The organism is Marinobacter sp. S0848L (assembly GCF_023016065.1).
GTDB lineage: Bacteria > Pseudomonadota > Gammaproteobacteria > Pseudomonadales > Oleiphilaceae > Marinobacter.
Map to the genome: position 1 here is coordinate 342028 of NZ_JALKAQ010000001.1, position 56321 is coordinate 398348.

Genomic DNA, 56321 nt, shown 5'->3' on the forward strand with positions numbered 1-56321 from the left:
ATTATCCGTTCAGTTGGATTTTCTATCTCACTTTTATATTCCTCACCGCGTTCGTATTTCTGAACATGATGATCGGGGCGATTCTGGAAGTCATGGGCGAGGAGCAAAATGCTGAGGCGGCGCAGAAAGCCCACGACGAGCGGGACCAGATCGTGCAACAACTCCAGTCTGTCCAGCGAAAACTGGATGAACTGAGTGAGAAGCTGGAACGGTGATTTAGTCGCAATCGTTGGCTTCAACCGGCTTTGTCTTCTACTCTCTAAATTAGTTTTCCTACTTATCCGAGGAGTAAAGCGATGGCCGATAAGCCCAAGTTAACGTCGGTGTCGGGCTGCCCGATAGCAAACAATCAAGACAGCTTGACCGCCGGTCCGCGCGGTCCGATCTTGCTTCAGGACGCGTGGTTTCTGGAGAAGATGGCGCATTTTGACCGTGAGGTTATCCCCGAGCGGCGCATGCACGCTAAAGGTTCGGGCGCGTTCGGTCGTTTCACCGTTACCCATGACATCACGCAATACACCAAGGCGGCCTTGTTCAGCGAAGTCGGCAAACAAACCGACATGTTTGTACGCTTTTCAACGGTCGCCGGCGAACGTGGTGCAGCCGATGCCGAGCGGGACATTCGCGGTTTTGCGCTGCGTTTTTATACCGAACAGGGCAACTGGGACTTGGTCGGTAACAACACTCCGGTTTTCTTCTTCCGCGATCCGCTGAAATTCCCTGACCTCAACCATGCCGTTAAACGTGACCCGCGCACGAACATGCGCAGCCCAACCAACAACTGGGACTTTTGGAGCAGCCTGCCGGAAGCCCTGCACCAGGTCACCATCGTAATGAGTGATCGGGGGATTCCTGCCTCTTACCGGCATATGCACGGCTTCGGCTCTCATACCTTCAGCTTCATCAGCCCAGACAATGAGCGCTATTGGGTGAAATTCCACTTCAAGACCCAGCAAGGCATCAAAAACCTGACGGATCAGGAAGCCGCTGATGTCGTTGGTCAGGACCGCGAAAGCTCTCAACGTGATCTGTACGACGCCATCGAAGGCGGCGATTTCCCGCGCTGGACCATGTATGTGCAAATCATGCCAGAAGCAGATGCGGCGAAAGTGCCCTACCACCCCTTCGACCTGACCAAAGTTTGGCCTAAAGGCGATTACCCGCTTATCGAGGTCGGCTACTTCGAGTTAAACAAAAACCCTGAAAACTACTTTGCTGATGTTGAGCAGGCTGCATTCAACCCGGCGCATGTCGTTCCGGGCATTGGTTTCTCGCCCGACCGAATGCTACAGGGTCGCCTGTTTTCCTACGGCGATGCGCAACGCTACCGTTTGGGGGTTAATCACTCACAAATCCCGGTCAACACACCACGCTGCCCGTTCCACAGCTATCACCGGGACGGCCTGATGCGGGTAGATGGCAACCAGGGTAGCCGCTTGCACTACGAGCCAAACAGCTACGGTGAATGGCAGGAACAGCCAGACTTCTCCGAGCCGCCACTCGCGCTGGAGGGTGATGCGGATCGCTTTGACTTCTGGGAAACAGAACCCGATTACTTCACACAACCGGGCGACCTGTTCCGCCTGATGAGCCCCGAGCAGCAGCAAGTGCTGTTTGAAAACACCGCCCGCAACATGGACGGCGTACCCGAAGAGATCAAACTGAGGCATATCAGACATTGCGCGAAAGCAGATCCCGCTTATGGCGAAGGCGTCGCGAAAGCAATGGGCCTGAAAGTACCCAAATAAACGGAAAACACGGCCATAAAAAACGCCCATGCCTCGAACAGAAGCGTGGGCGTTTTCTTTATACGGGGCTTTTAGCCTTAGCCCAGCAACGGCTTAGCCATGGCCAAATGGAAAATGGCGCTCACCTGCACCAAGGCAAGAATGGCAGCAATCACACGAACCGGTGTGGAAAACTTGGGCTTAATAGCGAATACACCCGCCACAATATAACCCACCAACAAGACGATCTTGGCAATCAGCCAGCCCGGCATACTTGATGCGTAACCCGCCACGAACAGCAGTGCGATGGCCGCGACCAACAGAACCGTGTCGTTAGCATGAGGAATCCAGCGCAGCGGTGTTTCCCGCCAGCCCGGCCGGCCAACAACATCCAGCAGCAGTCTCAGTGCGAATAAGGTAATGGTCAGATACGCGGCCGTCATGTGCAGGTGTTTTAAAATCATATAGGCGGTCATTCAAACTTCCCTTTTCCATCAAAATGTTGCCGCCATTGTACGCAAAATACCCCCAAGCAGGTATGGTGATTAAATAACCGCAGGATTAACATATACATCAAATACATGTATATGAGAGGTATCTATGCAGGCGCACCCAACCTCTGCAGAACAAAGCGGCGCGAACCTTAAGCAGCTGTTCGCCTATCCGTTCCGGATCTTCTTCCTGTCAATGACGGTGCTAACGCTTGTCGGCATCCCACTCTGGGTGCTGGAAGTGTCCGGGGTCATTCAACTGCCCTTGGCCATGCCCGCATTGTTCTGGCATCAACACGAGATGCTGTTCGGCTTTTTATCCGCCGCCATTGCCGGATTTTTGTTGACCGCGGTGTGTGTCTGGACCCAGACGGAACGCATGCACGGGGTTCCGCTTATGCTGCTGTGGGCCGTCTGGCTGGCCGGGCGTTTGCTGCTGGCGTTGGGTGGCAGTTTGCCGGATATGTTGGTGCACGCAGTCAATCTGGCCTTCCTGCCTCTGGTGATGATCGATGCGGGCTGGCGCATCTGGCGTGCACGACAAAAACGGCAACTCATGATTCTGGCGGTACTAGGCCTGCTCTGGCTCATGCAGATTGGCTTTGTTACCCGACTCGACATGTCATTCAGCTACGGCGCACTGATTATGGCGATGGCTTTAATCAGCATTGTCGGCGGCCGGATTACGCCCGCGTTTACCGCAGGCTGGCTACGCCAGCGTGGTTACGATGCCTCTCGCGTGAAAATGATTGCGCCGCTCGATCTGGTCAATTTACTCGCCATGGTTGTGTTGATGGCCTCATTGGTCACCGGCTGGCAGACCCTCACAGCGATTCTCGCTCTAGTCGCCGCCGGGCTGATGCTTAAACGCCTGTATAACTGGAAGGGTTGGCTCGCGCGCTCCGAACCCTTGTTATGGATTCTGCATCTGTCCTTACTCTGGGTGCCGGTGGCCCTGATTCTGCTGGCAGGCTCGCTGATGGCCGGATGGCCCTCCAGCGCCTGGAGTCATGCGGCCGGGACTGGCGCAGTGGGCTGCCTGATACTGGGCGTGATCGCTCGCGTATCGCTTGGCCATACCGGCCGCCCGCTCCAATTGCCAAAAGGCATGGTGGCGGCTTTTGTTGCTATCCAACTAGCTGCACTTATCAGGGTGCTGACCGCCCTCGAGGTCATTCCCTGGCCCCCGGGCATTGGCTCAAGCACTGTGCTTTGGGTGTTTGCTTACGGCGTATTTCTCATTCGCTACACCGGTGTGCTGGCTAGCCCGAGAGCGGATGGCAAAGAGGGCTAAATAAGCACTCGGCAACCGTGACGGACGTCAAATAGGCGTGTCATTCTTGCAATCATCCACTAAAGGTCAATAGCTGTTTTCGTATCAGGCGCTAAAGTAGGTGTATCAAATATTGAAACAGAGACACCTGCAATATGTACCCTGATCACTTTGACAAAGAAGACCTGATCCGTTGCGGTCATGGCGAATTGTTCCCCGGCGATATGCGTTTGCCCATCGACGAAATGCTGATGGTCGATCGCATCACCCACGTTGGTGCTGATGACGGTTTGCACGGCAAAGGCAGCCTGATAGCTGAGCTGGATATCAATCCGGATCTCTGGTTTTTCAAAGTTCACTTCCAAGGTGATCCGGTTATGCCCGGCTGCCTCGGGCTAGATGCCATGTGGCAGTTGGTTGGTTTCTACTTGGCCTGGGGCGGTGGCGAAGGTAAAGGCCGCGCACTGGGTGCCGGCGAAGTGAAATTCTTTGGTCAGGTGCTGCCGAGTAATAAAAAAGTCACCTATTATCTGGATATTAAACGCCTGATTCGCCGTAAGCTGACCATGGCGATTGCGGATGCCCGAATGGAAGTGGATGGTCGTGAAATCTACACCGCCAAAGATCTGCGGGTTGGCCTGTTCACCTCCACTGACGACTTTTAGGAGTTAGCAAGATGCGTCGTGTTGTAATCACTGGCATGGGGATTGTCTCCAGCCTTGGAACCAATCAAAAAGAAGTCGCCGAATCTCTGCGTGAGTCCCGCTCTGGCATTGCGCTCAGCGAAGAGGCCCGCGACAACGGTTTGCGCAGCCACATTTCCGGCAAGATTGATCTGAACCTGTCAGAGCTGATTGATCGCAAGATCTTGCGTTTCATGTGCCCGGCTGCAGGCTACAGTTACCTGGCCACCAAAGAGGCCATTGAACAGGCCGGCCTGACAGACGAGCAAATTCGCGCCAATACCACAGGCGCTGTATTCGGTACCGGCGGTGCATCAACCGTTGAATTGCTGGATTCCATCGACACCCATCGCGACAAAGGCATTCGCCGGGTTGGTCCGTACCGCGTTCCACGCACCATGGGCAGTGCCATCAACGCCTCTATCACAACCGCGTTCGGCATAACCGGCATCAACTACGGCATTACTTCTGCCTGTGCGACCAGCGCACACTGCATCGGCCACGCCGCTGACCAGATTGCTCTGGGCCGCCAGGACGTTATGCTCGCCGGCGGAGGTGAAGACATCCACTGGACGCTCAGCCTGATGTTTGACGCCATGGGCGCACTCTCTACCAAGTACAACGACACCCCTGAGCAAGCCTCACGCACCTACGATGCAGACCGCGACGGTTTCGTTATTTCAGGTGGTGGTGGTGCCTTGGTTCTGGAAGCGCTGGAACATGCAGAAGCACGGGGCGCAACGATTTTGGCGGAGCTGGTAGGCTTTGGCGCGACATCCGACGGTGCCGACATGGTTGCACCAAGTGGTGAAGGCGCGATTCGATGCATGCAGCAGGCGATGGCCAACGTTGATGGTGAAATCAATTACATCAACACTCACGGCACCAGTACGCCTGCGGGTGATATCACCGAGCTTCAGGCTCTCAAGAAAACCTTTGGCGATAACATTCCACCCCTGAGCTCAACCAAGCCACTGTGCGGCCACGCATTGGGTGCGGCGGGTGTACACGAAGCCATTTACTCATTGATCATGCAACGCGAAGGCTTTATCGCACCGTCGGCCAACATCCAGAATCTGGACGAGGGTGCGGAAGGCTTCCCGATTGTCCGCGAACGCATGGACAACCAGAATCTGGACTTGGTCATGAGTAACAGTTTCGGTTTTGGCGGCACGAACGCCACCCTGATCTTCAAGAAAGTCTGATCAGGACATCCGAAGCGAGCGGTATTCAGCCGGCGGCGTTCCCATCCAGCGCTTGAACGCCCGGCTGAATGCACTCAGTTCCGAGAATCCAAGTTGTTCGGCAATTTCCACCAACGGCTTGGATTTATCTTTCATGTAAGTAATCGCTTGCTCCCGTCGCACCTGCTCTAACAACGCCGCAAACGTCACCCCTTCTTGTCGCAATTTCTTGTGCAACGTATAACGGCTCATATTCAATTGACCCGCAACGGTTTCAACACCAACTTTGCCTCGTGCCAAATGAACCTTGATTAACGAACTGACCCGGCCACCCAAGGGTTTCTTGGCTGCGTCCGACGATGCCTTCTCCGTTCCCATATTATTCCCTCCCACTACCCGTTTAGCTTTGCGCATAGTACATACGCGTCAGCGTACACATGTTAGCTGAAAAGGATCAATAAGACCTTTGAGCAAGATCAATAGAAAAGGCACCACATTCCGGCAAAATGCGACCCGGTTAAAATCACCACAGCCCCACCCGACCTCACACTCTCGGAGAAACCATGAAAACCCCGGAACTGCTCGCCCCTGCCGGCACTCCCGAACACCTGGAAACCGCCTTCGCCTACGGGGCGGATGCGGTATACGCTGGCCAACCCCGGTACTCCCTGCGGGTAAGAAACAACAGTTTCAAAAACGTTGAAGCATTGGGTGCCGGCATCGCCAGAGCCCATGAGCTGGGGAAGCAGTTCTATCTGGTATCGAACATTGCGCCTCATAATGACAAGGTGCGCAGCTACCTTAGGGACCTCGCCCCCATTCTTGAGCAAAAGCCGGACGCTCTCATCATGTCGGACCCCGGCTTAATCATGCTGGTCAAAGAAGCCTGGCCCGACCAAGCCATCCACCTTTCGGTGCAAGCCAATGCGGTCAACTGGGCGACTGTGGAATTTTGGCGCCGACAAGGCATCAGCCGCGTAATCTTGTCCCGGGAACTCGCACTTCATGAAATCCGCGAGATTCGGGAAAAAGTACCGGAGATGGAACTGGAGGTGTTCGTTCATGGCGCTTTATGCATGGCTTACTCGGGCCGCTGCCTGCTCTCCGGCTACATGAATCACCGCGACGCCAATCAAGGCGCCTGCACTAACGCTTGCCGCTGGAATTACCAGCCCGTGGCCCACACCACCGATCAAACCGGTGACCTGATTGCCACCACCGCCAACTCGTCAGAACAAAATGTGCAGACCTTCGAGCCGAAAGAAATCCTGCTGGAAGAGCCGAACCGCCCGGGCGGTTATATTCCGGCTTACGAGGACGAGCACGGCACTTACATTATGAACTCGAAAGATTTAAGGGCCGTTCAACACGTAGCTGAACTGGTCAACATGGGCGTGCATTCACTGAAAATCGAAGGCCGCACCAAAAGCACCTACTACGTTGCCCGCACTACTCAGACCTACCGCCGTGCCATCGACGACGCGGTTGCCGGCAAACCCTTCGACATGCAAATGATGGATGAGCTGGAAGCACTCTCGAACCGTGGTTACACCGAAGGCTTCTTACGTCGCCATGTGCCGCAGGAGTACCAGAGTTATGAACAAGGGTCATCATTTCTTGGTACCCAGCAAGTGGTCGGGACCATTACCGATACCGACGACCAGTGGCTGACCATTGATGTGAAAAACAAATTTTCACCGGGCGACCAACTGGAACTGATCAACCCTGCCGGAAACCTGCGGTTTACCGCCAGCACCATGCAGAGCCGTAGCGGAGAAACCATGGCCTGCGCTCCGGGTAGCGGACACATCGTACGCATCCCAAAACCCCAAGGGCTGCCAAACGCTCTCCGCTTTAGTTATTTGACACGTATTCTGCCCACCCCTTAACCCCAGCCGAATGCTCCCGGCGTGCAGCTCATAGGTAGGGCTGCACGTATGATTAAGGTATAATCCCTACACGGCCGATTTAATACCTGACTAAATTACTCTGGTATTGTATAATCATTCGCCAGAAGCAATGGGAGGAGCTCTTTTCATTCAGCTCCCCCGGCGAAACACAGGGCACCATGCCCCAGATGAGAGAATTACGGAGCGACGATCATGGCGACCACCGACAATGAGGTGAAAGAGCTGATCAAACGGGAATACGAACACGGTTTCGTAACCGAAATTGAGTCAGACACCTTCGAACCCGGCCTCAATGAAGATGTAATCCGCCGCCTGTCTGAAATCAAGCAAGAACCGGAGTTCATGCTTGAGTGGCGCCTTAAAGCATATCGTCGTTGGCTGGACATGGAAGAACCCGAATGGGCCCACGTTGATTTCCCGAAGGTGGATTACAACGACATTTCCTACTATTCAGCGCCCAAGAAAAAAGAAGACATGCCCCAGAGCCTGGACGAAGTCGATCCAGAGCTGCTGCGCACCTATGAAAAATTGGGCATTCCGCTGCACGAACGCGCCAAACTGGCCGGCGTTGCGGTTGATGCGGTATTTGACTCCGTGTCTGTAGCCACCACGTTTAAAGAGCCACTGGAAAAAGCCGGTGTTATTTTCTGCCCGATTTCCGAAGCGGTGCACAAACACCCTGAGCTGATTAAAAAATACCTGGGCAGCGTGGTTCCTGCGGGCGACAACTACTTCGCTGCGCTGAACTCGGCAGTCTTCTCGGACGGCTCGTTCGTATACATTCCGAAAGGCGTTCGCTGCCCGATGGAACTGTCTACCTATTTCCGGATTAACGCGGCCAACACCGGCCAGTTCGAGCGCACTCTGATCGTTGCCGAAGAAGGCAGCTACGTGAGCTATCTGGAAGGTTGCACCGCGCCCATGCGGGACGAAAACCAGCTGCACGCTGCCGTTGTTGAAATCGTTGTCCTCGACGATGCCCAGGTTAAGTACTCTACGGTACAGAACTGGTATCCGGGCGATGAGCACGGCAAAGGCGGCATCTACAATTTTGTAACCAAACGCGCCGCCTGTATCGGCAAGAACTCCAAAGTGTCCTGGACGCAGGTCGAAACCGGCTCCGCCATCACCTGGAAATACCCGAGCTGTGTCCTGCGTGGTGAAAACAGTGTCGGCGAGTTTTACTCCGTCGCATTGACCCACAACCATCAGCAGGCAGACACCGGTACCAAGATGATCCATCTGGGCAAAAACACCCGGAGCACCATCATTTCCAAAGGTATTTCGGCAGGTCGCAGCTCAAACGCATACCGCGGACTGGTGAAATTCGGTCCTGCTGCCGATGGCGCACGTAACTTTACCCAGTGTGATTCGCTGCTGATCGGCGACCGCTGTGGCGCCCACACCTTCCCGTACATCGAAAGCAAGAACAAGTCGGCCATCGTGGAACACGAAGCCACCACCTCCAAGGTCAGCGACGAGCAGATGTTCCTCTGCCGCCAGCGCGGTATCGACCCGGAGCAGGCCGTTTCCATGATCGTGAACGGCTTCTGTAAAGAGGTGTTCAAAGAGCTGCCGATGGAGTTTGCGGTAGAAGCCGGCAAGCTACTGGAAGTGAGCCTCGAAGGCTCTGTTGGTTAAGTTAGTTCCACGGCAAACACAAAGAATTCAGACGGTTAAAAGAGAGAAGCAACAAATGCTGAGCATCAAAAACCTGCACGCATCCGTTGAGGACAAAGCAATCCTCAAAGGCATCAACCTGGATATCAAGCCCGGGGAAGTTCACGCCATCATGGGCCCCAACGGTTCCGGTAAGAGCACCCTGTCACAGGTTCTGGCAGGCAACGAGGCATTTGAAGTCACCAGCGGTGAAGTCACCCTGAACGGTGAAAACCTGCTGGACCTCGCCATCGAAGAACGCGCTCGCGAAGGCGTTTTTCTGGCGTTCCAATACCCGGTCGAAATCCCCGGCGTGAGCAACCTTCAGTTCCTGCGCACGGCGGTCAATGCGATGCGCAAGCACCGCGGCGAAGAAGAAATGAACGCGGCCGAATTCATGAAGCAGGCCAAAGAAGTTTCCAAGCAAGTGGATTTGGACCCTTCGTTCCTGAAGCGTGGCGTTAACGAAGACTTCTCCGGTGGTGAGAAAAAGCGTAACGAAATCATGCAGGCATTGCTGCTTCAGCCGAAACTGGCGATTCTGGACGAAACCGACTCCGGCCTCGACATCGACGCACTGCAAGTGGTTTCCAACGGCGTTAACGCCCTGCGTGCCGAAGACCGCGCTATTCTGATGGTCACCCACTACCAGCGCCTGCTTAACCACATCGTGCCGGATTACGTGCATGTACTGGCGGGCGGCCGGATCGTTAAATCCGGTGGCCGTGAACTGGCACTTGAATTGGAAGAACGCGGTTACGGCTGGTTGGGAATCAACGACGAAGACACCAGCAACTGATCAGGAGGCCGCGGAATGAAACAAGCACCTATGCTTTCCAGCGCCTTCCTGCATCCGGCCGGGCAAACACTGCCTGAGCCGCTGCTGGCGCTGCGTAAACAGCGGGCGAGCCTTTTGGTCGATATGCCATTGCCCACCCGCAAAACCGAAAACTGGAAATACTCCAGCAAGTATTTGAAGCTGACTGACGAGATGGCCATCTCCCTGCCTGCAGAAGGCAAGGCCGGTAACAGTCTCGCGGTGTCTGGCTACAAAGTCGTCTTCCGTAACGGGATTTTGATCCCGGAAGCCAGCGACTACCCAGACATGGATGGCATCACCATCCAGAGCTTCAGCGATCTGAGCAACGAAGAGGCAGACGTTCTCGCCCTTCAACTCGGCAGCACACTGGACCACGATCAGGCGCAATTCGCTCGTCTGAACGGTGCCCGTTTTGATGACGGTTTACTGGTGCGCCTTGACGCTGATGCCGTTTTGGATCAGCCGCTGTTCATCATTCATGAAACCGCTGCAGACACCAGTGGCTCGGCATTCCCGCGCATCTTTGTTGAAGCCGGAGCAAACAGCCGGATCACGCTGGTGGAAGAGTACACGTCGAGCGGAGATGCCCCTGCGTTTGTTAACACGGTGACCGAATTTACCTTGGCCGACGGCGCAAACGTGACCAGCATTCGCCTGAACATGGAAGGTGAATCGGTTCAGCACATTGGTGCTACTGGCGTGGTCCAGAACCACAGTTCGCGCTTCGAAAGCCACTGTGTTGGTTTTGGCGGCCCTCTGCGCCGGCACGACCTGCAGGTGCGTTTGGTCGGCGAAGAAGCCGAAACCAAGCTCAACGGTGTTGTGGTTACTCAAGGCAAACAGCACTACGACAACCACACCTCCATTGATCACGTGGCGGCCAACTGCAACAGCGAAGAAACTTATCGCAATATCGCAGCCGACCAATCCCACGCGATTTTCAACGGGCGCATTCATATCCATCAGGACGCGCAAAAGTCCTTTGCGGATATGAACAACAAAAACCTGTTGCTGAACAACGGTGCCGAAATCGACACCAAGCCCGAACTGGAAATCTACGCCGACGATGTGAAGTGTGCCCACGGTGCCACCATCGGCCAGCTGGATGAAGAATCCATTTTCTACCTGTTGTCACGGGGCATTGGTCGCCGCGATGCAAACGTACTGCTCACCATGGCGTTCATCAACGAACTGGTTAGCCAGATACCGCTGGAAGTTGTGCGGGATACGGCCCAGATACGTCTGAATGAATTCTTCGAGCAAACCTTCCAGGAGATCTGAAGGCATGAGCGATCTGTCCATGGCAAACAACACCAGCACCAAAGCGTTTGATGTAGAACGCATCCGGCGCGACTTCCCCATTCTGGCCCAAGAGGTTAACGGGAAGCCGTTGGTGTATCTGGACAACGGCGCTTCGGCCCAAAAGCCAACCGCCGTGCTGGATGCCATGGACCGTTACTACCGGGAAATGCACTCCAACGTGCACCGGGGCGCTCACACGCTGGGCGATCGCGCCACAGCAGCCTTTGAAGGCGCTCGGGAGGCCGTTCGCAGCTTTGTAAACGCACCCAGCACGCGCGAAATTATCTGGACCCGTGGCACCACAGAAGCCATCAACTTGGTCGCTAACGGTTTGGCCCCTCGCCTGAAAGAAGGTGACGAGATTCTGGTCAGCCACATGGAGCACCACGCCAACATCGTGCCATGGCAGATGGTCGCCGAACGAACAGGTGCCAAGGTTGTGCCTGTACAAGTGACTCCGGAAGGTGAACTGGATCTGGACTCGTTCAACAGCCTGCTGAACGAGCGCACCCGCATTCTGGCCATCACCCACGTATCCAACGTACTGGGTACCGTGAACCCGATTGCCGCGCTGATTAAGCAAGCTAAAAATCAGGGCGTACTGACCTTGATTGACGGTGCCCAGGCGGTACCCCACTTTAAGCCTGACGTTCAGGCCTTGGATTGTGATTTCTACGTGTTTTCGTCTCACAAACTGTTCGGCCCCACCGGCATCGGTGTACTGTACGGTCGCGCGGAATTACTGGAACAGATGCCTCCCTACCAGGGCGGCGGCGAGATGATTGAACGGGTTTCATTCGAGCGTACCACCTGGAACGTTCTGCCCTACAAATTCGAGGCAGGCACACCGGCTATCGCCGAAGCGGTTGGGCTGGCAGCGGCCATCCGTTATCTCGACAGCCTTGACCGGAAGGCCATGGAAGCGGCAGAGAACGCTCTGTTGGCCCGCGCCAACGAGTTGGTGGAGGCAGTTCCGGGTATGGAAATCATTGGCACCGCGGCAAACAAAGTGCCGGTGATGTCGTTCAAGATCGCCGGGCTACACCCCAGCGACATCGGCACCCTGCTGGACCAGCAAGGCATTGCCATTCGCACCGGCCACCACTGCGCCATGCCACTGATGAATTTCTACGGAGTACCCGGTACAGCCCGGGCTTCATTTGCGTTCTACAATACGTTGGAAGAGGTCGAGCAATTGTTCGCCGGCCTGCAAAAAATTCAGCGCCTGTTTACCTGAGGAGGTGGAAACATGTCGGCCGAAGTCTTCACCCCGAACGATGTCAACGTCACCATGACACCCACAGCGGTCAAACACGTTCGCAAACAACTGGATAAAAAACCGGACGCAAAAGGCATTCGCCTCGCCATCAAAAAAAGCGGCTGCTCCGGCTTTAAATACGAAACGGAATGGGTTGAACAACCCGGCAACGACGATCGAATTTTCTCCATCGACGGTGTCGACGTATTTGTTAAACAAGAACACCTGTCTTTGGTTAACGGTATTGAAATCGACTTTGTCACCGAGGGAGTCAACTCCCTGTTTCGCTTCCGCAACCCTAATGCAACAGCGGAGTGCGGCTGCGGCGAAAGCTTTACGGTGTCATAAACAGAGGCTTTATTGAGCATGCAAGAACGGGAAGTTGTCCTGACAAAGCGCGAAGTGGAAGCACGATTGGTACCGGTGGGCACGGAAATCATGATTCCGGCCGATACCTTCGTAACCATCACCCAATCTTTGGGCGGCACATTCACCGTTGCGGTCAACGGTAATCTAGCTCGCATCGAAGGCCACGACGCAGACGCGCTGGGCAAGAAACCGCTGGAAAGCAGCTTTGAAACACCCGCCGATGGCACGGTGAACGAAAATCAGGTCTGGGAAGCTATGCGCAGCGCCTACGACCCGGAAATCCCGGTCAACGTGGTCGATTTGGGGCTGATTTACGAGTGCAAGATCGAAAACGGCACTGACGACGGCAACCACGTTTACATCAAAATGACGCTGACGGCAGCAGGCTGCGGCATGGGGCCGGTGATCACCGACGATGTGAAGCGTAAAGTAGAGCACGTGCCCAACGTCGACAAGGTGACCGTAGAACTCACCTTTGATCCGCCCTGGAACAACGACATGCTGACCGACGAAGCCAAACTTGAACTGGGTATGCTATGACCGCTAGCAAACAATTATTTCTGGACAATCCTCTCGGCCAGAAAACCACACTCGAAGACGTTCTGGATGCCTTCGAGTTTTTGGACGACTGGGAAGACCGCTACGCTTTCATCATCGACCTAGGCAAACAGTTGCCAGAGTTTCCGGATGAAGCACGCATTGAAGAGAACTACGTACACGGCTGCCAAAGTCAGGTGTGGGTCATTCATCAGCACGACGAAGACAGCGGTAAGCTGTTCCTGCTGATCGATTCAGATGCCATGATCGTACGTGGCCTGGCGGCCATCATCCTGGTAGCTCTGAACGCCAAATCACCTCGGGAACTGCTAGCCACCGACATTGACGAACTGTTCGAACAGTTAGACTTGATGCGCCACATCTCCCCTACTCGTGGTAACGGCCTGCGCGCCATGGTCGGCAAGATTCGGGATATTGCAGCGGCCGAAGCCGCTGCCTGAGATCACCAGATAATCGCCAGATCGTCCCGCTGGATGTTGACCTGCTGTCCGATGGTGCCGATGCGACCGGTACTGAAATCGGGGTGAACGCTGTCCAGCGTAATCATCACCCCGGCATCCGCTAACTCCGGCGTACCCTCCAGTGAATCAAAGTAGCGCTGGCTGCGATAGACATTCATCTGATCACCGGGGCGCAAGCCTGCCGTAGCGCCAGATGCCAGGGTAACCTTATCGCCAGTCACACGAGTGATACGCGTCATAAAGGGCTGACAATTCAGAGCACTGCCAACAGCGGCCGACATCTCATCAATCACGCCTGATACAGCGCGTCCCCATTCGCTGTTCTCGAACCCGGCTGACGCAAAACCGGCGGTACCGCTGCCCCTCGGGGTCCAATTGGCGGAGGTTTCAAACCGCTTACGGAACACCGGCGAACCACTGAAGCCATCAAACACCATAACTTCCGCTTCGAAACGTCGGGTTTTATCGCCAAAGCCCAGCCCTCTCTGCATTTTCTCGAAGACCGACGTGCCCCAGGCATCAGGGTCCGTCAGCCCGATATCCCGAATCACACCGGTGACAACAAACTGCGCACCCAGCTCACGTGCCAGCTGTACCACGTTGGTGAGCCGGTTACTGGCCATGTTCGACTGGCTTGTCGGCGCATCCGGTAAATGACTGAACAAGCGTAGCGACGTTGCCCCCAACACCTGAAGCTTGCCCTGTGTCTGCAGGCGCGTGATCAAGGCCTGCGGCAGCTTCTCACCCGCGTCATCTAGCCCCGGATCACCGCCTTGAGACGGATCCACAATCGGGAATCCGGTTACGGCCACTCGTTTGCGCAGCCCGGAGGCTTCTCCGGCCTGGCATGTGCCACCGTGCCCCTGAGAGTTCTCGCCAACCTCGGCCCGAACAACCACACGCAGCAAGTTTCCCCGCTGAGATTCATCGACGATGGTCGCGTTACGAAGTTCGACATTTGACGACAAGGTGGTACTGGAGTCCGTAAGCTGCCCGTTTTCAACGGTGTCCTGCGTACTGATTTGGGCCCGATACTGCAGCGCCAGATCTCGCATAGCCGCTTGCCGAGCCTCGGCACGGGCCTCGTCCAGGTTGTTCTCTCGAATATTGGCATGCCCCACACCTTCAAGAACCGCCGCGCTGGCCCAAGCCGAGCCAATCATCAACATAAAAAACAGTACGATGCGAGTCATAATCATCCCAGAACCAGCCAATAATCGGCGGATTTAATCCAAATAATAAAGTGAATCAACTTTCTCGCCCTTTGATTCGGTCTTTGCCACGCCTTCTACTGGCTCGTAGTGGTCAGGCATAGGGATTGGGCAAAGGTCCCGCACTTGGTCATCGGCCACCTCAGAGACACACTGCTGGAACCGCGGCTCCAGCTTTAACTCCATAACAGTTTCAACCACGCCCCCGGGGTGCTCCTCCACCGACAAAATGCGCGCTCCCCGAACGTAGCTGTCTACATACCCCCGAAAGCTGTCGTTCTCGAGCGCGAAATCACTCACAGTCGAATGGCCGTAAATCACCGTTCCGTATACGCGCTCCGCCAGATTGCGATAGGCATCCAGCTTCGACGCTCTTAGCGCCATCAAGCGCTGTTTGGGGTTTGAGCGCCCCTGTTGAGCTTGCCCGTAGACACCAAAACCACTGACCTGAACCACAATCGGCTCAAACTCATCCGAGGTATCTTGCTTACCTCCGGTCGCACAGCCAACCAACAGCATGGCCAGCAACACGGGCAGAAAGCGCCATCTCAGTGTCATTATCTCGTCTCCGGAAAACAGGTTTCCAAAATCCATGAAAAAATCACGCCATCATGGATAACCCAATGAATTATGTCGTGTTTTTTAAAAAACCAAGCCTTTCTGATCAGCAAACCGGCAGTTTCTTGCCTCTGTTTACGAATCTAGAACAAACCGTTACGCCTTGAGTGCTGTTTATCTTACGGCTCTGACCTAACCTTTTAACAATCTGTTTTCTGTAGCTCACAACAACATACACAGCAGGCATCGAATGAACATCAATCGTTTTAACAAACTCTCCCTGGCCATTGGCCTGTCCATCGCCACCACCTCCGCTTTGGCCAGCCCTCAGGCTTTCATGTCGTCACGCTCTTTTGCCATGGCCGGAACCGGTGTCGCGGTAGCTGCACCCTCCGCCGCACCGAGCGCCAACCCAGCCATGATGGCTTCGCAGCAACACGACTGGGCCGATGATTTTGGCTTGATGCTGCCATCCGTTAACGTGCGTGCGGCGGATGAAGAAGAAACCATTGATCAGGTTGATGACATTCAAGATGTTATTGACGAATTTCAAGACTTAAATCGTGCTTCAAACCCCCAAGAAGCTCGCGACCTCGCAAAAGATTTACGTGAACGATTGAACAAATTTGATAAGGACACCGTCCGAGTTGATGCCGGACTGGGCTTGGCCTTTGCAATTCCTACAGACTCTATCTCCGTTGGCTTTATGACAAACGCGAATCTCCGCGCAACCGTCCGAGGCGAGTTCGATAAGGATGACAATGCCTATCTGGAAGAGTTAGAGAACGCCACAGCGGCGGAACTCGTGCTTGCAGACCTGGACCGGGATCTGAAGTCTCGCGGCCGAATTCTAGCCTCTGCCGTTGTAGAAGCCGGCATTAGCGTGGCTAAAACCATCGAGCTGAATAACGGCAAAAGTTTCCAACTGGGCGTGACTCCGAAATACGTCGAACTGCGTACCTTCCAATACACTGAAACCGTTTCCGGCTTTGAAGACGACGAATTCGACGGCGACGAATACCAAACCGAAAAAAGCGGCTTCAACCTGGACATCGGTGCCGCTTACGCGTTCGGTGAGCAGCAACAATGGAACGCCGGCGTTGTGGTGAAAAACCTGATTCCCATGGAACTTGATTCAGCGCAAAGCCGCCCCGCGCTCGAAGATAAATACACCCTCGAACTCAACCCCATGGTCACGGCAGCTATCGCCCACAAAGGTGCCTATCACGTGGTAACCGCGGAAGTGGATTTGACAAAAAAAGAAGCCTTCGGCTACGAAGACGACACTCAATGGCTGGCCGTGGGTGCTGAGTTTGATGCCTGGCGTTATGCCCAACTGCGTGCCGGGGTTCGCCACAATCTGGCCAGCAACAGCGACAACAACGGCATTGAAGAAAGTACCCAGTTCACCGCCGGTTTAGGCCTGAACCTGCTCGGCGCACGTCTGGACATCGGTGCTTTGTACAGCAGTGCGGATGTGGGCGCGGCAATCGAGTTTGGCGCCGCCTTCTAACTAAACCGCCTCAATCCCTCGGGGGCAGGCTATCTGCCCCTGAATCTACTCCTCCCCCCTCTCCGATTTGCGTCACTTCCATAACGCACCGATAATTCCGCCTATAAATTCAGCCGAATTCGGCACTCAATACTGATCAGGGCAAGCATCATGGAAATCTACCTTGTGGGCGGCGCAGTGCGCGACGGGCGACTGGGCATACCGGTTAAAGACCGCGACTGGGTTGTCGTCGGCGCCACGCCAGAAGCCATGAAGCAAAAAGGTTTCCGACAGGTAGGCGCCAATTTCCCGGTGTTTCTACACCCGAAAACCGGTGAAGAATACGCCCTCGCCCGCACTGAACGAAAACAGGGCCGCGGCTATCACGGCTTTACCGTGTACAGCGCTCCGGACGTTACCCTTGAAGAAGACCTGAAGCGCCGCGACCTCACCATCAATGCCATGGCCGAGCACGAAGACGGCACCTTGGTGGACCCGTTCAACGGCTTAGCCGATCTGGAACAGAAAACCCTGCGGCACGTTTCAGAGGCCTTCGCAGAAGACCCTCTACGGATTTTGCGAACTGCTCGTTTCGCCGCACGCTTCCACCCCCTCGGGTTCACCATCTGCGCTGACACTATGGCGCTTATGCGGGAAATGATATCTAGCGGTGAGTTAGAGCATCTGGTGCCAGAACGCGTATGGCAAGAAGTTCAGCGCGCGCTGCACGAAAAGTCGCCCACCGTGTTTTTTAAGGTACTGCACGACTTGGGCGCGCTGGACATTCTGATGCCCGAGCTGGCCAACACCGAACGCTTCGAGGCAGGCCTTCAAGCGTTGCAATGCATAAGCACACAAGACAGCACAACCGCCCAGCGGTTTGCGGCGTTGTTAAGTGCCCTGCCGGAGCCAGAAGCCAGCGCCAGAGCAACGGCCATGAAAAGCCCGAACGACTGCCGGGATCTCGCCCGGCTGCTATGCCTGCTCACGGGGTGGCTCTCACAATACAACGGCGCTGATCTGCCCCCTGAAAACGTGCTGGATATGTTTGACCAGGCCGATCTATGGAGAAGGCCCGAGCGCTTCGAGCTGCTATTAGCTACACTCACTTGCACGCCCCAGCAGCAACATGTGCAACCATTGAAACTCGCGGCTGAATCCGCACAGGGTGTAAGCCCGCAAGCTTTGCTGAAACAAGGTTTCAAGGGCAAAGAACTGGGTAACGCCATCCGCAACGAACGGCTCGCACGTATCACGCAGGCTTTGGCGCCATAACTCGACTTTGGTGGTTTTGGCGCACTCGGGCTTTCCCGCTACAATAGCTGCCAATAAATTACATACCGGGGCAGCCGACCGGCTGAACCTGCATTTATTCAACGGAGAGTTTCCATGCGTGATGTTGTCATTGTTTCCGCAAAACGTACCGCCATTGGCAGTTTCGGCGGTGGCCTGTCGAGTGTTCGTGCTGACCAACTGGGCGCGGCAGTTATCAAGGCTTTGATGGAAGACACCGGTGTTGCCGGCGAGCAGATCAACGAGGTCATCCTCGGCCAGGTACTGACAGCCGGCAGCGGCCAGAACCCGGCTCGCCAGGCCAGCATTCACGCAGGGCTCCCGGCCTCTGTGCCGGCCATGACCATCAACAAGGTTTGCGGCTCCGGCCTGAAAGCCGTTCATATGGCGGTTCAGTCCATCCGTTGTGGCGATGCCGAGATGATCATAGCCGGTGGACAGGAGAACATGAGCCAGGCGCCCCACGTGCTGCCAAACAGCCGCAACGGCCAGCGCATGGGCAACTGGAACATGGTAGACACCATGATCACCGACGGCCTGTGGGATGCCTTTAACGATTACCACATGGGCATCACTGCCGAGAACATTGTTGAAAAGTACGGTATCAGCCGCGAAGAGCAAGACGAATTCGCCGCCGCATCCCAGCAAAAGGCCGTTGCGGCCCAGAACGACGGTCGCTTTAACGGCCAGATTGTGCCGGTCAGCATCCCGCAGCGTAAAGGCGACCCGATCGTGGTTGATAAAGATGAAGGCCCCCGAGACGGCGTATCCGCTGACGGCCTGGCCAAGCTTCGCCCGGCGTTCAAGAAAGACGGCTCGGTTACGGCCGGCAACGCATCTTCGCTGAACGACGGTGCCGCTGCGGTGATGGTTTGCAGTGCCGAGAAAGCCAAAGAGCTGGGCCTAACCCCGTTAGCCACAATCAAAGCACACGCCAACGCCGGTGTTGATCCCACCATTATGGGTACCGGCCCAATTCCTGCCAGCCAGCGTTGCCTGGAGCGTGCCGGTTGGACCGCGGCTGAGCTGGATCTGGTTGAAGCCAACGAAGCCTTCGCGGCACAAGCCATTTCCGTGAACCGGGATATGGGCTGGGACACCAGCAAGGTGAACGTTAACGGCGGCGCCATCGCCCTTGGCCACCCCATTGGTGCGTCCGGCTGCCGGATTCTGGTTACCCTGTTGCACGAAATGCAGCGCCGTGATGCCAAGAAAGGTCTTGCGACCTTGTGCATCGGTGGCGGCATGGGCGTCGCCTTGGCTGTAGAGCGCTAAGGCGGGTGCTACACGTTGTCTTGTACGAGCCGGAAATACCGCCGAACACCGGCAATATTATCCGGCTTTGCGCCAACACCGGTTGCCAGCTGCACCTGATTGAGCCTTTGGGATTTTCTCTCGAAGACAAGCAGATGCGCCGGGCCGGGTTGGACTACAGCGAATACGCCACCGTTAAGATCCACAAGGATTACGCCAGCTTTATAGAAGCTGAGCGTCCTAAGCGGCTGTTTGGGCTCACGACCAAAGGCACTCGCCATTACCATGAGGTAGCCTATCAGGATGGCGACTACCTGATGTTTGGCCCTGAAACCCGAGGCTTACCGGTAGAGGTCAGGGAGGGCCTGCCCGAGGAGCATAGGCTCAGGGTACCGATGCGCCCCGAAAGCCGCAGCCTGAATCTATCGAACACCGCGGCGCTGCTGGTTTACGAAGCTTGGCGGCAACTCGGGTTCCCTGACGCCATCTGAGCACTGCCGCTTCCGAGCGGCACCACCAGCGGATAACCTTCCGGCAGCGATATGATCCTCGCGCGATACCCATAAACCGCCTTTAGCACGGAATGGGTCAGAACATCATGTGCGCCACCTTCGCAAAAACACCGTCCGGCCTGCATTACAACCAAGCGGTCGGCAAACTGCGCAGCGAGGTTCAAATCATGAACGATAGCCAGCACGGTTATACCCTGCTCTTTTGCCAATCGCTGTATAACCTCCATCACGAGTTGCTGATGCGAAGGGTCAAGGGCCGACGTACATTCATCGAGCAATAGCAGCCGCGGTCCTGAAGCATCGAGAATTTGCCCCAGAACACGGGCCAGCTGAACACGTTGCTGTTCTCCCCCTGACAATCCTGGCACCATGCGATACCGAAGGTGGGCAATGTCCAGCTCTGTCATCAGTCGATCAATGATTGTATCCGGCTTACCCCTGGAAGTTCTTGGCCGCCCCATGGCGACAACTTCTTCCACCGTCAACGGAAAATTTACATCCACCTTCTGAGGCATCACGGCTCGATGGCGAGCCAGTTGCGACGGAGCCCAATCCGCAAGCTCACGGCCAGCCATGGCGACTTGCCCCTGAAAGGGCAATTCTCCCGACAAGGCCTTTAGCAGGGTCGATTTTCCGGCACCATTTGGCCCCAACAACATCACAATTTCGCCGGCTTCCAGCATCAGATTGATCTCTCGAACAATCGTCACCCCGCCCAGTAACACACTGAGATCGTTAACTCGCAAAGTCATTAAACTACCTTCCGCCGCATCAACAAGCCAAGAAAGAACGGACCTCCAATCAGCGCCATCATCAGTCCGATAGGCAATTCCGCCGGTGCCACCACAATCCGCGCCAGCGAATCCGCAGCCACCAGAAGTGTGCCGCCAATCAATGCACTAAAGGGCAGAACCACGCGATGACTGGCTCCCAAAACCAAGCGAACCAGATGCGGAACAACCAGCCCGACAAAACCAATCAAGCCACTGACCGCAACCGCTGCCCCCACCCCCAATCCAACGACCAGAATCGCCGCTTTCTTTACCGTGTTAGCGGGGTAGCCAAGATGCCCAACAACCGATTCACCCAGAAGAAACGCGTCCAAAGGCCGCGCCAAAAACGGAGACACGATCAGCGCCAGAATCATAAAGGGTGCACCGATCATCAGCTCATCCCAACCGGCATGCCCCAGACTGCCCATGGTCCAGAACGTCAACGATCGCAGCTCGTCGTCAGTGGCGTAAAACGTCAGCAAACCTGTCGCCGCCCCGGCAATTGCATTGATCGCAATGCCTGATAGCAGCAATGTTGCTACCTGCGTCTGTCCGTCGCGATTAGCAATTCGCCACGCCAGAAACACCGTCGCACTACCCCCGAAAAACGCCGCAACAGGCAAGGCCCACTCTCCCGCAAATGCCAGCCACCCGCCCAGCCAGGTGCTGCCCAACACGATGACCATGATGGCGGCCAAAGACGCGCCTGCGGAGACGCCTATCAGGCCGGGGTCGGCCAGCGGATTACGGAACAATCCCTGAAGCAGAGCTCCGGAAACAGCAAGTACCGCCCCCACCAGAAACCCTAACAGGAATCTGGGCATACGAACTTCCAGCAACACCAGAGAGGCCACTGGATCATTGGCTTCCCGGCCGCCGAGCACCTTCAAGATGTCGGGTATCGCCAGCGGGTATGCTCCGCTGGCGACCGACAATAAAGCGACCGCTGCGGCCGCACACAACACGATGATTAAAGCCGGGGTGTGGCCGAAACGGCCAGCTGCGTCACGAATCATCGCTCACCACGGCGGTACCGGAAGGCAAAACCCGGTTCAGAGCATCCAGCGCTTCCGGCAATCGAGGGCCAAATCCCAGCAGAAACATACTGTCGGCTACCATCCGATGCCCGGACTTCCAGGCATCCAGATGCGCAACTTCCTGCCAATTGCTGATATCAAACTGGCCTGGCGTCGATTCTGCAATGACAATGGCATCTGGCTGCGAGGCCAGAATTGCCTCCCTGCTCGCGGGTTTATAACCCTGAATCGCGGTCACAGCATTTTCTGCATTCACGGCATCCAGTAATGCGGATGCAGCCGTGTCTTGCCCGGCCAACAACACTGAATGATTACCGGCTGCCAGAATAAACAACACTCTGGGACGACTCCCGCGGTTAACCGCAGACTGCTGCACCCGACGGATCTCGGATGAAAGCTCGGCAACCAGATCTTGAGCTTCACTGCGGGCGTGCAGTATCTCGCCAACGGTGACAATCCGCTCCAGCGATGCTTCCGGCGTCCAGGCCATCGGCAGAGTCTCCACTTGCACGCCCGCTTTGGCCAACCGTTCCAAATTTTCTTGTGGGGCGGCTTGTTCCGTCGTAATCAGCACGTCCGGCCTCATTGCCAGCACACCTTCGAAAGGCAGTGCCCGGAGATAGCCAACCTTGGGCAGTGCTTGTGTCTCCTCCGGATATCCGCTTGTGGTATCCACGGCGACCAGCATCGACTCTAACCCGAGCCGGTAAACGGTTTCCGTAATGGCACCATCGGCCGTCACCACCCGCATCGGTTCAGCCTGAACCAACGCGGGGATCAGCCAGCATAATGCGATCAGAAGCATCCGACCTCTCATGCAATAGCCTCCAGAGCGGCCGCCTGCTGTCTCCAGAGCTCGGATTCCGGTATCCCTGGCTTACGCTCGCCAAATACCGTAAGCACCAATTCACCCTGTGCATTGAAAGCCTCGACCGATGTAATGATGCCGTCTGAAGATGGGCGGCGAACCAGCCACCAAGACTCGATTTGCGTTGTGTTAACGTGCAGGTTGAAACCGGAGTCCAGCACATTCATCCATGGGCCAGACCGTTTCAGATTGAGAACCTGCCCGGTAAAAATCTGAACAATGCCCGGGTTGCCCACGAAGAACATGCCCGGGCAACCATTGTCCCGCAACAGCTCAAGCAAATGGTCCAGAACCTCAACTCCGCCCACCTGCAACTCTGTTGCCCATTCCCCCCTCAGCAGCTCCAAAGCCGTCAGCCGGTCTGCGCCGGAGCGCTTGAGCAAGGCATGAAAATGATGAACATCTTTCAGGTTTTGCCATCCGTCACGCAGCACATCTATATCAACACTATCAACAGACACCCGCTCAGGTACCGGCCGCTTGCCACAAGGTTCGAAGGTTTCCAGCCGCTCAGCAGCGAATGTTTCAATCAGTTTTGACCAGGCCGCGCCATCCGTGTCTGCTACCCGATAGACCTTGAATACCGCTGCGCCATACCGGTCAAAGAACTGAAAACTCTCTCGACGGCCAGATCGCACTTGCTCCTGAACCTGATAACCCCATGCCCAATGGCTGAAAAACACCCGAATGTCGATCTCGCCAACAGCCAGCCCCATGACACCGGATTTACCCGTGGTAAACCCTTTAAAGGTGCCCGTCACTTCGTGGACCACTTCTTCGTTGCGAGTCAGAATCATGACAGGGCCAACTGCCTCCAAAGCCGCAAGAAGCTCGGGGAAGCGGTTCTGAAGCGGGGTCAAAGCATATTTTCCGCGCAACCGCACCAATTCCATTTCGCTAACACCCAGTGCCTCGGCAGCTGACCGGATCCTCATATTCGGCTGCTTCGATAGCAATGCTTCCCAACGCTCGGCCAGCGTTTGTTCGGTCACATCGTTTTCTAGTGTTGCCGTTTCCATACCTTACTCCTGGGTTTGTTTAGGGTTGACTTCTAACCAGCGCACAACAGGCTGGCCACTGGCTCCGCTCTCGTCGTAATAACCAACGACCTGCAGCGCCCAGACGCTCGAGGCATCGTTTTCGATATCAGATTTAATGAGGAAGGTACGGTAGTTCGGCCAGATTTTATGTTGACCGGTCAGGTTGTAGGCGTACCAGGGATACTCTGACAAGATCCCTCCTGTCGAGTCGCTGGTGTACAGCTGGGGAACACCGGGGTCCGCGTTATAAGACGCTAACTCGGCCCGTGGCATCGGGCCGGCAGCCCCGCCTTGTCCCGATGATTTCAGGTACCACTCTCGCCCGGAGAAACCTACCTGGACATCCCATGCGGAACTGCCGGCGCAGTCAACGACCTTGGCGGAATCAAAATCAAAACAGGCGTCTGCCCCGTCGTAATCGGCGGGTGGAGTAAAAACGACAGGCGTAGAGTTGAACTGACTTGCGCCAGCGGCCTGAACATCAAACTCGAACGCAAAGCTCTCGATGCCCTTGCCGGCTCGCGTCGGGAAGTTGAAATCCACCACTCGCATACGCGCATGGCTATCGCCTTCCGCAGAGCGTACCAGGTAACCGATATCGTCTTTTTCGGAGATTACACCGGTAACCCTATCGTACGTCGACCAAACGTCAGCAGCGCCGAACGCGCTGCTGAAATCGTCCTGCTGCCAGGCGTCAGGCTCTTGAAACTCGCCTCGGAGATGCTCTTCTTCCGAATTGGCCGTGGCATTGGTAAATACGCTGACATCAGGTTCACCCTCGGCGTTGTAAAAATCACTCTGTTCCACAGCGATGGCACCGCCGACGGCACCATTGCCGGAAGCTCCACCGTTCAGCTGGAGACTCAAACGATTCGCTGCGATGTGCCATTCGCCACTTTGGTCCACCAGTGCGCCGGTTTCCAGATTGAGATAGACCGTCTCGTTGGCCGCCGGCAGTTGCTTCAACATCAGGTCTTCCTGCCCGGGCTGTTCGACGGTGTCGATCTTGCCAATATCTTTCTCACTGTCGCTGCCCCCGCAGGCAGCCAACATAACCGCCGTCAGTACAACCGTGGGCGATCGAGCATCAAAAAGTGTCATCGGTAATCTCCTTTTAGTCCTTTATCATTGAGGAAATGGGCTTATTTACTGAACGAAACCGTAAGCCCTGCGTAGGCAAAGCGTCCGGCTACAGGCCGAAGGTCTTCATCTGCTTTAGAAAAGTCGCGCTGCTCATTGGTGATATTGTCAGCCCCGGCAAACAAGCGAACTTGCTCAGAGAGCTGGTAATTCAGCTTAAGATCAGCGGTGGTATAACCAGGGGATTTGCGGTTCTCGGAGGCGTTGGTGTACTCATCGCTCTGGTAGTGAACACGGGCACTCCACGTTAAGCCCGGCAATAACAGAGGACCATCAACACCCAGGTCTGCTTGGTGTCGAGGCCGTTTATTGAGCTCATTTCCGCTTTGTTTGTCTTCGGTACGGGTATAGGTGTAACCCGCGGTCACCCGCCATGGTGGGAGAGGTTCCCAGCCGGCTGTTGTTTCGAAGCCCCAGGTACGGGCCTGAGCAATGTTTTCGTACCGGTATTCGGCCACACCACTATTAACCACACCGGTATCAGAGGTTTGAATCAACTGCTCTATGTCGTTGTAAAACGCATTGACCTCTAACCAGGCCACGCGCCCTTGGGACACTCCAGCCCCTAATTGATAGCTCCGGGATTCCTCGGGCTTCAGGTTTTCCGAACCTTTCACGATGTAACCCAAGGAGCTGTGGTCGAATACGAAGTACCGCTCTTTCAGATTGGGCACTCGATAACCCGCACCCGCACCCGCTCTTATGAAAGCGCTTAAGGTGTCTGTCTGAAGCAGGTCGTAACGAGCATTGAGCTTGGGTGCGGTATGGATACCAAAACTGGAATCGTTTTGGATTCGAACGCCGGGAACCAACTCCAGTTTCCCGGTGGGCATCCAGGTGTCCTGAAACCAGATTTCTTGACCTTCACGCTCTTGGCGTCCGTTCAACTCAGATGCCGCATCAAGGGTCTGATCAAGGGTTTCTTTACTGAAATCCACCCCGCCCTGCAGATAATGGCGATCTCCTAGCGAACGCCCGGCATCGGCTGACAGCTTGGATAAGGTTGACTCAGCCCGCCGGTCATCAAAACGGCTGGTCTCGGAATACTTCAAGGTATCGTCGTTGAGCGTTTCGTGAATGGCAGACCAACCTGCATTTACACCGTTAGTGAAGCCGTGGTCGCCAGAAAGGGAATACCGGGTTCTTCGAACCGTCTCCAGCTTGCCCTGGTTCGTGTTTACCGGTGGAGCAAGGCGATATCGAGATTCAGACTCTTCCTCAAAACGAGCAATCCCCGCACTGAGCCGGTGCTCGTCCGTCCGTTTCCAATCAGCCCGCAAGCTTAGATCTGTCCGATCATACTCATCGCCGGGTTGCGACCAGGTTTCCGGGTCGGGATCAACGCCGTCCGAATGCTGATGCGACGCCGACAATCTTAGTGCCAGCCGCTCCCCACCACCCTGAACGCTCGCACGAGCACTGTAACGGCCGGGATCGGCTGCGTCGCCGGAGGGGTTCTGATCGCCATAGGTGCCGGCATCAACGGTAAGCTCCCCGGACAAGCCAGATACGGGCTGGCTCGTAATCACATTGACTACGCCCCCGATAGCCGAACTGCCGTACTGGGCTGAGACGGCGCCTTTTACGACCTCAATTTTTTCAATATCCAGAACCGATAGCTGGCTCACATCCGTCGCCGAGCCCGTGGTGGCGGTCATCGGCATCCCGTCGATCAAAACCAATACACGATCAGCTTCGACACCTTGCAGCCAAACTTCGTAACCCGGCTTGCCGTGGATCTGCCGCAGTTGAAGCCCCGGCACATACTGCAAAGCCTCCTTCAAGCTACGAGCGTGGGTGCGCTTCAACTCCCGGCCAGTGACTACTTCCGTCCGCACGGGCGTCTCAAGCAGCGAGCGTTCGCTGCGAGTTCCTGTCACCACCAGCTCGTCCAGATACAGGGCCTCGGCCTCCGCTGTCCCGACACTTCCCAGCAGCGCTAGCGCAAACGGAAAACCGAAAACAACCTGTTTTTTATCAAGCATAAAACCAACACCAATAATCGTAATGCGAACGATTATTGTTTAGTTTATATGTTGCGTCAACTGATTATTGACAAAAATCAAACAGGCACAAAAAAACCGGCCTTAGCCGGTTTTTTTGTCTGGAAGTGCTTACGCGTTAGTGCGTTTGCTCAGCTCCGGCCTCTCCGGCCGCTTCTTCCTGCTTCTTTTTCAATGCCTGTGCGTAGATCGCATCGAAGTTCACCGGGGCGAGCATCAGGGCCGGGAAGCTGCCTTTACCTACAGCACCGTCGATGGCTTCGCGCGCATACGGGAACAGGATCGTCGGGCAGTAAGCGCCCAGCATCTGGCCAAGTTGCGGCCCTTCGATGCCCGCCACCATAAAGACGCCTGCCTGTTGAATCTCAACAATGTACGCAACCTTCTCGCCCAGCTTGGCAGTCACGGTCATCGACAGCACCACTTCGTACTGGTTGTCGCTGACTTTGGTGTGAGAGGTATTCAGGTCCAGATTTACCTGTGGCTTCCACTGCTCCTGAAACACCGTCGGTGCATTCGGCGATTCAAAAGAGAGGTCCTTCACGTAAATACGCTGAAGGGCAAACTGGGGTTGGTTCTGGTTTTCGTTGCCTGCGGCTTGCTGATTCTCAGCCATGATCCGTCCTTTCGTTTTTATTTCGTAGCATGGGCTCGGCCCACTATCCTGGTCGCGCGTTGCCGGGACAGTCTACCGCCTGCCCCCGACAAGTAATGTGAAACAGTGCGACAGATCGCCGATCAGATCAAGCCCTATTACTTCTTAACCACGGGCAGGTTATTGGCTTTCCAGTCAGCGATACCACCGTTCAGGCGAACAACATCTGAAAACCCGGCTTCTTTAAGCTGCTTCACCGCCATTGCGGAGTGCTGCCCCATCTTGTCCACCACCACAATCTGCTTTTCTTTGTGCTTGTTCAGTTCGTTCAGGCGATCTTTCAAGCCGCTGAGTGGAATGTTGATCGAGCCGGTGATGCGCCCTTCGCCGAAGTCTTTGCGGTCGCGGATGTCCAGTACCACAGCTTCTTCACGGTTGATCAACGTGACCGCGCCCTGGGCTGAAATCTTTGCGCCACCGCGACGGGATTCAAGGGCCAGAATCGCCAGAATCAGCGCGACAAAAATTGATACCAGAATGTAGTGATTAACAACGAATTCAAACAAACGATCCATGGAGCGCTACCCTGAAAATTAGTTTGGCCGGATTATACACACCCACACCCGCTCAAAGAAGGCGAGCAGCGCCGAGCGCTACCGCGTGGCCTGCACAAATGAAAACGGTTACAATCTACCCCACTTTCTATTCGTTCATTCTACAACCAATCGGACAAAATGATGACCGCGACGCGCAAGCCCACTGCACTGATCATCCTCGACGGCTGGGGCCATCGTGACCCGGCTGACGACAACGCCATCTCGAACGCCAACACCCCGTTTTGGGACAAGCTCTGGCAAAACCAGCCGAAAACCCTGATCAACACGTCAGGCATGTTTGTCGGCCTGCCTCAAGGTCAGATGGGTAACTCCGAAGTTGGCCACATGAACCTGGGCGCCGGCCGGGTGGTGTATCAAAGCCTGACGCGCATCGACAAAGATCTGGAAGACGGTGAGTTCCAGAACAACCCTGCCCTGTGCAATGCCATTGATAAAGCCGCCAACAACGGCAAAGCGGTGCACATCATGGGCCTGCTGTCTCCCGGCGGTGTTCACAGCCACGAAGATCATATTCTGGCTGCTGCGGAACTTGCCGCCGCACGCGGTGCAAAAGAAGTGTATATTCACGCGTTCCTCGATGGCCGCGACATGCCGCCACGCAGCGCTCGCCCGTCACTGGAAAAAGCCGCTGCGAAAATGGAAAGCCTCGGCGTTGGCCGCGTTGCCAGCATCGTCGGCCGTTACTATGCCATGGACCGTGATAACCGCTGGGACCGTGTTGAAAGCGCCTACAACGTCATGACTCTGGGCGACGCAGAATTCACCTGTGCCGATCCGCTCACCGCACTGGATCAGGCCTACGAGCGCGGCGAAAACGATGAATTCGTCAAAGCGACTCGTATTCACAAGGATGGCCAAGCCGAAGGCACCATCAACGATGGCGACGCCGTTCTGTTCATGAACTTCCGTGCTGACCGTGCCCGGGAAATGACCCGCACCTTCGTAGAGGCGGATTTTGACGGCTTCGATCGCCGCAAGCATCCGGAACTGGCCGATTTTGTCATGCTGACCGAATACGCCGCCGACATTAAAACCTCTTGCGCCTACCCGCCCGAGCAGCTCAAGAATGGTTTGGGCGAATACATGGCAAAACTGGGCAAAACCCAGCTACGCATCTCCGAAACTGAAAAATACGCCCACGTGACCTTCTTCTTCAACGGCGGTATGGAAACGCCTTTCGAAGGCGAAGACCGTATTCTGGTGCCGTCTCCGAAAGTCGCCACCTACGACCTGCAGCCGGAAATGAGCGCACCCGAGGTCACCGACAAGCTGGTAGAAGCCATCAAGAGCGGCAAGTACGACCTGATCGTGTGCAACTACGCCAACGGCGACATGGTTGGCCACACAGGAAAACTGGATGCGGCGATCAAGGCAGCCGAATGCCTCGATCAGTGCGTTCAGCGCGTAGTGGAAGCTCTGGACGAAGTCGGCGGTGAAGCGCTGATCACGGCAGACCATGGCAACTGCGAACAGATGACTGACCCTAACTCCGGTCAGGTTCACACTTCTCACACCATTGGCCCCGTACCGCTGGTCTACACCGGCCCGCGCGCCATCACCCTGAAAGACGACGGCAGCCTGAGCGACATCGCGCCCACACTGCTGACGCTGATGGGCGATAAAGCGCCGGAAGAGATGACAGGCCAAAATCTGGCTGAAATAGGCTGATTGGTATAACGGCGAGTATTTTGAAACGTCTTATTGTATTGGCGCTGGCCCTCTCTTTGGGGGCTGCGCCTTTATCTGCCGAGCAAGACGTCACGCCCGAACAGGTTGAAGCGCTGAAGAAGCGCATCGCCAACATAGATGAGTGGCTGGCCGATGCCGAAGAAGACCGCTCCAAACTGGAACAGCAGCTCGCCAACACCGAGCGAAACATCAGTAAACTCACGCGGGAACGCCGGGAACTGCGCCAGCAAGCTGCCGAGCAGAAATCCCGCCTGCAGGCGTTAAAGAAGCAAGAAGCCGAACTCGCCAACACCCTGAACGTTCAGCGCCAAGGCCTGATGAAACAAATCCGGGCCGCCTGGATGGAAGGCGAAGCCCCTGCCCTGAAGGTCTTACTGAACGAAACCGAGCCGGGAAATCTTGCCCGCACCATGACCTATTACGAGTATCTGAGCAAAGATACCGTTGAGCGACTGGAAGCCTTCCAGAAGAGTCTTCGTGAACTCAAAGCAGCGCGTGCGGAAGTACAGGCCACACGGGTCGAGCTGGCCAACACCGAAGCCAGCCTTGAACAGCGCCAAAACCGTCTTGCCGAGAGTCGCAAAGAGCGAAGCAAAACCCTGGTAGCCCTAAAAGCCGACATCAAAGAACGTCGCAGCGAAAAGAAGACCTTGGAAGCCGATCAGGAACGGCTCGAAAAACTGCTGAAGGAAGTGCAGGAGGCCATCGCCAACATCCCGTCTCCCAACGAGTCGCGACCGTTCGAGTCACAACGCAGTAAACTGGGCTGGCCCGTGCAGGGCACAGTCGTCAGCCAATACGGCGCCCTGTACGCCGATGGCAAACTGCGCCGAAACGGCATGATCATCAACACCCGGGAAGAAGCCGAAATAACCGCGGTACACCATGGCCGGGTTGTTTTTGCCAACTGGCTGCGCGGCTTTGGTCTGATGACGATTATTGATCACGGCGATGGTTACATGACCCTGTACGGGCACAGCAGTAGCTTGTTCTCGTCCCCCGGTGACTGGGTTACCCCGGGCCAAACCATTGCTTTGGCAGGTCGCACCGGAGGCACCCAAGACCCGGCGCTTTATTTTGAAGTGCGTAAAAACGGTAAACCGGTCAATCCGCGCACCTGGCTGAACAAACTTTAAGCTGAGAACTGAAAGGCTGACAAACGTTCTTGTGAACGCCATACTGTGGCAAACAACTTTCCCGTCCAACTATTGGAAACAAAACAGGATATGTGAATGAAACGGGTCCCAAGCTCTCTCCAGATTTCACCATTACGCTCTCTCGCACTCGTGGCCACCTGTTTTTTTACCCTTCCCGGACTGGCGTTTGCTCAAGACAACGACACCCAGCCTCACGAGGTAATACAAGGGCTGCAAGACGGGCAACGAGTTGAACTGAAATTACCGGACCCGGAAAAACAGCTACCACTGGAAGATCTGCGCAAATTCACCGAAGTTTTTGCCCGTATCAAGGGCGCCTACGTTGAAGAAGTCTCCGACCGCGAGCTGCTTGAAAGCGCGATCAAAGGCATGCTTTCCGACCTGGACCCGCACTCAACCTACCTCGCCCCAAAAGACTATGAAGAGCTTGAAGAAAGCACCTCCGGCGAGTTTGGCGGCTTGGGTATTGAGGTAGGCATGGAAAACGGCTTCGTCAAAGTGATCTCGCCCATTGACGACACTCCGGCCCAGAAGGCCGGGGTACAAGCCGGCGACTTAATCATCAAACTCGATGAAAAGCCGGTGAAAGGCATGTCGCTGGAAGAAGCCGTTAATCTGATGCGCGGCAAGCCCGGCACAGTACTCACCTTGACGATCATGCGTGACGGCCAGAGCGCACCGATCGAAATTGATGTCACCCGCAACATCATCAAAGTCACCAGCGTGAAATCCCGCATGCTGGAGAGCGGTTACGGCTACGTTCGCATTACCCAATTCCAGGCTGAAACCGGTCGCCAGTTCAGGCAGGCTCTGAGCAATCTGGAAGAGGATTTTGGCAGCGATCTTAAAGGCCTTGTCATCGACCTGCGCAACAACCCCGGCGGGGTACTCCAAGCCGCCGTTGAGGCCTCGGATGCATTGCTCGACAGCGGCCTGATTGTCTACACAGAAGGCCGAATTCAAAGCTCCCGACTGAGATTCAGCGCCAAGAAAGGCGACCTGATGGAAGGCACTCCGATTGTGGTTCTGATTAACGGCGGTTCTGCGTCGGCCTCGGAAATCCTGGCCGGTGCCCTGCAAGACCACAAGCGCGCCGTTGTGATGGGCACCCAGTCCTTCGGCAAAGGCAGCGTGCAAACCATCATCCCATTGGACGAAACCCACGCCATCAAGATGACGACCGCACGCTACTTCACACCAGACGGCCGCTCGATTCAGGCGAAAGGCATCACACCGGACATTGAAGTCCGGCCGGCAGAGCTGACCGAACTGGACAGCCGCCCGTTTTTTACCGAAGCGGACTTAAGCGGCCACCTTGAAGGTGAAGATGAAGAAAAAGCTCGCCAGGAACGTGAAAAAAATGAACAGGCACGCAAGTCATCAGAAAACCGGGACTACCAGCTGCGCTCTGCACTGAACCTGCTGAAGGGCATGAGCATTCTGTCTGGCACTACGGACAGCGCCCAGTGATCAAAAGCTTTGGTAGTCTATGGCTTGCGGCAGTAATGGCTCTTGGTGCGAGTGTTGCCCACAGTGCGACACCGGAGGGAGCCATGCCGCCGACCATCGCCATCATCATCGATGACGTAGGCAACAACTTGCATGAAGGCCAGCGACTGGTACAGCTGGATCAGCCGCTAACCTTGGCGTTTCTGCCCTATCGGCGCCATACCGTGCGCCTTGCCAAAGAAGCCTTCTCGAACGACAAGGAGGTTATGCTGCACGCCCCTATGGCGAATACCCGCAATTTCGACCTGGGACCGGGTGGACTGACACCCGACATGGACGAAGCCGCAGTAACCACCACACTGCGGCGTGCACTGCAGTCCATTCCCCATGTGACCGGTGTAAACAACCACATGGGCAGCCTGCTAACCCAGCAGATGCAGCCTATGGAATGGGTGATGAAAGAGCTGCGCCGCTATCCGCTATACTTTGTGGACAGCCGCACCATCGCCAGTTCCGTTGCCGGGAGCATGGCCAGTTCCTATCGAATCCCTAGTCTTACTCGTGATGTATTCCTGGACCACGAGCAAACCGAAGAGTTTGTGGATCAGCAATTTCAGCTGTTGATCGAAACCGCCAAAAAGAAAGGCACGGCTATTGGCATTGGCCATCCGCACACCGTAACGGTGGACTATCTGGAAAAGCATTTGCCGGAACTGGATGAACAGGGCATCGCCATTGCGACGGTTCGCGGAATTTGGGCGATTCGCAATGACAACCGGGAGATGTTTGCTGACGGCGAAAAACAGGCCATTCGGCCTGCTTACGCCAAGCGCAATTAATCGCGGACTTCGATCCCCTGAGCCTTCATGAAGGCTTTGGCTTCGGGAATGGTGTGCTGACCGAAGTGGAAGATCGATGCGGCCAATACGGCATCTGCGCCACCTTGGGTAACGCCATCGGCCAAGTGTTGTAGCTCACCCACTCCGCCGGAAGCAATCACCGGCACGGATACCGCATCGCTGATCGCACGGGTTAAGCCAAGGTCGAAACCAATCTTGGTGCCGTCACGGTCCATACTGGTCAGCAACAGCTCACCCGCACCCATCTCGACCATCTTCACGGCCCATTCAACGGCATCCAGGCCGGTTGGTTTTCGGCCACCGTGGGTGAAGATTTCCCAGCGCGGCTCTTCACCTTCGGCGCTGACTTGCTTGGCATCAATGGCCACCACAATACACTGACGGCCAAATCGATCTGCGGCTTCACGAACGAACTCCGGATTGAACACCGCAGCCGTGTTGATCGACACCTTATCGGCACCGGCATTCAGCAGGTTCCGAATGTCGTCCACAGTACGTACGCCGCCGCCAACCGTCAGCGGAATGAACACTTCGGCCGCCATCCGTTCTACGGTTTCGTAGGTGGTGTCGCGGCTTTCGTGACTGGCCGTGATGTCCAGAAAGGTGATTTCGTCTGCGCCTTGTTCGTTGTAACGCCGCGCCACTTCAACCGGATCGCCGGCATCGCGGATATCCACAAAATTCACGCCTTTAACCACGCGGCCTTTGTCGACATCCAGGCAGGGAATGATGCGTTTTGCCAGTGCCATGATGCTTCCTCAGTTATTCAAGCTATCGCAGTAGGCTTGGGCTTCCGCCACATCCAGCGTGCCTTCGTAGATGGCACGGCCAGTGATGGCGCCCAAAATACCTTTGTCCGCCACAGTGGCCAGACGCTTGAGGTCGTCCATGTTGGTGACACCGCCGGACGCAATCACCGGAATGCCGCCCTGCTCTGCCAAAGCTGCGGTAGCTTCCACATTCACACCCTGCATCATGCCGTCGCGGGCAATGTCGGTGTATACGATGGAATCAACGCCATCGTTCGCGAAGCGCTTGGCCAGATCAACCGCCATGACCTCGGAAACTTCTGCCCAACCGTCGGTCGCAACGCGGCCGTCTTTGGCGTCCAACCCGACAATAATGTGCCCGGGGAAACGCTTGCACACTTCGGTGACAAATTCGGGCTCTTTCACCGCTTTAGTGCCGATGATCACCCATTGAACGCCAGCCTTCAGGTAGGCTTCGATGGTTTCGGCCGAGCGGATACCACCACCAATCTGGATCGGCAGATCCGGGTATTTTTGGGCAATGGCTTTAACAATTTCACCATTAACAGGTTCGCCGGCAAAAGCACCGTTAAGGTCAACCAGATGCAAGCGACGGGCGCCGGCTTCCACCCATTTGGTGGCCATGTCTACCGGATCGTCTCCGAACACGGTGGAGTCTTCCATGCGGCCCTGGCGCAGTCTTACGCACTTGCCGTCTTTCAGATCGATTGCGGGGATAATCAGCATGTCTTGTTCCCTGCCCGCGTTCAGCGGTTTCCAGTCCAATTTGTGAAATTTTCCAGCAACTGCAGCCCTGCCCTTGCACTTTTCTCGGGGTGAAACTGCGTTGCAAAAATATTGTCTTTTGCCACGGCAGCCGCAAGATCAACACCATAACGGGTGCGGCCCGCCATATGGGCATTGCCCTCGGCTTCGGCGTAAAAACTGTGAACAAAGTAGAAACGATCGCCATCCGGAATGTTGTGCCACAACGGATGATCCATGGTGTGGCTTACCTGGCTCCAGCCCATGTGAGGCACTTTCAGACGCTCACCGTTTTCGGCCAGATTGTCACCGAAGTAACGCACCTCCGAGGGAAACAGGCCGATGCCTTCAACACCGCCGTTCTCTTCACTTCGAGCCATCAGCGCTTGCATACCCACGCAAATGCCCAGAAAGGGGCGGTCCTGAGAGACTTCTTTCACCAGCTTATCCACTTCCAAGCGGCGAATTTCAGCCATGCAGTCACGGATGGCACCCACGCCGGGCAAAATCACCCGGTCGGCTTCGCGTATCTGGGCTGCGTTGTCGGTAACCAATACGGTGCAATCCGGGGCAACGTGTTCCACGGCCTTACGCGCGGAATGCAGGTTGCCCATGCCGTAGTCGATGATGGCGACGGTCTTCATGGTGGTTCAGATTCCTGTTGGCAACCGAATTACAGAGCGCCCTTGGTAGACGGCATGATACCGGCCATACGCTCGTCCATCTCAATGGTCATGCGCAGGGCACGGCCGAAAGCTTTGTACACGGTTTCAATCTGGTGGTGGGTGTTCTTACCTTTCAGATTGTCGATGTGGACAGTCGTCATGGAGTGGTTCACAAACCCGCGGAAAAATTCTTCAAACAGATCCACGTCGAAACCGCCAACCACCGCACGGGTATAAGGTATGTTCATGCACAGGCCAGGACGGCCTGACAGATCGATCACAACGCGTGACAGAGCTTCATCAAGCGGCACGTAAGCGTGACCGTAGCGGCGAATCCCTTTTTTATCGCCCACGGCCTGCTTAAACGCTTGGCCCAAGGTGATACCGATGTCTTCCACAGTATGGTGATCATCAATGTAGGTATCGCCTTTACAGGTGATATCCAGGTCGATCAAACCATGGCGGGCGATCTGGTCCATCATGTGGTCGAGAAAGGGCACGCCTGTGTCAAAACAAGCTTTGCCGGTACCGTCGAGATTGATCTCAACAGTGATCTGGGTTTCAAGGGTATTTCGCTCTACCCGAGCCTTACGTTCAGCCATGGAGACTCCGTTGTAAAAACTGGCTTGCTACCGAAAACTTTGATGTTTACGGATTATACCGATTTACACATCAGGAGTCCCGCACTGGGCTGGATCGCTAAGATTAGGCTTAGAACGCGTTTTTCAGGTTGTTCATGTAAGTGTCAACCAAGCTATTAAACTCGTGCTTGATGACAGGACTGATGGCAAGTTTGAGCAAACTTGGCAGTGGCAGCGTCAGAGCAGCGCTGGTCTGGAAGCGCAGGTGCGTGGTGTTCGCGTCTTTGGCGGTAATAACCCAGGAACCGCTCACGACACCATTGCCCTCGCCTTTGACCGGCTCCCATGTGATTTTTCCGGCCTCTTTGTCTGCAAAGTACTTACAGGCGTAAACAGATTGGATAGCGTGCTTATCAACACCCACCTTTTCCATCTCCCAGCGATAGGTGTTGTCGCCCAGATCAACCAGTTTTTCTACCTTGGGAAAATGGCTGACGGATTCGGGTACGTCTGCCAGCAGGTCGAATACTTCGTCATAGCTTGCCTGAATTTCCAGTTCACGGTTCAGTTCGATTGAAACAGTGATAGCCACATCCGACTCCTTGTTATGCTTATTTGCGTGACAGAGCGTTTCCCCGGCACGTTTGCGGTGTATTTTGAACCAAGACTACCGCATTGTCATATTCCTGCACTGTTAATTTGCTAACCCTGCGTTATCCTTTAAGTAATTCGTTCGTCATACATCAGGCAAATCCCTTCACCCGGGAAGAAAAGGAAATCATGCAATGAAAGTCATACGCTACGCGCTCTACGCCCTCATCGGCCTTGTCGTACTAGCTGTCGCAGCCGTTGCTATTGCTGTGGCGGTTATCAATCCAAATGACTACAAGCCACAAATCGAAGCCGTGGTCGAGAAGCAAACCAACCTGGACCTTATTCTGGAAGGCGATATTGGCTGGTCATTCATTCCTCTCGGCCTGGAACTGAACAAAGTAGAAGCAACACTCGAAGGTGAGCGGTTTGTCGCTTTGGAGCAATTGATTGCGCAAATCAATTTTTGGTCACTGATTACCATGTCTCCGCAGGTAAACACTTTCGTTCTCAGCGGCCTGGATGCCCATTTCGAAGTGAATGAGCAAGGCGAAGGCAACTGGTCGCGAATCATGGCAGAGAAACCTGCCGGCACCGAAGAGCCTGAAAAAGCAGCCCCCCCGGAAAAACCCGCGGCCGCCGAACAAACCGCTGAAGCGAGCGAAGGCGGCGAAGCCCTTAATTTCAACGTTGAAAACGTGGAAATCAGCAACGCCCGTGTTCACTACAACGACCTGAGCACCGGGCAATCGGTGGTACTAGAAGACTTTACTGTAATGGCCAGCAACATCACATTGGGCTCCGAGTTCCCGCTGGACATTCAATTCAAGGTAGAAACAGCGCAACCGAAGCTCGCCGTAGACGGCAGTATCAGCGCCCAGTTGAAAGCCAATCAAGCGCTCAACGAATTCACCATGTCGGGCCTGAAAGCCGTCTTCGACATGAACGGCGAGCCGTTTGGCGGCAAGTCTGTCACCGCTGAGGTAGGCGGCTCCCTGGCAGCCAACCTTGAAGAGGAAACCGCTTCATTGAGCGATTTCACCGCCAGTTTGGCCAACCTAAAGCTAAGCACTAACCTCAGCGTGAAAGGTTTTGGCGACAAGCCGGCATTGAATGGCAGCCTGGCCATCTCCGAGTTTTCTTTGAAAGAACTGCTGAACAATCTTGGCCAACCCGCCATTGAAACCACCGACCCGGATGTCCTGAACGCCATCGCGCTTTCAACCAATCTTGGCGGTAAACCGGGCACGGTGGCACTGAGCGACCTGAAGATTACCCTGGACGACACCAATTTTAACGGTAACGGCAGCTATACCCTGAGTAACGGTGGCCTGGTGTTCAATCTGCAAGGCGACAAGCTGGATGCAGACCGGTATTTACCACCGGCAGTTGAAGAAGGCACCACCGACGAAGCAGCCAGCGAAAACGACAGCCCGGCTACCGAAACCGCTTCTGCCAATAGCCCTGAAACCGATCTCCTGCCACTGGAAACCCTGCGTTCGCTGTTGCTGGACATCAATTTTGATTTGGGTGAACTGATTGTCAGCAACCTGACCATCAACGAAATCAAAGCCAGCACCACGGCAAAAGACGGCTTGCTGAAAGTAGACGAGTTCAGCGGCAAACTTTACTACGGCACCTTCGGCGCCAATGTCACCATCGATGCCCGCACCGACAACCCGAAGTGGAACATCCGCTCTGACGTTAACAACGTGCAAACACTGCCATTACTGACGGATCTGGCAGAGGTAGACATGCTGTCTGGTGGCGCCAACCTCAATCTTGCTATCAATACGACTGGCAACCGTATCTCGGCATTGCGCAACAACGCCAAAGGCGAAATCAGCTTCAACCTGGCCGAAGGTGAATTCCGGAAAATGAACCTCACCCGCATGGCCTGCCAAGGCATCGCGCTGGTTAATCAGGAACAACTGGCCACGTCCGACTGGGGCTCAACTACGCCGTTTAACGACATGCACGGCACCCTGAAAATCGACGGCAACACTCTGAACAACACCGATCTGGTGGCGGAACTGGCCGGTATGCGCCTGGAAGGCGATGGCACCGTTGAACTCGAGCAAAGCGAACTCGATTACGAAGTCGGGCTACGCATTGTGGGTGACATCCACCGCGACCAAGCGTGCCGTACCACCGAGTATGTTAAGGACGTCGTGATTCCGGTTGAATGCCGCGGCAATTTCGCCGAGGACCCGGCCGGCCTGTGCTCCTTTGACGGTTCTCGTTTCCGCGACGCTTTAAAAGACATTGCCGCCAACGCTGCCCGCGCGAAAGCGAAAGAAGAAATCGACCGGGCCAAGGAAAAGGCGCAGGAAAAAGTGGACGAAGCCAAACAGAAAGCAAAAGACAAAGTTGACGAAAAACTCAAGGAAAAGCTGGGCGAAGAAGGCAGCAAAGTGAAAGACGCACTTAAAGGTCTGTTCAACTAATGCCAGACCTTTTCGCCGACAAACTGCTCGATTGGTACGACAACCACGGCAGGCACAACCTGCCGTGGCACCACAACCGCAACGCCTACCGGGTCTGGGTTTCTGAAATCATGCTTCAGCAAACTCAGGTCGCCACCGTTATCCCCTACTTTGAAGCCTTCATGGCCAGCTTCCCTGACGTGCAGGCACTCGCCGCAGCCCCCGTTGACGACGTACTCAGCCATTGGTCTGGCCTTGGCTACTATGCCCGCGCCAGAAACCTGCACAAAGCCGCTAAGCAGGTCGTCAACGAGTTCGGTGGCGAGTTCCCTCAAGAACAGGAAACACTGGAATCACTGACCGGCATCGGCCGTTCAACCGCCGCCGCCATTCTGGCTCAAGCCTTCGGCAAGCGCGCCGCGATTCTGGACGGCAACGTAAAACGGGTGCTGGCCCGCTACCACGCCGTTCCCGGCTGGCCGGGGCAAAGCGCGGTTCTGAAGCAGCTGTGGGAGCATGCTGAAAATCACACGCCCAATGAACGTGTGCGCGACTACACCCAAGGCATTATGGATCTGGGTGCCATGGTGTGCACCCGCAGCAAACCCAAATGTGACAACTGCCCCCTCAACAGTGGGTGCGCTGCCTACGCAGAAAGCCAAACCCACCTGTACCCCGGCCCCAAGCCGAAAAAACAGAAGCCGGAGAAAACCACCTGGATGCTGATCTTCGAAGACAGCGAAGGACGCATTCTGCTGGAAAGGCGCCCTCCCAGCGGCATCTGGGGTGGGCTGTGGAGCCTTCCCGAGCTAGACCCGGCATACGGTGCGGAGGAACTGCAAGAAGCCTGTGAGAGAGAACTAGGGCTCGTGTGCCGCGACCCGGAGTTGATCAGCGGTTTTCGCCATACCTTCAGCCATTATCACTTACACATTCAGCCGGCCCGCTTGCCGGTATCCGCCAGCATTAAAGTGGCAGACTCGGAAAGCCAGCGCTGGCTGCACCGGGACGAAGCACTGGCATTGGGACTACCAGCCCCGATTCGCAGCCTACTGACCGAGCCAGAGCAAAGCGCCCTGCTCTGACGCGATCTGGTATCATGCTCAAAGCCACACACTCGACACAGGAGCCATCATGAGCCGCACTGTATTCTGCCGAAAGTACCAGAAGGAAATGGAAGGCCTGTCTATGCCTCCAATGCCCGGCCCCAAGGGCCAGGATATCTTTGAAAACGTATCCAAAGCAGCCTGGGACGAATGGCAGAATCAGCAGACCATGCTGATCAATGAAAAGCACCTGAATCTGATGGACGTGAACAACCGCAAATACCTGCAAGCGCAGATGGACCACTTCTTTAATAACGAGCCTTTCGACAAGGCCGAAGGGTACGTACCGCCAGAAAAGTGAGGAATTTGGTCAAGGCCTGATCAACTGCGGAAATATTAAGAAATTTTTGCTCGCCGGCCTTGACTCCCAACCCCTAAACCGGTTTAATAGCGCCCCGTTGGAGCACATAGCTCAACACGCCCGGATAGCTCAGTCGGTAGAGCAGAGGATTGAAAATCCTCGTGTCGGTGGTTCGATTCCGCCTCCGGGCACCACTAATTTCAACGATCAAGCCCGCTTTTTAGCGGGCTTTTTCGTGTCTAGACAATAATTTTTGCCACGAAGTACGCTGCCCAACATCTATCCCATCAAAAAATGGCCCGGGATCCAATAGATGCCGAGCCGCCCGAAGAACCTGGTTCAAAATTATTACTTATGAGCTCTTCGCCTAGCCATACCAAGCCCTAACAACCCTAGGCCGACCAAAGCCAGCGTGCTTGGCTCCGGCACTTTAGTGGTCGGCTGCCCATTGTAGTAGATAGAGGCGTGAGACAAATTTTTATCTGTGGCCCATCTTCCGGAAAGCGGATCATTCACAGATAGATCAAGTAAAAACGCCCCGAATCCATTTCCCGCCTTGAGCGTAATCACAATATTGCTTAGACCTGCGAGCGTATCGATCGCCCAATTTCCAGATTTGCTACCGTTTACCGGTGCAGTTAAAAACTCAATCACACCATCACCGTCGGGGCCATCGTTTTTATCCGAGAGTACCCACCCTGTCATTCCAAAAAGTGAATAATTTGCATCAATTTGGTTGGTGTCATTGCCAGTAGTACAGGCTTTTGCCGCTGCGTCGGACAGCGAATAGCTAGTTCCGCTGGCGCTGCACGCCATCAACGCGGCCTGTGCTGGACTGCCTGCTATCAAAAGCCATGCAAGAGAACTTGCAGCCATTAGTCGAATTGCAGCTGTCATTATCGTTACCCCTTTATGAATCTAATGAAGATTCCTTCATTACGATTTGAGGCAATTATTGATCCACAGTGGGCAATATCACAGTAATACACGGGCTTAAAAAACAGCTCTATTGATTCACTTATACAAAGTGTAAAGTTTACTGACAAATTAGAGGCGAGGCGCGAAGCTCTTTATATCGGCTCACCCAACTCAGCCTTCGCCGGTGGTTACTGGAGCAAACAGGGAGATCGCGAGAACCCCTTTATCAGCATGCGCTCCTGTAGAAAACGGTCAGGCCGCAGAGCACACTCTATTACGCCCTCCGGTTTTCGCTTTATACAGTGCCTGGTCAGCCCGATTGGCGGCGTCTTCGACCGACTCCGTCGCGCTGCTGACTTGCGCGACACCCAGACTGACGGTCACTCGAATACTCACATCATCGCCGGCTTGAACGGCATGGTTTCCAACCCCCTCCCGAATACGCTCAGCACAACTCTCAGCTTCGCTGTGATCGGCGCCGGGCAACAGGATCATAAACTCCTCGCCGCCAAAACGCGCAATCAAATCTTTGGCTCTACTGAATTTCTGGAGGTTATCTGCGACAGCCTTCAAAACAAGGTCGCCGGCATGATGTCCGTACGTATCGTTCACTGATTTGAAGTGATCGATATCCAAGGCGATCACCGACAGCGGCTGCCCCAGAACAGTTGCTCGCTCGGCCATCGAATTGGCCTCAGCCATAAAGTACCGGCGATTATAAAGTTGGGTCAGTGGATCCGTAGCCGCCTGCCGTTTGAGCTCGTCCTGCTGGGCACGGATATCCTCCAGCACTTTGATTCGGTATGAAATGATGAATGCCAGCGTTATCGCTTCCAGCACAATACCAATTCCTACCCCATGGCTGTTGAGATAATTTGGCTCCATCAGCCCCTTGTAAAACAGCACAGCAAAACCGTTGAACACGACAAAAAAGCTATGCCCCACGAGAAAAAACTTCGCCAACGGGTGGCCTTTGCGCAATATGGAGAGGCTAACCGAAAACGTCACCACCATCATCAATGCGGCCAAGCTGCTTGCTGGTATTAAAGCCCCCTCAATATCGAACAGCCCATAGCAGAAACCCGCCACCAGCAAGGCCAGCAAGCCATTGAGAATTCTGTGCTCGGTAACATAAAACTCACGGGTTTCGAATATCACCATCATGAACAGCACAAGAAAAATCGGCATGGTGAATACCGACAGGTTCAGTATGAAAACGCCGTCGCCGTATATATTGAACGCTTTCGCAAGCAAGCCGTAGGAGAGTGCTATCCAGACCACCCCCGAAATGAGATAGAAGGAGTACAACATGTTCTCCTTCTTGCTGGTGGCGAAATACAACAGACCGTTATAAAACACCAACGCCAGCATCATCCCCACCATTAACGCGATGTCCAGATGCCCACCCACTAACGCCTGTCGTGAGTGCTTATCGTCGTAGATTTCCGCCTCAAACCACTGATGCGAGTATAGATTGCTTCGTATGTAGAAAATCGTGGTCTCCCCAGCAGGCACCGTGAACGGATAAACAATCGTCCCCCGATGCATCAAGGGGTTGCCGCTGGCATCGTTCAGATCAATCTCGGCGCGTCCGACCAAGCTCTGAGAACGCTCCTCATAGATTTCTATTGCGCGCACCTGAAAAGCCGCGGGTAAATGCAGAAACAGAACTTTCTTCTCCAGCCCCGGATTTTTCAACGCAATCCGGTGCCAGGTAACCGAGGCCCCGGTCCCGAGAGTCCCTTTACTATTCATGGTGTTATAGGTTTTCTCGCGTACCTCCTGATAAGTTAGCGACTGCGAATTGTCGATAAGGTAGCCGACGGGAAAGTCCGTTAACCGAATCTCGTCATCACCCGCATCCAGGATGGGCGCTGCGTGCGCTGCCATACTCACAACCCACAGCAGAAGAACGAACACAATCACTCTGCGAACTGCCATATCAGGGATGGCCTTGAAACTCAGCGGGAGCGGCATGGAAAGCGTCCTTGTTTTTGTAACTACTTGATATTGGCCGCTCCAACGGGGCATGCAGCAGACAACTGAACCCTGCGCGACAAGGCAGCGGAGTATTCCGTTACTGTTCGACCAAGAAATAAGGCTCCGGCAACCAACCCGCCAGCCCCAGAAAGTGGAACACAATGGTCAAGCTACCGAACACCAACACCAGCGCGATCGCCAGCTGGCCACCCGGGGCCATGAAGCCACTGCGACCGCCGTCGAGGGTTCTGGATTTTCGGGCCAGCAAAGCCGGAACAATGCAGGCCCAGACCGCCGCAGCCGCACCAGCATAGCCGATGGCCAGCACAAAACCGAACGGGAAAAACAACGACAACAATAGTGGCGGGATGAAGGTGACGGCCCAGGTTTTGGTGCGACCCTTTCGGTCATTGCTGAAGCCCAGCAGATCGGCCATGTAGTCAAAGGTCCCCAGACCAACGCCAACAAATGAAGACAAAATGGCCGCCGTCGAGAAGGCACTGATGGTAGTCGCGACTTGTTCAGAATCGATAGCAAAACCAAGGGCTGCCAGCAGGGCATCAACATCGCCACCCCGTGCGACAATCGGGCCAAAATCCGCCCTCGGCAGATTACCGAAAATACTGAGCAGCCATAACAAATAGAAGATCAGAGCCACAAGGGTGCCGCCCAGAATTGCCTTCTGGGCTTTGCGCTCCTCACCGTAGTAAGCCCGCATAGAGGCCACCGAATGATGGTATCCGAAGGAAGTCAGGGCAACCGGCAGCATAGCCATGGCGTATGGCGCGTAGCGGCCATCGGGGTCGGCGGCATCGAACAGGATATCAAAATCAATGCGCACAACCAGGCCCGACACCCCCAGCACAAAACTCACCAGCATGAAGGTCACCAGCACAACCGACAGCCGGTCCACCGCGCGGGTTGAATGCCAGACAACTAGAGAAAACAGCAGCACGAAGATGACCGACGCCAACTTGCTGTCGACACCGGTCATGCTTTGCAGAATCAGGCCGGACGAGGTGATGTAGGCATACAGCAGAATCCCGCCCACGAAGTAGACCGTCAAATTACTGAAGGCATTCACCCGGGCCCCAAGCAGCGACTTGGTCACCGTGTTAAACGATGCCCGCAAATCAAAATGCTTGAACGCTTCCAGCAGCATCCAGCCGGAGAGGGTCATCACCAACATGGTCAGCACCAGGGCCAGACTGGACCAGATGGTCCAGGCTCCGGCACCGGAACTGGGCAGGCCGAGCATGCCGGCACCTACGCACACGCTGGCGATGATGCTGGCACCGCCGATGAGAGAGGGGGTTCGCTTGGAAACGGGCTGGTCTGTCACTTTGCGCCTGCCACTAGCCCGGCCAGAAACGCATCCAGGTCCCTCACCTCTTCCAGGCAAAGACTGTGTTCCATGCCATAGGCGTGGAACTCCGGCTCGTACCCCAGCTCCTGCAGCTTCTGCCGGGCCGCCTGCCCCAGGTGCTCCGCGACAACCTGGTCAAATCGGCCGTGGGCAATAAAGACGGGAATCTCGCGGTTGGCTTCACTCAGCTTGATGGAATCTGCAGTGGCAAAGTAGGTAGACAAGGCGAACAGGCCGCCCAGGCGCTCCGGGTAACTCAGCGCCAGTTCATAGGCCACGGCGCCGCCCTGGGAGAAGCCACCCAGAATGATGCTCTCGCTGGCAATGCCCTTTTCCCGCTCCTGGCGAATGAGCTCGGCCACCATGGCAGCCGAGGCGCGCAACTGATCCGCATCCACCTTGCGGTCCACATCCATGGCGAGGATGTCGTACCAGGCGGGCATAACGTAGCCACCGTTAATGGTTACCGGCAGCTCGGGGGCGTGGGGGAAGATAAAGCGGACGGGCTGCTCCCGGGAGAAGCGAAACTCCGGAACCACCGGCTCGAAATCGTGACCACTGGCGCCAAGGCCGTGAAGCCAGATGATGGTGGTTTCGGGGTTGTCGCCAGTCTCAATTTGCAGGGTGTTCAGGGCGGTCATCGGGCCTCCGGAGTTTATGGAAAGACCCGCGACTTTAACATTTTCGGCGTCACGGGGCCCACAGATCCTTCCGGGCGCTCTCCCAGAGCTTCCGGAACTCCGCCGCGGCAGGGGTATTCGGCGCCAGCAGGTCTTTCAGGACGTTGTGCCCTTCCTCGTGCTCAAGCTTGATATCGAAGTTGCGGAAGCTGCTGTGGGCAGGAATAAAGTCGAGGTTGGGGTAAACGTCTTCGTGGATGAAGCGGGCAATGGGGACCTGCCTTCCAGCAGTTTCGACAGCTTGCGGCCTTTAACCACTTCGGCACCCGCGAGGTAGAAACTGGCGCCCCCTTGCGGGTCCAGGTCCCAGAGCAGTGTGCTGATGTTTTCACGGCTGGCCAGGTGGCTGTGTTCACTGCGGCGGCGGTTTTGCCTACGCCGCCTTTGGGGCTGTAGAAGGCTTTCGTAAAACCACATTCATGCGGCTTTGCGAAAGCCCTCCATGCGCACGGACTTGTCGCGGCTGCGCTTGTATTTGGTTTTGTCTTCAACTACTCGCATCTGGTATTGTGACGTTCTGAGTTCTCGCTGCACAGCGCTGTGCTGTGTGGCTTTCGCCTTTTTTCTGACCATTCCGGTATCTCCTCGTCTGGCTCGGTTTTAACGGCGAGTAGTATAACACTCCCCTGAATTTCGCGAGCGTAAGCAATGACACTCACGGTGTGGCTCACATTTCTGGTCGCAGCTCTGCTGATCAGCGTTTCTCCCGGTGCCGGAGCGGTTAATTCCATGAGCAGCGGCCTGCGCTACGGGGCGCGCAAGTCCCTGCCCACCATCGCCGGCCAGCAGTTCGGATATGGGGTACAGATTGTTCTGGTGGGCGCAGGCCTGGGTGCCATTGTCGCTTCATCCAACACGGCCCTGATGGTGATCAAGTGGGTTGGCGTGGTGTACCTGATCTGGCTGGGCGTCCAGAAATGGCGGGAGCCGCCCGTGGAAGCATCACGGGCAGACTTGTCGGGCTTCAGCCCGCGCCAGCAGTTCTGGAATGGTGCGCTGGTGAACCTGACCAACCCCAAAGCGACGATTTTCCTGATTGCCCTGTTTCCGCAGTTCCTGGTGGCCGGCGCGCCCCATGGGCAGCAACTGGCCACCATGGGCACCACACTGATTATGGTGGATATACTCGTCATGGTGGGTTATGCCCTGCTCGCCAGCCAGCTGTTCCGGTTTATGACCACGCCGAAACGCCAGCGGCAAATGAACAGGGTGTTCGGCGGGCTGTTCGTAACAGCAGCGGTCGCGCTCGCGAGTTTCAAACGGGCCTGAAGGCAGCGTTTCTTCGAACAAAAAAGGCCCGCCGGATCTCTCCAGGGGGCCTTTTTGTTTTAAGGCACGGACATTAACGCACCGCGTTAACCACCTCGTCCACCTGCAGCCGCACACTCTGCAGGCCACCACCGGACAGGTACCAGAGGGCCGGGTTCAGCACGACAACCCTGGTGTCGACGCCGGCATCGGCCACGGCAGACGCCAGTGTTTCCGGCTTCAGCGGTTCTGCACCAATGGCCGCGCTGCGATCCACCACCAGCAGCGTATCCGGGGCCATTTGCGCCAGCGTCTCTGCCTTCACCGGGTAGAACGTGCGCTCACCGCGCACGACCGGCTGCACACTGGCCGGTACCGTTGCCGGCGTCAGCTCCAACAGCTCGTAAACCACCGCCTCCTGGCGTAGCGAGAAGTTGCCATCGTTGTGGGTAACCACGGTAACTGTGCCAGCATCAGCCAGCTCCGCTTTCTGTTCACCCACATGCTGCCAGAGTTCACCAAGCTTGAGGCCTGCGGTTTCTTCAAGGCCATAGTAACTCGCCAGGCTGATTACATTGGCATTTACCGCCTCCCGGAAGTCGCCTGTGGCCAGGGTTACATCACGCACGGGGGCAACCTTTGCTGCCGAAATCTGGGCATCGGCGCCCTGACGACCGGTCATCAAAACCAGCCCCGGCTGCAGGTCTGCCAGCAGCTTCTGGTCAGGTTCTTTCAGGCTGCCGGCGTCTGGTAGTTTGGCACCCGCATCAACCAGGTAGTCCGGCAGTCCCTGCTGCGGAACGGCCAGAACCTTATCTTCCAGACCCAGCTCCAGTAGCGTGTCCAAGGCGCCATGGTCGTAGCTGACCACGGTTGGGCCGGTTACTTCAGTGGTGGTTGCGCAGCCGGCCAGGGTTAGGCCTGCCAGGGCTCCGGCCAGGGTAAGTTTCAGTGAGTTCATGCAATTCTCCTTAGAAGTCGACCGCAAGGCCAAGGTTCAGGCGGCGGCCATCCAGCACCACGCCATAGTCATCGTTGGTAATTTCTTTGTCGGCCAGGTTGTACAGGCCCGCTGTTACCCGGGCGGTATCCGTCAGCCTGTACAACAAGCCCACATCCATCAGCGTGTAACCCGGCGTTCCGCTCTCCATATCTCTGCGGCCAAGGAAGTCACTGGTTTCGCCACGATAGTTAGTCTGGAACCACAGGTTCAGGCGGCCGCTGGCCTGCCAGTCCAGGTTGGCGTTGGCCATGTGTTCGGGAACCTTGTTCAGGGGCTCACCCTTGAACTCACCGGTTTTCTGCTCGGAATCGGTGTAGGTGTAGCTGGAACTGAGGGTTACCGCATCGGTCAGGTCGTAGTCGAGCGTCAGCTCGATACCGCGCATTTCGGCTTCGTCGATGTTGGCCCGGGTACTCAGGAACAGATAGTCATTACCCTGAAAACTACAGGTCCAGGTGCCCGGATCATCCCCGTCACCGTTCGGGGATTCGCAGAAGCGATCTTCTGCAATCTTGTCTTTGAAATCGGTCTGGAACAGCATCATGCTCGCATTCAGGCCCATGGCCCGGCTGTCGAAGACCAGGCCGGCTTCATAACTGATGCTGGACTCGGGGTCGAGATCCGGGTTGCCGATGATCAGCGCTCGGGGGTGAGGTGCAGGCGAGCCAGCGCCACCGGTGCCACGGCCAAACCCTTCCGTGACATCCGCCAGTCCGGGCTGGCGATAGCCGGTCGACACACCGCCTTTCAGGGTCAGCTCAGGCGTCAGGTCGTAAAGCGCATAGACCCGGGGCGAAAACTCGCCGCCAAACAGTTCGTCGTCGTTGTAACGCAGGCCGGTGGTCACCGAGAAGTCGTCGGTCAGGCCCCACTCCACTTCCGAGTAAACAGCGGCAATCCAGCGGTCAACACTGCGCACGGCACCCGGGATATTGGAGGTGAGCAAACCGTTGGTTTCGTCAGTCAGTTTTTCCTGCTTGTACTGACCACCGACGGTAACCACATGATCACCCCAGAACCGTGTTGCCTGGGTATCCAGCATCGACACCTGCTCTTTCTTGGTCTGGTCCTGCACCCGCTCGGAAAGATCGTGCTGAACAAAGCTCCTGGTCATCCAGTTACCGTAGTTACCGGCGTGGGAGAGCACATATACGTCTTTGTCGTAGATGTAGGTTGACCCGGTTTCATCCTGAGCCACGCTTTTGCCCGGGGTGCTGGTTTCTTCCAGGCGGGAGCTGTCATAGCTCAGGGCAAATTCGTTTTGGTTATCCGGGGTGAAAATCAGCTTGGCTCCGCCCATCGTGCGCTTGCTTTCCGGGGTACTTCTGGCGGAATCGTCGGCGCCGGCGAAATCGCTTTCATCGTCACCCGACCAGGACGCGTTAACCTCGGCACTCAGCAAACCTTCCACCAACGCACCACCGGCAAACAGGCTGGTTTGCTTGCTGTCGTTGCTCACATCGTTAAAGGACTTGGTGTATTCGGAGGAAACAGTGCCAGCCCACTCACCCCGGTTTTTACGGGTGATGATGTTGATGACGCCACCCATGGCCTCAGAGCCATAGAGCGAAGACATAGGCCCGCGGATCACTTCCACCCGTTCGATCATTGAAATCGGCGGCAGGGCAATCTGCTTGCCACCGTCCTGGCCGTTGGTGTTTACCGAGCGGCCGGCAGACACCGGACGACCGTCCACCAGGTACAGCGTGTAGCTATCGTCCATGCCCCGGATGCTGATGTCCTGTGCCCCACCACCACCGGTAACGTACACACCCGGAATGTTATTCACCGCATCGACAATGCTTTTGTAGGATTTCTTGGCCAGTTCATCACTGGAGATCACCGAAATACTCGCCGGCGCATCGGAGATGTTCTGCTCAAACCCCGATGCTGTAACTACAATTTCACCAAGTTCAACCGGGGCCGGCTGGGCAAAAGCAGCTCCGGCATTCACCAGTGCGATCGCGGAGGCCAGAAGAGGACGACGCATGAAAACTCCTTGTGTTGTGCAACGTTGACTTTTGACTCGCCATGCAGATGCGAATCATTATTAGTTGCGACTACATTAACACAAGGCAAGGGTTCAGGTGTTGACATGATCTGTTCCAGTATCCGGAACAATGCCCTCCGCTAAGCAGGGGCCGGCCAGCCAGGCCATGGGTACCGAGCTTCTCAAATGGGCAATAAAAGCCCGCACCCGGCGCGGCAGATGGCCGTGGGGGTAAAGCAGGGTTACCGGCAAGTCCGGGCCACGCCAATCTGGCAGGCAGCGGCGGAAACTGCCGGGATGGGCGCGCATACGCTGTTCTACCAGCCAGTCCGGCATCAGCCCCAGGCCCCGGCCAGCGGCGATGGCATCGCCCTGAACACAGAACTGGTCAACCGTAAACTGTCGCTCCGGGGCGGATAGCGGATAGGTCCCCTGGGCAGAATTGTGCAGCACCGTTCCCCCGCCATGGCGGTTTAGCATATCCACCCAGGCATACCGGCCGAGCTCTCCCGGCGTTGCAGGTAAACCGGCCTGCTCCAGGTAGCCGGGGCTGGCATACACACTCTGGGCAAGCAGGCCCAGGCGCTCCTGTCGCAACGGGCATTCGGGCACGGCGCCCAGCCAGAGGCAGATGCCGTTATCCAGTTTTTCCGGCACCCGCTGCTGGGTATGCAGCGCCACCCGCATGTCCGGGTATTCGTCCATGAAGGCTTCCACCACGCCGGCAAACCAGCCGCGCACCAAGGATTCATGGCAGCACAGCTCCAGCCGGCCGCTGACCTCCTCTTTCAGTTCATCCAGGGCTTCCCGCCCCCGGGCGGCCAGCTCAAGAATGTCGTTGCTGTATCGATAGAACACCCGCCCCGCGTCGTTCGGTACAACCTTTCTGGACTGGCGCAGCAGCAACGGCTGACCCACTGCCTCCTCCAACTGGCGAATCCGGCGGCTGAGGGTAGATTTCGGGCAACCGAGATCCCGGGTACTGGCGGTCAGGCTGCCGGTACGAACTACCGAGACAAAGGCTTCCAACTCTTCAAGGTCGTACATAGGGCGTTCCATATTTTGCAACAGACCGTTCCAATTTAAGGCTTTAAATTATTAATGCGAACCATTATCATTCTTTTCCACTTTGAATTGCAAACTATCTAACGCCACGGCATGGAGAATTTCCGGTATGTCACAGCTATCAAACCGCCTTCGCAGCACACTGCTTCATACCTTGGTCGCTGTAGCCGTGGGTTCTGCCGGCCTCGGCAAAGCCCTGGCCGATACCCGAACCGTTGAATCCGCCTACGGGCCGGTTGAAATCAGTGGCCAGCCCGAGCGCGTGGTCACCCTGTACGAAGGCGCTCTGGACGCTGCGCTGGCAGTGGATGCCAATGCCGTGGGGGCGGTCATTACCCGTGGCGGCAGCGACGTGGCCGATTACATCAAATCCGAAGCCGGCGACATCGCGATTGTCGGCGCACCGGCGGAAACCAACATCGAAGCGGTGATTGCCGCCCGGCCAGACCTGATCCTGGCTCCGCCCCGCATTAACCAGCAGCAGGTAGCGTTGCTGTCCCGTATTGCCCCGGTGGTTGCCTCCAACGTGCCTATGTTCCAGCCAGACAGCTGGGAACGGGAAACCCGGCTGTTCGCAAAGGCCATGGGCCGCGAAGCCGAGGCTGAAAAGGTAATCGGGCAGGTGAAGGAGCGAATTAGCGAGGTGGCGCAAGTGGTCTCTGCAAAGATCCCGGCCGGTCAGCGTGATGCCGCCCTGGTACGCTGGATGCCCCAGGGGCCGCTGGTGATGGCAGAAGGCCTGTTTTCTGCATCACTGCTGCAGGCTGTCGGCTTTGAACTGACCGACAAGGATCTGGTGAAAGAAGGGCGCCCGCACAGCGAGCCACTGAGCCTGGAAAACCTGTCCAGCATGGACCAAAGCTGGGTATTCCTGGCCACACTGAATGAAGACGGCGACAAGGCGCTGGACGCGGCCCGCAAGTCCCCAGCATTCGCTCGCCTGAACGCGGTTCAGAATGACCAGGTCATTGGTGTCAGCGGTCAGCTCTGGACCAGCGCCACCGGCCCCCTTGCCGCCCTCGCGATTCTTGATGATATCGAAGCTGCGGTGAACAACATTCAGCCCTGAAGGCAACACTCTTGACCACCTTATCCCCAGCTCGAGCCGTTGCATCTCGCGCTCTTTTCCCGCCGTTCGTTACGGCGGGACTTTTGCTATTTCTGGTTATCATCGCCAGCCTGCTGTATGGCGCGGGGCCGGTCTCACCCAGCGACGCTTTTATGGTGCTCGCCGGCAGCGGCAGCGAAGAAGCCCGGTTTGTGGTAAGCGAATTGCGACTACCGCGCACAATCATCGGCCTGGTAACCGGCCTTGCGCTTGGCCTGGCCGGCGCCCTGTTGCAGTCCATGACTCGCAACCCGCTGGCCGAACCGGGCCTGCTGGGGGTCAGTGCCGGTAGTGGCTTTGCCGTCGCCCTGGCGATTCTGTTTGGTGCCAGTACGGCCACCCTGACCAGCTTCGTTGCCCAGCTGGGCGCCTTGGCAGGTTGCGCACTGGTTATCGCAGCCACCCGGGTGCAGGGGCTGGGTAACGATCCGGTCCGGCTGATCCTGGCCGGTGCCACCCTCACCGGGCTGTTGCTGGCGCTCACCTCCATGCTGATGTTGATGGACCAGCGGGCCGCTGATGAGATCCGCTTCTGGATTACCGGCAGCATCGCCGGCAAGCCGCTCTCCATGCTGCAGGCGACCCTGCCCTCAATCCTGGTGGCACTGGTTCTGACCATCATCGTTGCCCGCCCCCTGGCCGCCATGGCACTGGGCGAGAAAGCAGCGGTGGGGCTGGGCCATCACCCCGGGCGCATCCGGTTTCTGATCGTGCTGACGGTCGCTTTGCTGGTGGGGTCCGCCACCGCCCTGGCCGGGCCGCTGATCTTTGTCGGGCTGGTGGTACCCTTTATTGCCAGGGCCTTTGCCGGGCCGGATATCCGCAAAACCCTGTGGCTGTGTGTGCCGGTAGGCCCGGCGGTGGTGCTGGCCGCAGACGTAGTCTCGCGCCTGATTGCTGCCCCGGCGGAATTGTCCCTGGGCGTGGTCACCGCGCTGATCGGCGCCCCGGTGCTGCTGGCGATTGTTCGTGCCGGCCGTATGCCGTCGCTGTAACCCTGAGGTTTACTGATTAATCATGCCGGATAAACGCACCACCCTTGCCAACAGCAGCCTGCTGGTTTTGCTGCTACTGGCGGTGATCACATCGCTATCGATGGGCACCGTTCAGGTCTCACCACCGGATGTTCTGCAGGCCCTCATGGGCAACGCAGACCCAATGACCGCCTTTGTCGTCAATGAACTGCGCCTTAGCCGGGTTGTTGCCGGCCTGCTCAGCGGCGCAGCCCTGGCCATGGCCGGCTGCCTGATGCAGACCCTGGCCCGGAACCGCCTGGCCACGCCGGGCATAATCGGTATCGATAACGCCGCCACTGCCTTTGCCGTAGCATCCGTGGTGGGTGTGGGCCTGTCGCTGGCCCCCTCTGCCATGGCCCTGGCCGGTGCCGCCTGCGCTACTGCCATCGCCTTTGGCCTGGCCGGCGCCAACGGCACCCGGGGCTACCGGTTTATTGTGGCCGGCATCGGCATTGGCGCCATCGCTGGCGCGGTCACCCAGGTGATGCTCAGCCGGGTGGCCATCGACGCTGCCAACGCCGCCTATCCGTGGACCGTGGGCAGCCTGAATGCCCGCTCCGGCAACAGCGTGCTGGTACTGGCTATCGGCCTGGCCGCAGGTTACGGCATCCTGATGCTGATCAGCCGGGCCCTGAATACCTTGCAGTTTTCCGATGCTGTGGCCATTGCCTTGGGCACCCGCCTGAAAGCCACACGTATTCTGGGGCTGGCGCTGTCGGTGCTGCTCACCGGCCTGGCGGTTTCGGTGTGCGGCCCGGTGGGGCTGGTTGCCCTGCTGGCACCGGAGCTGGCCCGCACCCTGTGCCGGCCCGGCAAGGTACCGCTGACCGCCTCGGCGCTGGCCGGGGCCGCTTTTATGGTGGTAGCAGACCTGCTCGGGCGCACCCTGTTTTCGCCACTGGAAATTCCGGTGGGCATCATTACCGCCATCGTCGGCAGCCCCTACCTACTGTGGATTCTGCTGAAACCTTCCCGAAGGAGCCTGACATGAGCCCTGCACAAACCGCGACCCTGGCGGCAGACAGCATTACCCTGGCCCATCGCCAGTTCACCGTGGCCGAAAACCTGAGCGTGGCCCTGCCCACCGGCAAGGTGACCGCCATTGTCGGCCCCAACGGTTGCGGCAAATCCACCCTGCTGAACGGCCTGGCCCGCATCCACGCACCGGCAAAGGGCTCGGTGCTGCTGGACGGCAAGGACATTCACCGCTTACCGTCCAAAGACGTAGCCCGCAAACTGGCGCTGCTCCCCCAGGACAACACCGCCCCGGAAGGCCTGACCGTGGCCGACCTGGTACGTTTCGGCCGCCAGCCCCATCAGGGCTGGATGAAGCAGTGGTCAGACGAAGACCAGCAGGCGTTTGATCATGCAGTACAGGCGGCAGACGTTGCCGGCCTGGCGGAGCGTGCGCTGGATACCCTCTCGGGCGGACAGCGCCAGCGGGCCTGGATTGCCATGGCGGTAGCCCAGCAAACGCCGTTGCTGCTGCTGGACGAACCCACCTCGGCTCTAGACCTGGGCCACCAGATTGAAGTGTTTGAACTGATTCGTACCCTGAGCGGGCAAGGCAAGACCATCGCCATGGTAGTGCACGACCTGGCCAGCGCCTGCCGCTATGCGGATCACATGGTGGCCATGAAAGCCGGGAAGATTATTGAGGAAGGCACTCCCGCGGAGATTGTCTCGCCGGAGCTTGTGCAGGACCTTTACGGGGTAAGCTGCGACCTGATTCAGGACCCCGCCACCGGCAGCCCGCTGCTGGTGAATGTGCGGCGCAACAGCAACTCCAGCGCGGCCTGAACCTCAGACCGCAGCCTCCGCCGCCGCTTCTGCGGCTTTCTCCCGGGCCACTGCCGCTGGGGCACCCAGCGACAGCAACACCGCACCCACTGAACAGGCCAGCATACTCAGGGCAATCGGCAGCAACGCTTCACCCCCGAATGCGGCAGACAGGGCGCTGATGGCCCCCGCCAGGGTAAACTGGGACGCCCCCAGCATAGCCGCCGCGGTGCCGCCCATATGCGGGAAGAACTCCAGGGCATTCGCCATGTTGTTTGGCACAATACCGCCCTGACAGCCCACCGCGGCAATAATAAACCCGGCCACCGCCCACAAGGGGCCGTCCATCATAACCACCGCCACCAGGCCCAGCAGCATCACGAACTGGATAACCACCTGCACCCGCAGCAAAACCACCGATGAGAAGGTGCGCAGCAGTGGCCGGTTGATCAGGTTCAGCACCGCCATCAAACCGATATTGGCGGCAAACAGCATGGAGAAGGTGCTGTTCGACAGCCCGAACCACTCCTGGTAGATAAACGATGAATGGGTAATAAACAGCATCATGCTGCTGAAGCACATTACCTGGATGCCGATAAATCGCATGGTGGTGCGGTGCCTGAGCACCAGCATGTAGTTGGTCACCAGGGTTTTGACGGGAGTTGTTGCCCGGGGCCGGGGCTTGAGACGGGGAAACAAAGCCAGCTGAAGCACCACGGCCAGGAAGAAGGCGTAGCCGGCCAGGAACACATAGATCAGGTGCCAGTCGCCCAGCGCCAGCATAAGGGCACCAAGGGACGGTGCCGCCGCCGGGGCAATAAACATGATCAGCCCGATCAGCCCGAACAGTCGGGCGGCTTCCTGTCCGCCAACCTGGTCCCGCACAATGGCCGGTACCGATACCGCACAGAAGGCACCGCCAATGCCCTGCACCACGCGCCAGGCGATCATACTGGTGAGGTTGTCGGCCAGCGCGACCATCAGGCTGGCCACCGCAAACACCGCAAGCCCCGCAAACAGGATGTTCCGACGCCCGTAACGGTCAGACAGCGGCCCGCCCACCAGCTGCGCAAGCCCCAGCGTCGCCACATAGGCGCTCAGGGTAAGGCCAACATCGGCATGGGGAATGCCGAAGCCATCGGCGATGCTGGGAAACGCCGGCAAATACGCATCCAGGGCCAACGGCCCCAGCGCAACGGTCATGCCCAGTAACAATGCGAGCTGAAAGTGGGACAAAATCTACCTCCTGTGCAAGGTAGATAGCTAACAGTAATTATTATCAAACAGCAATCAGAGTTTGCCGCAAACCCGACTAATTGAGCATACATTCCCGGCTGTATAACTGACTGACCTGGCGCCGTTTTTGCCGCAGCCTGTTGCCCCGCTCATTGCCGTATACGGCCCGGAGCTGGCCCTGAATCCGGTCCAGCTGCTTCCGGTATTTCTCACACTGCCTGGCCAGCTTTTCGGTTTCCCGGGCCCGCGCATAGCGGTCCCGGGAACCGGGTTCCAGCAGGCGGTTCACTTCAGCCCGGCTCCGGCGCACCTTGTCGGCCTGGCGGATGTTCTCACTCATGGGTACAGTCACCGGCGGCTGTACCGTCACACTGGAATGCCGCTGCTGTTTCGGAGGCGTATCGGAGAAGTGGATAACGCCGTTGGCATCCGTCCAGCGGTAGATTTTGGCGGTCGCCGGTGTTGCCAGCGCCACACATAGCAGGATCAGGGCCATTATCCTTGG

56 protein-coding genes, 1 tRNA gene and 1 pseudogene (2 of these 58 only partly in view) are annotated in these 56321 nt (G+C 56.5%); 30 read left to right on the forward strand and 28 right to left on the reverse strand.

Going from position 1 to position 56321, the window contains the following annotated elements:
* Nucleotides 1–215, forward strand: the final stretch of a protein-coding gene (locus MWU64_RS01635) for an ion transporter (protein ID WP_247059910.1). 601 nt of this gene lie to the left of the window's left edge; only the last 215 of its 816 coding nucleotides appear in the window; its start codon lies off the left edge, out of view; its stop codon occupies nt 213–215.
* Between the two features lie 81 nt (nt 216–296).
* Nucleotides 297–1748, forward strand: coding sequence for a catalase (locus MWU64_RS01640; RefSeq protein ID WP_247059912.1), 1452 nt, complete (start codon nt 297–299; stop codon nt 1746–1748).
* Between the two features lie 77 nt (nt 1749–1825).
* Here the strand turns inward: MWU64_RS01640 and MWU64_RS01645 are convergent, their stop codons facing one another.
* Complete coding sequence (locus MWU64_RS01645) at nt 1826–2203, reverse strand: SirB2 family protein (protein ID WP_114334443.1); 378 nt, start codon at nt 2201–2203, stop codon at nt 1826–1828.
* Between the two features lie 124 nt (nt 2204–2327).
* Here MWU64_RS01645 and MWU64_RS01650 point away from each other — a divergent pair, with 124 nt between their 5' ends.
* From MWU64_RS01650 to fabB, 3 genes are all read left to right on the forward strand, one after another.
* Nucleotides 2328–3512 carry an NnrS family protein gene (locus tag MWU64_RS01650; protein WP_247059915.1) on the forward strand — a complete coding sequence of 395 codons (1185 nt, stop codon included), beginning with the start codon at nt 2328–2330 and terminating at the stop codon, nt 3510–3512.
* 134 nt (nt 3513–3646) lie between these two features.
* The gene (gene fabA, locus MWU64_RS01655; RefSeq protein WP_247059923.1) at nt 3647–4156 is read left to right on the forward strand and encodes a bifunctional 3-hydroxydecanoyl-ACP dehydratase/trans-2-decenoyl-ACP isomerase; all 510 of its coding nucleotides are present in this window, start codon (nt 3647–3649) and stop codon (nt 4154–4156) included.
* Nucleotides 4157–4167: 11 nt separating this feature from the next.
* Nucleotides 4168–5379 (forward strand): beta-ketoacyl-ACP synthase I, encoded by a 1212-nt coding sequence (gene fabB, locus MWU64_RS01660; protein ID WP_247059925.1) that lies wholly within the window; start codon nt 4168–4170, stop codon nt 5377–5379.
* On the opposite strand, the gene MWU64_RS01665 is transcribed toward fabB, so the two are convergent.
* Nucleotides 5380–5736, reverse strand: coding sequence for a helix-turn-helix transcriptional regulator (locus tag MWU64_RS01665; protein WP_247059927.1), 357 nt, complete (start codon nt 5734–5736; stop codon nt 5380–5382).
* Between the two features lie 185 nt (nt 5737–5921).
* Between MWU64_RS01665 and yegQ the strand changes: the two genes are divergently transcribed.
* The 8 genes from yegQ (at nt 5922) to MWU64_RS01705 (ending at nt 13674) form a co-directional block, all read left to right on the forward strand.
* Nucleotides 5922–7247 carry a tRNA 5-hydroxyuridine modification protein YegQ gene (gene yegQ / locus MWU64_RS01670; RefSeq protein WP_247059929.1) on the forward strand — a complete coding sequence of 442 codons (1326 nt, stop codon included), beginning with the start codon at nt 5922–5924 and terminating at the stop codon, nt 7245–7247.
* A gap of 213 nt (nt 7248–7460) precedes the next feature.
* The gene (sufB, locus tag MWU64_RS01675) at nt 7461–8909 is read left to right on the forward strand and encodes a Fe-S cluster assembly protein SufB (protein WP_247059939.1); all 1449 of its coding nucleotides are present in this window, start codon (nt 7461–7463) and stop codon (nt 8907–8909) included.
* A gap of 55 nt (nt 8910–8964) precedes the next feature.
* Entirely contained in the window at nt 8965–9726 is a 762-nt protein-coding gene (gene sufC / locus MWU64_RS01680) for a Fe-S cluster assembly ATPase SufC (RefSeq protein ID WP_247059945.1), read from the forward strand.
* A 15-nt stretch (nt 9727–9741) separates the two neighbouring features.
* The gene (gene sufD / locus MWU64_RS01685; RefSeq protein ID WP_247059947.1) at nt 9742–11028 is read left to right on the forward strand and encodes a Fe-S cluster assembly protein SufD; all 1287 of its coding nucleotides are present in this window, start codon (nt 9742–9744) and stop codon (nt 11026–11028) included.
* Nucleotides 11029–11032: 4 nt separating this feature from the next.
* Entirely contained in the window at nt 11033–12286 is a 1254-nt protein-coding gene (locus tag MWU64_RS01690; RefSeq protein WP_247059949.1) for a cysteine desulfurase, read from the forward strand.
* 12 nt (nt 12287–12298) lie between these two features.
* Complete coding sequence (locus MWU64_RS01695; protein WP_247059951.1) at nt 12299–12655, forward strand: iron-sulfur cluster assembly accessory protein; 357 nt, start codon at nt 12299–12301, stop codon at nt 12653–12655.
* Nucleotides 12656–12673: 18 nt separating this feature from the next.
* On the forward strand, nt 12674–13216 hold the full coding sequence (gene sufT / locus MWU64_RS01700; protein ID WP_247060749.1) for a putative Fe-S cluster assembly protein SufT: 543 nt from the start codon (nt 12674–12676) through the stop codon (nt 13214–13216).
* Entirely contained in the window at nt 13213–13674 is a 462-nt protein-coding gene (locus MWU64_RS01705; protein ID WP_247059953.1) for a SufE family protein, read from the forward strand. Before sufT ends, MWU64_RS01705 begins: the two co-directional genes overlap by 4 nt.
* Nucleotides 13675–13676: 2 nt before the next feature.
* On the opposite strand, the gene MWU64_RS01710 is transcribed toward MWU64_RS01705, so the two are convergent.
* Both MWU64_RS01710 and MWU64_RS01715 read right to left on the reverse strand, forming a co-directional pair.
* Nucleotides 13677–14888 carry a flagellar assembly protein T N-terminal domain-containing protein gene (locus tag MWU64_RS01710; RefSeq protein ID WP_348645536.1) on the reverse strand — a complete coding sequence of 404 codons (1212 nt, stop codon included), beginning with the start codon at nt 14886–14888 and terminating at the stop codon, nt 13677–13679.
* A 33-nt stretch (nt 14889–14921) separates the two neighbouring features.
* Nucleotides 14922–15464, reverse strand: coding sequence for an LPP20 family lipoprotein (locus tag MWU64_RS01715; protein WP_247059954.1), 543 nt, complete (start codon nt 15462–15464; stop codon nt 14922–14924).
* A 250-nt stretch (nt 15465–15714) separates the two neighbouring features.
* Here MWU64_RS01715 and traF point away from each other — a divergent pair, with 250 nt between their 5' ends.
* From traF to trmL, 4 genes are all read left to right on the forward strand, one after another.
* The gene (traF, locus tag MWU64_RS01720) at nt 15715–16977 is read left to right on the forward strand and encodes a conjugal transfer protein TraF (protein WP_247059956.1); all 1263 of its coding nucleotides are present in this window, start codon (nt 15715–15717) and stop codon (nt 16975–16977) included.
* 150 nt (nt 16978–17127) lie between these two features.
* Entirely contained in the window at nt 17128–18231 is a 1104-nt protein-coding gene (locus MWU64_RS01725; protein WP_247059958.1) for a multifunctional CCA tRNA nucleotidyl transferase/2'3'-cyclic phosphodiesterase/2'nucleotidase/phosphatase, read from the forward strand.
* Between the two features lie 114 nt (nt 18232–18345).
* A complete protein-coding gene (locus tag MWU64_RS01730) occupies nt 18346–19524 on the forward strand; it encodes an acetyl-CoA C-acetyltransferase (RefSeq protein WP_247059960.1) in 1179 nt (392 codons plus the stop codon).
* 5 nt (nt 19525–19529) lie between these two features.
* The gene (gene trmL / locus MWU64_RS01735) at nt 19530–19994 is read left to right on the forward strand and encodes a tRNA (uridine(34)/cytosine(34)/5-carboxymethylaminomethyluridine(34)-2'-O)-methyltransferase TrmL (RefSeq protein WP_247059963.1); all 465 of its coding nucleotides are present in this window, start codon (nt 19530–19532) and stop codon (nt 19992–19994) included.
* On the opposite strand, the gene MWU64_RS01740 is transcribed toward trmL, so the two are convergent.
* The 8 genes from MWU64_RS01740 to MWU64_RS01775 form a co-directional block, all read right to left on the reverse strand.
* Nucleotides 19952–20767, reverse strand: a complete 816-nt coding sequence (locus MWU64_RS01740) for a heme ABC transporter ATP-binding protein (RefSeq protein ID WP_247059965.1) — start codon at nt 20765–20767, stop codon at nt 19952–19954. The two genes, trmL and MWU64_RS01740, sit on opposite strands and share 43 nt — an antisense overlap.
* Nucleotides 20767–21804, reverse strand: coding sequence for an iron ABC transporter permease (locus MWU64_RS01745; protein WP_247059967.1), 1038 nt, complete (start codon nt 21802–21804; stop codon nt 20767–20769). Before MWU64_RS01745 ends, MWU64_RS01740 begins: the two co-directional genes overlap by 1 nt.
* On the reverse strand, nt 21794–22642 hold the full coding sequence (locus MWU64_RS01750; RefSeq protein ID WP_247059969.1) for an ABC transporter substrate-binding protein: 849 nt from the start codon (nt 22640–22642) through the stop codon (nt 21794–21796). The genes MWU64_RS01745 and MWU64_RS01750 overlap by 11 nt, the downstream gene beginning before the upstream one ends.
* Nucleotides 22639–23712: a ChuX/HutX family heme-like substrate-binding protein gene (locus MWU64_RS01755; protein ID WP_247059971.1), complete on the reverse strand. Its 1074-nt coding sequence runs from the start codon at nt 23710–23712 to the stop codon at nt 22639–22641. The genes MWU64_RS01750 and MWU64_RS01755 overlap by 4 nt, the downstream gene beginning before the upstream one ends.
* A gap of 3 nt (nt 23713–23715) precedes the next feature.
* Nucleotides 23716–24834, reverse strand: a complete 1119-nt coding sequence (locus MWU64_RS01760) for an HmuY family protein (RefSeq protein ID WP_247059973.1) — start codon at nt 24832–24834, stop codon at nt 23716–23718.
* Nucleotides 24835–24875: 41 nt separating this feature from the next.
* Complete coding sequence (locus MWU64_RS01765; RefSeq protein WP_247059975.1) at nt 24876–26858, reverse strand: TonB-dependent receptor; 1983 nt, start codon at nt 26856–26858, stop codon at nt 24876–24878.
* Nucleotides 26859–26994: 136 nt separating this feature from the next.
* Entirely contained in the window at nt 26995–27492 is a 498-nt protein-coding gene (gene secB / locus MWU64_RS01770; RefSeq protein ID WP_247059977.1) for a protein-export chaperone SecB, read from the reverse strand.
* A 137-nt stretch (nt 27493–27629) separates the two neighbouring features.
* On the reverse strand, nt 27630–28046 hold the full coding sequence (locus MWU64_RS01775; RefSeq protein WP_247059979.1) for a rhodanese-like domain-containing protein: 417 nt from the start codon (nt 28044–28046) through the stop codon (nt 27630–27632).
* A 162-nt stretch (nt 28047–28208) separates the two neighbouring features.
* Between MWU64_RS01775 and gpmM the strand changes: the two genes are divergently transcribed.
* The 4 genes from gpmM (at nt 28209) to MWU64_RS01795 (ending at nt 33222) form a co-directional block, all read left to right on the forward strand.
* Nucleotides 28209–29756, forward strand: coding sequence for a 2,3-bisphosphoglycerate-independent phosphoglycerate mutase (gene gpmM / locus MWU64_RS01780; protein ID WP_247059981.1), 1548 nt, complete (start codon nt 28209–28211; stop codon nt 29754–29756).
* 20 nt (nt 29757–29776) lie between these two features.
* Complete coding sequence (locus tag MWU64_RS01785; RefSeq protein WP_247059989.1) at nt 29777–30913, forward strand: peptidoglycan DD-metalloendopeptidase family protein; 1137 nt, start codon at nt 29777–29779, stop codon at nt 30911–30913.
* A gap of 96 nt (nt 30914–31009) precedes the next feature.
* Nucleotides 31010–32404: a S41 family peptidase gene (locus MWU64_RS01790; protein ID WP_247059991.1), complete on the forward strand. Its 1395-nt coding sequence runs from the start codon at nt 31010–31012 to the stop codon at nt 32402–32404.
* 35 nt (nt 32405–32439) lie between these two features.
* The gene (locus MWU64_RS01795) at nt 32440–33222 is read left to right on the forward strand and encodes a divergent polysaccharide deacetylase family protein (protein WP_247060753.1); all 783 of its coding nucleotides are present in this window, start codon (nt 32440–32442) and stop codon (nt 33220–33222) included.
* Here MWU64_RS01795 and hisF read toward each other — a convergent pair.
* The 5 genes from hisF to MWU64_RS01820 form a co-directional block, all read right to left on the reverse strand.
* The gene (hisF, locus tag MWU64_RS01800; RefSeq protein ID WP_247059993.1) at nt 33219–33992 is read right to left on the reverse strand and encodes an imidazole glycerol phosphate synthase subunit HisF; all 774 of its coding nucleotides are present in this window, start codon (nt 33990–33992) and stop codon (nt 33219–33221) included. The genes MWU64_RS01795 and hisF overlap by 4 nt on opposite strands.
* Nucleotides 33993–34001: 9 nt before the next feature.
* Nucleotides 34002–34739 carry a 1-(5-phosphoribosyl)-5-[(5-phosphoribosylamino)methylideneamino]imidazole-4-carboxamide isomerase gene (gene hisA, locus MWU64_RS01805; protein ID WP_247059995.1) on the reverse strand — a complete coding sequence of 246 codons (738 nt, stop codon included), beginning with the start codon at nt 34737–34739 and terminating at the stop codon, nt 34002–34004.
* A 20-nt stretch (nt 34740–34759) separates the two neighbouring features.
* The gene (gene hisH, locus MWU64_RS01810) at nt 34760–35401 is read right to left on the reverse strand and encodes an imidazole glycerol phosphate synthase subunit HisH (protein WP_247059998.1); all 642 of its coding nucleotides are present in this window, start codon (nt 35399–35401) and stop codon (nt 34760–34762) included.
* 29 nt (nt 35402–35430) lie between these two features.
* A complete protein-coding gene (gene hisB / locus MWU64_RS01815) occupies nt 35431–36024 on the reverse strand; it encodes an imidazoleglycerol-phosphate dehydratase HisB (RefSeq protein WP_247060000.1) in 594 nt (197 codons plus the stop codon).
* A 109-nt stretch (nt 36025–36133) separates the two neighbouring features.
* The gene (locus tag MWU64_RS01820; protein ID WP_247060002.1) at nt 36134–36595 is read right to left on the reverse strand and encodes an SRPBCC family protein; all 462 of its coding nucleotides are present in this window, start codon (nt 36593–36595) and stop codon (nt 36134–36136) included.
* 193 nt (nt 36596–36788) lie between these two features.
* Between MWU64_RS01820 and MWU64_RS01825 the strand changes: the two genes are divergently transcribed.
* The 4 genes from MWU64_RS01825 (at nt 36789) to MWU64_RS01840 (ending at nt 40621) form a co-directional block, all read left to right on the forward strand.
* Complete coding sequence (locus tag MWU64_RS01825; protein ID WP_247060004.1) at nt 36789–39041, forward strand: AsmA family protein; 2253 nt, start codon at nt 36789–36791, stop codon at nt 39039–39041.
* Nucleotides 39041–40105, forward strand: coding sequence for an A/G-specific adenine glycosylase (gene mutY, locus MWU64_RS01830; protein ID WP_247060006.1), 1065 nt, complete (start codon nt 39041–39043; stop codon nt 40103–40105). Before MWU64_RS01825 ends, mutY begins: the two co-directional genes overlap by 1 nt.
* A gap of 49 nt (nt 40106–40154) precedes the next feature.
* On the forward strand, nt 40155–40427 hold the full coding sequence (locus MWU64_RS01835) for an oxidative damage protection protein (protein WP_199006051.1): 273 nt from the start codon (nt 40155–40157) through the stop codon (nt 40425–40427).
* 118 nt (nt 40428–40545) lie between these two features.
* Nucleotides 40546–40621, forward strand: a tRNA-Phe gene (locus tag MWU64_RS01840).
* 154 nt (nt 40622–40775) lie between these two features.
* Here the strand turns inward: MWU64_RS01840 and MWU64_RS01845 are convergent.
* The 6 genes and pseudogenes from MWU64_RS01845 to MWU64_RS01870 form a co-directional block, all read right to left on the reverse strand.
* Nucleotides 40776–41324: a PEP-CTERM sorting domain-containing protein gene (locus MWU64_RS01845; RefSeq protein WP_247060008.1), complete on the reverse strand. Its 549-nt coding sequence runs from the start codon at nt 41322–41324 to the stop codon at nt 40776–40778.
* A 273-nt stretch (nt 41325–41597) separates the two neighbouring features.
* Complete coding sequence (locus tag MWU64_RS01850) at nt 41598–43286, reverse strand: diguanylate cyclase (RefSeq protein ID WP_247060010.1); 1689 nt, start codon at nt 43284–43286, stop codon at nt 41598–41600.
* Nucleotides 43287–43422: 136 nt separating this feature from the next.
* Complete coding sequence (locus MWU64_RS01855; protein WP_247060012.1) at nt 43423–44667, reverse strand: aromatic amino acid transporter; 1245 nt, start codon at nt 44665–44667, stop codon at nt 43423–43425.
* Nucleotides 44664–45332, reverse strand: coding sequence for a dienelactone hydrolase family protein (locus tag MWU64_RS01860; RefSeq protein ID WP_247060014.1), 669 nt, complete (start codon nt 45330–45332; stop codon nt 44664–44666). The genes MWU64_RS01855 and MWU64_RS01860 overlap by 4 nt, the downstream gene beginning before the upstream one ends.
* A 118-nt stretch (nt 45333–45450) precedes the next feature.
* A pseudogene (locus MWU64_RS01865) lies at nt 45451–45727 on the reverse strand (AAA family ATPase); the annotation flags it as partial.
* 61 nt (nt 45728–45788) lie between these two features.
* Nucleotides 45789–45944, reverse strand: a complete 156-nt coding sequence (locus MWU64_RS01870) for a hypothetical protein (RefSeq protein WP_247060016.1) — start codon at nt 45942–45944, stop codon at nt 45789–45791.
* A gap of 75 nt (nt 45945–46019) precedes the next feature.
* Here MWU64_RS01870 and rhtB point away from each other — a divergent pair, with 75 nt between their 5' ends.
* Nucleotides 46020–46640, forward strand: a complete 621-nt coding sequence (rhtB, locus tag MWU64_RS01875; RefSeq protein ID WP_247060018.1) for a homoserine/homoserine lactone efflux protein — start codon at nt 46020–46022, stop codon at nt 46638–46640.
* 73 nt (nt 46641–46713) lie between these two features.
* Here rhtB and MWU64_RS01880 read toward each other — a convergent pair whose 3' ends face one another.
* From MWU64_RS01880 to MWU64_RS01890, 3 genes are all read right to left on the reverse strand, one after another.
* Nucleotides 46714–47580, reverse strand: a complete 867-nt coding sequence (locus MWU64_RS01880; RefSeq protein WP_247060020.1) for an ABC transporter substrate-binding protein — start codon at nt 47578–47580, stop codon at nt 46714–46716.
* A gap of 10 nt (nt 47581–47590) precedes the next feature.
* On the reverse strand, nt 47591–49612 hold the full coding sequence (locus MWU64_RS01885) for a TonB-dependent receptor (RefSeq protein ID WP_247060029.1): 2022 nt from the start codon (nt 49610–49612) through the stop codon (nt 47591–47593).
* Nucleotides 49613–49705: 93 nt separating this feature from the next.
* Nucleotides 49706–50659 carry a LysR family transcriptional regulator gene (locus MWU64_RS01890; RefSeq protein ID WP_247060030.1) on the reverse strand — a complete coding sequence of 318 codons (954 nt, stop codon included), beginning with the start codon at nt 50657–50659 and terminating at the stop codon, nt 49706–49708.
* A 127-nt stretch (nt 50660–50786) separates the two neighbouring features.
* On the opposite strand from MWU64_RS01890, the gene MWU64_RS01895 reads away from it, so the two are divergent.
* From MWU64_RS01895 to MWU64_RS01910, 4 genes are all read left to right on the forward strand, one after another.
* Nucleotides 50787–51746 (forward strand): ABC transporter substrate-binding protein, encoded by a 960-nt coding sequence (locus MWU64_RS01895; protein WP_247060035.1) that lies wholly within the window; start codon nt 50787–50789, stop codon nt 51744–51746.
* Nucleotides 51747–51829: 83 nt separating this feature from the next.
* A complete protein-coding gene (locus tag MWU64_RS01900) occupies nt 51830–52780 on the forward strand; it encodes an iron ABC transporter permease (RefSeq protein ID WP_247060036.1) in 951 nt (316 codons plus the stop codon).
* A 22-nt stretch (nt 52781–52802) separates the two neighbouring features.
* Nucleotides 52803–53792 (forward strand): iron ABC transporter permease, encoded by a 990-nt coding sequence (locus MWU64_RS01905; protein ID WP_247060038.1) that lies wholly within the window; start codon nt 52803–52805, stop codon nt 53790–53792.
* Nucleotides 53789–54601 (forward strand): ABC transporter ATP-binding protein, encoded by an 813-nt coding sequence (locus tag MWU64_RS01910; protein WP_247060047.1) that lies wholly within the window; start codon nt 53789–53791, stop codon nt 54599–54601. Before MWU64_RS01905 ends, MWU64_RS01910 begins: the two co-directional genes overlap by 4 nt.
* Before the next feature lie 3 nt (nt 54602–54604).
* On the opposite strand, the gene MWU64_RS01915 is transcribed toward MWU64_RS01910, so the two are convergent.
* Nucleotides 54605–55816 (reverse strand): multidrug effflux MFS transporter, encoded by a 1212-nt coding sequence (locus MWU64_RS01915; protein WP_247060057.1) that lies wholly within the window; start codon nt 55814–55816, stop codon nt 54605–54607.
* A gap of 76 nt (nt 55817–55892) precedes the next feature.
* On the reverse strand, nt 55893–56321 hold the 3' portion of the coding sequence (locus MWU64_RS01920) for a DUF4124 domain-containing protein (RefSeq protein WP_247060059.1). It continues 3 nt past the right edge of the window; only the last 429 of its 432 coding nucleotides appear in the window; its start codon lies off the right edge, out of view — the gene reads right to left on this strand; it ends in the stop codon at nt 55893–55895.

What these genes read in the sequence shown, in the direction of transcription:
- MWU64_RS01725 (WP_247059958.1), top strand. Translation starts at nt 17,128, where the DNA reads ATGGAAATCTACCTTGTGGGCGGCGCAGTGCGCGACGGGCGACTGGGC.
- MWU64_RS01640 (WP_247059912.1), top strand. Translation starts at nt 297, where the DNA reads ATGGCCGATAAGCCCAAGTTAACGTCGGTGTCGGGCTGCCCGATAGCA.
- MWU64_RS01695 (WP_247059951.1), top strand. Translation starts at nt 12,299, where the DNA reads ATGTCGGCCGAAGTCTTCACCCCGAACGATGTCAACGTCACCATGACA.
- fabB (WP_247059925.1), top strand. Translation starts at nt 4,168, where the DNA reads ATGCGTCGTGTTGTAATCACTGGCATGGGGATTGTCTCCAGCCTTGGA.
- MWU64_RS01775 (WP_247059979.1), bottom strand. Translation starts at nt 28,046, where the DNA reads ATGGATCGTTTGTTTGAATTCGTTGTTAATCACTACATTCTGGTATCA.
- MWU64_RS01880 (WP_247060020.1), bottom strand. Translation starts at nt 47,580, where the DNA reads ATGAACTCACTGAAACTTACCCTGGCCGGAGCCCTGGCAGGCCTAACC.
- MWU64_RS01795 (WP_247060753.1), top strand. Translation starts at nt 32,440, where the DNA reads ATGGCTCTTGGTGCGAGTGTTGCCCACAGTGCGACACCGGAGGGAGCC.
- MWU64_RS01790 (WP_247059991.1), top strand. Translation starts at nt 31,010, where the DNA reads ATGAAACGGGTCCCAAGCTCTCTCCAGATTTCACCATTACGCTCTCTC.
- MWU64_RS01665 (WP_247059927.1), bottom strand. Translation starts at nt 5,736, where the DNA reads ATGGGAACGGAGAAGGCATCGTCGGACGCAGCCAAGAAACCCTTGGGT.
- rhtB (WP_247060018.1), top strand. Translation starts at nt 46,020, where the DNA reads ATGACACTCACGGTGTGGCTCACATTTCTGGTCGCAGCTCTGCTGATC.
- MWU64_RS01750 (WP_247059969.1), bottom strand. Translation starts at nt 22,642, where the DNA reads ATGAGAGGTCGGATGCTTCTGATCGCATTATGCTGGCTGATCCCCGCG.
- MWU64_RS01690 (WP_247059949.1), top strand. Translation starts at nt 11,033, where the DNA reads ATGAGCGATCTGTCCATGGCAAACAACACCAGCACCAAAGCGTTTGAT.
- MWU64_RS01705 (WP_247059953.1), top strand. Translation starts at nt 13,213, where the DNA reads ATGACCGCTAGCAAACAATTATTTCTGGACAATCCTCTCGGCCAGAAA.
- MWU64_RS01905 (WP_247060038.1), top strand. Translation starts at nt 52,803, where the DNA reads ATGCCGGATAAACGCACCACCCTTGCCAACAGCAGCCTGCTGGTTTTG.
- MWU64_RS01870 (WP_247060016.1), bottom strand. Translation starts at nt 45,944, where the DNA reads ATGGTCAGAAAAAAGGCGAAAGCCACACAGCACAGCGCTGTGCAGCGA.
- hisF (WP_247059993.1), bottom strand. Translation starts at nt 33,992, where the DNA reads ATGGCACTGGCAAAACGCATCATTCCCTGCCTGGATGTCGACAAAGGC.
- MWU64_RS01825 (WP_247060004.1), top strand. Translation starts at nt 36,789, where the DNA reads ATGAAAGTCATACGCTACGCGCTCTACGCCCTCATCGGCCTTGTCGTA.
- fabA (WP_247059923.1), top strand. Translation starts at nt 3,647, where the DNA reads ATGTACCCTGATCACTTTGACAAAGAAGACCTGATCCGTTGCGGTCAT.
- hisB (WP_247060000.1), bottom strand. Translation starts at nt 36,024, where the DNA reads ATGGCTGAACGTAAGGCTCGGGTAGAGCGAAATACCCTTGAAACCCAG.
- MWU64_RS01890 (WP_247060030.1), bottom strand. Translation starts at nt 50,659, where the DNA reads ATGTACGACCTTGAAGAGTTGGAAGCCTTTGTCTCGGTAGTTCGTACC.
- sufC (WP_247059945.1), top strand. Translation starts at nt 8,965, where the DNA reads ATGCTGAGCATCAAAAACCTGCACGCATCCGTTGAGGACAAAGCAATC.
- MWU64_RS01755 (WP_247059971.1), bottom strand. Translation starts at nt 23,712, where the DNA reads ATGGAAACGGCAACACTAGAAAACGATGTGACCGAACAAACGCTGGCC.
- MWU64_RS01715 (WP_247059954.1), bottom strand. Translation starts at nt 15,464, where the DNA reads ATGACACTGAGATGGCGCTTTCTGCCCGTGTTGCTGGCCATGCTGTTG.
- sufT (WP_247060749.1), top strand. Translation starts at nt 12,674, where the DNA reads ATGCAAGAACGGGAAGTTGTCCTGACAAAGCGCGAAGTGGAAGCACGA.
- secB (WP_247059977.1), bottom strand. Translation starts at nt 27,492, where the DNA reads ATGGCTGAGAATCAGCAAGCCGCAGGCAACGAAAACCAGAACCAACCC.
- hisH (WP_247059998.1), bottom strand. Translation starts at nt 35,401, where the DNA reads ATGAAGACCGTCGCCATCATCGACTACGGCATGGGCAACCTGCATTCC.
- MWU64_RS01745 (WP_247059967.1), bottom strand. Translation starts at nt 21,804, where the DNA reads ATGATTCGTGACGCAGCTGGCCGTTTCGGCCACACCCCGGCTTTAATC.
- MWU64_RS01645 (WP_114334443.1), bottom strand. Translation starts at nt 2,203, where the DNA reads ATGACCGCCTATATGATTTTAAAACACCTGCACATGACGGCCGCGTAT.
- MWU64_RS01845 (WP_247060008.1), bottom strand. Translation starts at nt 41,324, where the DNA reads ATGACAGCTGCAATTCGACTAATGGCTGCAAGTTCTCTTGCATGGCTT.
- sufB (WP_247059939.1), top strand. Translation starts at nt 7,461, where the DNA reads ATGGCGACCACCGACAATGAGGTGAAAGAGCTGATCAAACGGGAATAC.
- traF (WP_247059956.1), top strand. Translation starts at nt 15,715, where the DNA reads ATGAACATCAATCGTTTTAACAAACTCTCCCTGGCCATTGGCCTGTCC.
- gpmM (WP_247059981.1), top strand. Translation starts at nt 28,209, where the DNA reads ATGACCGCGACGCGCAAGCCCACTGCACTGATCATCCTCGACGGCTGG.
- MWU64_RS01730 (WP_247059960.1), top strand. Translation starts at nt 18,346, where the DNA reads ATGCGTGATGTTGTCATTGTTTCCGCAAAACGTACCGCCATTGGCAGT.
- MWU64_RS01765 (WP_247059975.1), bottom strand. Translation starts at nt 26,858, where the DNA reads ATGCTTGATAAAAAACAGGTTGTTTTCGGTTTTCCGTTTGCGCTAGCG.
- MWU64_RS01895 (WP_247060035.1), top strand. Translation starts at nt 50,787, where the DNA reads ATGTCACAGCTATCAAACCGCCTTCGCAGCACACTGCTTCATACCTTG.
- MWU64_RS01850 (WP_247060010.1), bottom strand. Translation starts at nt 43,286, where the DNA reads ATGGCAGTTCGCAGAGTGATTGTGTTCGTTCTTCTGCTGTGGGTTGTG.
- sufD (WP_247059947.1), top strand. Translation starts at nt 9,742, where the DNA reads ATGAAACAAGCACCTATGCTTTCCAGCGCCTTCCTGCATCCGGCCGGG.
- MWU64_RS01760 (WP_247059973.1), bottom strand. Translation starts at nt 24,834, where the DNA reads ATGACACTTTTTGATGCTCGATCGCCCACGGTTGTACTGACGGCGGTT.
- MWU64_RS01860 (WP_247060014.1), bottom strand. Translation starts at nt 45,332, where the DNA reads ATGACCGCCCTGAACACCCTGCAAATTGAGACTGGCGACAACCCCGAA.
- hisA (WP_247059995.1), bottom strand. Translation starts at nt 34,739, where the DNA reads ATGCTGATTATCCCCGCAATCGATCTGAAAGACGGCAAGTGCGTAAGA.
- MWU64_RS01710 (WP_348645536.1), bottom strand. Translation starts at nt 14,888, where the DNA reads ATGACTCGCATCGTACTGTTTTTTATGTTGATGATTGGCTCGGCTTGG.
- MWU64_RS01650 (WP_247059915.1), top strand. Translation starts at nt 2,328, where the DNA reads ATGCAGGCGCACCCAACCTCTGCAGAACAAAGCGGCGCGAACCTTAAG.
- MWU64_RS01740 (WP_247059965.1), bottom strand. Translation starts at nt 20,767, where the DNA reads ATGACTTTGCGAGTTAACGATCTCAGTGTGTTACTGGGCGGGGTGACG.
- MWU64_RS01835 (WP_199006051.1), top strand. Translation starts at nt 40,155, where the DNA reads ATGAGCCGCACTGTATTCTGCCGAAAGTACCAGAAGGAAATGGAAGGC.
- MWU64_RS01885 (WP_247060029.1), bottom strand. Translation starts at nt 49,612, where the DNA reads ATGCGTCGTCCTCTTCTGGCCTCCGCGATCGCACTGGTGAATGCCGGA.
- MWU64_RS01910 (WP_247060047.1), top strand. Translation starts at nt 53,789, where the DNA reads ATGAGCCCTGCACAAACCGCGACCCTGGCGGCAGACAGCATTACCCTG.
- yegQ (WP_247059929.1), top strand. Translation starts at nt 5,922, where the DNA reads ATGAAAACCCCGGAACTGCTCGCCCCTGCCGGCACTCCCGAACACCTG.
- mutY (WP_247060006.1), top strand. Translation starts at nt 39,041, where the DNA reads ATGCCAGACCTTTTCGCCGACAAACTGCTCGATTGGTACGACAACCAC.